The 57671-nt window shown below is 38.6% G+C and carries 60 protein-coding genes and 3 riboswitches (1 of these 63 cut by a window edge); of the genes, 23 read left to right on the plus strand and 37 right to left on the minus strand.

Features of this window, described 5'->3' with window-relative positions:
• Positions 1-42 precede the first annotated feature (42 nt).
• The 3 genes from galE to ACRPLQ_RS14250 all read right to left on the minus strand — a co-directional run bounded on the left by galE (position 43) and on the right by ACRPLQ_RS14250 (position 3301).
• On the minus strand, positions 43-1023 hold the full coding sequence (gene galE / locus ACRPLQ_RS14240) for a UDP-glucose 4-epimerase GalE (protein WP_028412269.1): 981 nt from the start codon (positions 1021-1023) through the stop codon (positions 43-45).
• 197 nt (positions 1024-1220) lie between these two features.
• Positions 1221-2105 carry a fumarylacetoacetate hydrolase family protein gene (locus ACRPLQ_RS14245; RefSeq protein ID WP_165635540.1) on the minus strand — a complete coding sequence of 295 codons (885 nt, stop codon included), beginning with the start codon at positions 2103-2105 and terminating at the stop codon, positions 1221-1223.
• Entirely contained in the window at positions 2102-3301 is a 1200-nt protein-coding gene (locus ACRPLQ_RS14250; protein WP_034269875.1) for an amidase, read from the minus strand. The genes ACRPLQ_RS14245 and ACRPLQ_RS14250 overlap by 4 nt, the downstream gene beginning before the upstream one ends.
• A gap of 203 nt (positions 3302-3504) precedes the next feature.
• Here ACRPLQ_RS14250 and ACRPLQ_RS14255 point away from each other — a divergent pair, with 203 nt between their 5' ends.
• The 4 genes from ACRPLQ_RS14255 (at position 3505) to ACRPLQ_RS14270 (ending at position 7326) form a co-directional block, all read left to right on the plus strand.
• Positions 3505-4215 carry a M50 family metallopeptidase gene (locus ACRPLQ_RS14255; RefSeq protein ID WP_108674442.1) on the plus strand — a complete coding sequence of 237 codons (711 nt, stop codon included), beginning with the start codon at positions 3505-3507 and terminating at the stop codon, positions 4213-4215.
• 137 nt (positions 4216-4352) lie between these two features.
• Complete coding sequence (locus tag ACRPLQ_RS14260) at positions 4353-5063, plus strand: YetF domain-containing protein (RefSeq protein WP_108674441.1); 711 nt, start codon at positions 4353-4355, stop codon at positions 5061-5063.
• 423 nt (positions 5064-5486) lie between these two features.
• Positions 5487-6209, plus strand: coding sequence for a hypothetical protein (locus ACRPLQ_RS14265; RefSeq protein ID WP_432236133.1), 723 nt, complete (start codon positions 5487-5489; stop codon positions 6207-6209).
• 184 nt (positions 6210-6393) lie between these two features.
• A complete protein-coding gene (locus ACRPLQ_RS14270; protein WP_025749635.1) occupies positions 6394-7326 on the plus strand; it encodes an aldo/keto reductase in 933 nt (310 codons plus the stop codon).
• A gap of 37 nt (positions 7327-7363) precedes the next feature.
• Here ACRPLQ_RS14270 and ACRPLQ_RS14275 read toward each other — a convergent pair whose 3' ends face one another.
• Both ACRPLQ_RS14275 and ACRPLQ_RS14280 read right to left on the minus strand, forming a co-directional pair.
• Positions 7364-7717, minus strand: a complete 354-nt coding sequence (locus tag ACRPLQ_RS14275) for a DUF4181 domain-containing protein (protein ID WP_325076441.1) — start codon at positions 7715-7717, stop codon at positions 7364-7366.
• Positions 7718-7749: 32 nt separating this feature from the next.
• Positions 7750-8619 (minus strand): LysR family transcriptional regulator, encoded by an 870-nt coding sequence (locus ACRPLQ_RS14280; RefSeq protein WP_098600129.1) that lies wholly within the window; start codon positions 8617-8619, stop codon positions 7750-7752.
• A gap of 131 nt (positions 8620-8750) precedes the next feature.
• Between ACRPLQ_RS14280 and ACRPLQ_RS14285 the strand changes: the two genes are divergently transcribed.
• The gene (locus ACRPLQ_RS14285) at positions 8751-9425 is read left to right on the plus strand and encodes a class I SAM-dependent methyltransferase (protein ID WP_325076440.1); all 675 of its coding nucleotides are present in this window, start codon (positions 8751-8753) and stop codon (positions 9423-9425) included.
• A gap of 565 nt (positions 9426-9990) precedes the next feature.
• Positions 9991-11046, plus strand: coding sequence for a L,D-transpeptidase family protein (locus tag ACRPLQ_RS14290; protein WP_325076439.1), 1056 nt, complete (start codon positions 9991-9993; stop codon positions 11044-11046).
• Between the two features lie 58 nt (positions 11047-11104).
• Here ACRPLQ_RS14290 and ACRPLQ_RS14295 read toward each other — a convergent pair whose 3' ends face one another.
• Positions 11105-13036: a hypothetical protein gene (locus ACRPLQ_RS14295; protein WP_432236134.1), complete on the minus strand. Its 1932-nt coding sequence runs from the start codon at positions 13034-13036 to the stop codon at positions 11105-11107.
• Positions 13037-13172: 136 nt separating this feature from the next.
• On the opposite strand from ACRPLQ_RS14295, the gene ACRPLQ_RS14300 reads away from it, so the two are divergent.
• Positions 13173-13766: a YdbC family protein gene (locus ACRPLQ_RS14300; protein ID WP_165635535.1), complete on the plus strand. Its 594-nt coding sequence runs from the start codon at positions 13173-13175 to the stop codon at positions 13764-13766.
• Between the two features lie 32 nt (positions 13767-13798).
• Here the strand turns inward: ACRPLQ_RS14300 and rpiA are convergent, their stop codons facing one another.
• The 12 genes from rpiA to ACRPLQ_RS14360 all read right to left on the minus strand — a co-directional run bounded on the left by rpiA (position 13799) and on the right by ACRPLQ_RS14360 (position 24093).
• Positions 13799-14467 carry a ribose-5-phosphate isomerase RpiA gene (gene rpiA, locus ACRPLQ_RS14305; protein ID WP_033578214.1) on the minus strand — a complete coding sequence of 223 codons (669 nt, stop codon included), beginning with the start codon at positions 14465-14467 and terminating at the stop codon, positions 13799-13801.
• Between the two features lie 82 nt (positions 14468-14549).
• Entirely contained in the window at positions 14550-15140 is a 591-nt protein-coding gene (locus tag ACRPLQ_RS14310; RefSeq protein WP_098113749.1) for a hypothetical protein, read from the minus strand.
• 309 nt (positions 15141-15449) lie between these two features.
• Positions 15450-16364: an N-acetylmuramic acid 6-phosphate etherase gene (gene murQ / locus ACRPLQ_RS14315; protein ID WP_367078604.1), complete on the minus strand. Its 915-nt coding sequence runs from the start codon at positions 16362-16364 to the stop codon at positions 15450-15452.
• A 35-nt stretch (positions 16365-16399) separates the two neighbouring features.
• Positions 16400-17293, minus strand: coding sequence for a BadF/BadG/BcrA/BcrD ATPase family protein (locus tag ACRPLQ_RS14320; protein ID WP_367078606.1), 894 nt, complete (start codon positions 17291-17293; stop codon positions 16400-16402).
• 4 nt (positions 17294-17297) lie between these two features.
• Complete coding sequence (locus tag ACRPLQ_RS14325) at positions 17298-18386, minus strand: DUF871 domain-containing protein (RefSeq protein ID WP_098626058.1); 1089 nt, start codon at positions 18384-18386, stop codon at positions 17298-17300.
• The gene (locus ACRPLQ_RS14330; RefSeq protein ID WP_013055725.1) at positions 18383-18718 is read right to left on the minus strand and encodes a PTS lactose/cellobiose transporter subunit IIA; all 336 of its coding nucleotides are present in this window, start codon (positions 18716-18718) and stop codon (positions 18383-18385) included. Before ACRPLQ_RS14330 ends, ACRPLQ_RS14325 begins: the two co-directional genes overlap by 4 nt.
• Positions 18719-18735: 17 nt before the next feature.
• Positions 18736-19881 (minus strand): anhydro-N-acetylmuramic acid kinase AnmK, encoded by a 1146-nt coding sequence (anmK, locus tag ACRPLQ_RS14335; protein ID WP_033578210.1) that lies wholly within the window; start codon positions 19879-19881, stop codon positions 18736-18738.
• A 1-nt stretch (position 19882) separates the two neighbouring features.
• Positions 19883-21199, minus strand: coding sequence for a 6-phospho-beta-glucosidase (locus ACRPLQ_RS14340; RefSeq protein ID WP_430079778.1), 1317 nt, complete (start codon positions 21197-21199; stop codon positions 19883-19885).
• Between the two features lie 16 nt (positions 21200-21215).
• On the minus strand, positions 21216-21482 hold the full coding sequence (locus tag ACRPLQ_RS14345; protein WP_033578208.1) for a hypothetical protein: 267 nt from the start codon (positions 21480-21482) through the stop codon (positions 21216-21218).
• A 54-nt stretch (positions 21483-21536) separates the two neighbouring features.
• Positions 21537-22838: a PTS sugar transporter subunit IIC gene (locus ACRPLQ_RS14350; RefSeq protein WP_034269821.1), complete on the minus strand. Its 1302-nt coding sequence runs from the start codon at positions 22836-22838 to the stop codon at positions 21537-21539.
• An 80-nt stretch (positions 22839-22918) separates the two neighbouring features.
• Positions 22919-23224 carry a PTS sugar transporter subunit IIB gene (locus ACRPLQ_RS14355; protein WP_028412249.1) on the minus strand — a complete coding sequence of 102 codons (306 nt, stop codon included), beginning with the start codon at positions 23222-23224 and terminating at the stop codon, positions 22919-22921.
• 14 nt (positions 23225-23238) lie between these two features.
• Entirely contained in the window at positions 23239-24093 is an 855-nt protein-coding gene (locus tag ACRPLQ_RS14360) for a MurR/RpiR family transcriptional regulator (RefSeq protein WP_033578206.1), read from the minus strand.
• 216 nt (positions 24094-24309) lie between these two features.
• Here ACRPLQ_RS14360 and ACRPLQ_RS14365 point away from each other — a divergent pair, with 216 nt between their 5' ends.
• From ACRPLQ_RS14365 to ACRPLQ_RS14375, 3 genes are all read left to right on the plus strand, one after another.
• The gene (locus ACRPLQ_RS14365) at positions 24310-25860 is read left to right on the plus strand and encodes a glycoside hydrolase family 10 protein (RefSeq protein WP_325076430.1); all 1551 of its coding nucleotides are present in this window, start codon (positions 24310-24312) and stop codon (positions 25858-25860) included.
• An 89-nt stretch (positions 25861-25949) separates the two neighbouring features.
• Entirely contained in the window at positions 25950-26441 is a 492-nt protein-coding gene (locus ACRPLQ_RS14370) for an NUDIX hydrolase (RefSeq protein ID WP_028412246.1), read from the plus strand.
• A gap of 140 nt (positions 26442-26581) precedes the next feature.
• Entirely contained in the window at positions 26582-26764 is a 183-nt protein-coding gene (locus tag ACRPLQ_RS14375; protein ID WP_014461302.1) for a CsbD family protein, read from the plus strand.
• Between the two features lie 30 nt (positions 26765-26794).
• Here the strand turns inward: ACRPLQ_RS14375 and ACRPLQ_RS14380 are convergent, their stop codons facing one another.
• The 3 genes from ACRPLQ_RS14380 to ACRPLQ_RS14390 form a co-directional block, all read right to left on the minus strand.
• Positions 26795-27454 (minus strand): haloacid dehalogenase type II, encoded by a 660-nt coding sequence (locus tag ACRPLQ_RS14380; RefSeq protein ID WP_028412245.1) that lies wholly within the window; start codon positions 27452-27454, stop codon positions 26795-26797.
• 129 nt (positions 27455-27583) lie between these two features.
• A complete protein-coding gene (locus tag ACRPLQ_RS14385; protein WP_028412244.1) occupies positions 27584-28057 on the minus strand; it encodes a hypothetical protein in 474 nt (157 codons plus the stop codon).
• 222 nt (positions 28058-28279) lie between these two features.
• Positions 28280-28447 carry a hypothetical protein gene (locus tag ACRPLQ_RS14390; RefSeq protein ID WP_014461305.1) on the minus strand — a complete coding sequence of 56 codons (168 nt, stop codon included), beginning with the start codon at positions 28445-28447 and terminating at the stop codon, positions 28280-28282.
• 148 nt (positions 28448-28595) lie between these two features.
• On the opposite strand from ACRPLQ_RS14390, the gene ACRPLQ_RS14395 reads away from it, so the two are divergent.
• Positions 28596-29045, plus strand: coding sequence for a staygreen family protein (locus ACRPLQ_RS14395; protein ID WP_028412243.1), 450 nt, complete (start codon positions 28596-28598; stop codon positions 29043-29045).
• A gap of 26 nt (positions 29046-29071) precedes the next feature.
• Here the strand turns inward: ACRPLQ_RS14395 and ACRPLQ_RS14400 are convergent, their stop codons facing one another.
• From ACRPLQ_RS14400 to pgsB, 6 genes are all read right to left on the minus strand, one after another.
• Positions 29072-30634, minus strand: a complete 1563-nt coding sequence (locus ACRPLQ_RS14400; RefSeq protein ID WP_325076429.1) for a gamma-glutamyltransferase family protein — start codon at positions 30632-30634, stop codon at positions 29072-29074.
• Positions 30635-30757: 123 nt separating this feature from the next.
• Entirely contained in the window at positions 30758-30961 is a 204-nt protein-coding gene (locus tag ACRPLQ_RS14405) for a CapE family protein (protein ID WP_014461308.1), read from the minus strand.
• A 20-nt stretch (positions 30962-30981) separates the two neighbouring features.
• Complete coding sequence (locus ACRPLQ_RS14410; RefSeq protein WP_224979870.1) at positions 30982-32544, minus strand: gamma-glutamyltransferase family protein; 1563 nt, start codon at positions 32542-32544, stop codon at positions 30982-30984.
• A gap of 29 nt (positions 32545-32573) precedes the next feature.
• Positions 32574-33770, minus strand: coding sequence for a CapA family protein (locus ACRPLQ_RS14415; RefSeq protein WP_028412240.1), 1197 nt, complete (start codon positions 33768-33770; stop codon positions 32574-32576).
• Positions 33771-33810: 40 nt separating this feature from the next.
• Positions 33811-34260 (minus strand): poly-gamma-glutamate biosynthesis protein PgsC, encoded by a 450-nt coding sequence (gene pgsC / locus ACRPLQ_RS14420; RefSeq protein ID WP_013055707.1) that lies wholly within the window; start codon positions 34258-34260, stop codon positions 33811-33813.
• A 16-nt stretch (positions 34261-34276) separates the two neighbouring features.
• The gene (pgsB, locus tag ACRPLQ_RS14425) at positions 34277-35458 is read right to left on the minus strand and encodes a poly-gamma-glutamate synthase PgsB (RefSeq protein WP_014461310.1); all 1182 of its coding nucleotides are present in this window, start codon (positions 35456-35458) and stop codon (positions 34277-34279) included.
• A 908-nt stretch (positions 35459-36366) separates the two neighbouring features.
• Here pgsB and ACRPLQ_RS14430 point away from each other — a divergent pair.
• The 5 genes from ACRPLQ_RS14430 (at position 36367) to ACRPLQ_RS14450 (ending at position 38641) form a co-directional block, all read left to right on the plus strand.
• Positions 36367-37020, plus strand: a complete 654-nt coding sequence (locus tag ACRPLQ_RS14430; RefSeq protein WP_034269809.1) for a hypothetical protein — start codon at positions 36367-36369, stop codon at positions 37018-37020.
• Positions 37021-37103: 83 nt separating this feature from the next.
• Positions 37104-37694 (plus strand): TetR/AcrR family transcriptional regulator, encoded by a 591-nt coding sequence (locus tag ACRPLQ_RS14435; RefSeq protein WP_014461312.1) that lies wholly within the window; start codon positions 37104-37106, stop codon positions 37692-37694.
• Positions 37695-37736: 42 nt separating this feature from the next.
• Complete coding sequence (gene sugE, locus ACRPLQ_RS14440; RefSeq protein ID WP_028412237.1) at positions 37737-38078, plus strand: quaternary ammonium compound efflux SMR transporter SugE; 342 nt, start codon at positions 37737-37739, stop codon at positions 38076-38078.
• Between the two features lies 1 nt (position 38079).
• Positions 38080-38394, plus strand: a complete 315-nt coding sequence (locus tag ACRPLQ_RS14445; protein ID WP_033578200.1) for a DMT family transporter — start codon at positions 38080-38082, stop codon at positions 38392-38394.
• 73 nt (positions 38395-38467) lie between these two features.
• The gene (locus ACRPLQ_RS14450; RefSeq protein WP_013055701.1) at positions 38468-38641 is read left to right on the plus strand and encodes a twin-arginine translocase TatA/TatE family subunit; all 174 of its coding nucleotides are present in this window, start codon (positions 38468-38470) and stop codon (positions 38639-38641) included.
• Positions 38642-38669: 28 nt separating this feature from the next.
• Here the strand turns inward: ACRPLQ_RS14450 and ACRPLQ_RS14455 are convergent, their stop codons facing one another.
• The 9 genes from ACRPLQ_RS14455 to ACRPLQ_RS14495 form a co-directional block, all read right to left on the minus strand.
• On the minus strand, positions 38670-40202 hold the full coding sequence (locus tag ACRPLQ_RS14455; RefSeq protein WP_224979869.1) for a diguanylate cyclase domain-containing protein: 1533 nt from the start codon (positions 40200-40202) through the stop codon (positions 38670-38672).
• 366 nt (positions 40203-40568) lie between these two features.
• Positions 40569-40796, minus strand: coding sequence for a helix-turn-helix domain-containing protein (locus ACRPLQ_RS14460; RefSeq protein WP_014461317.1), 228 nt, complete (start codon positions 40794-40796; stop codon positions 40569-40571).
• 4 nt (positions 40797-40800) lie between these two features.
• Positions 40801-40947 (minus strand): YvrJ family protein, encoded by a 147-nt coding sequence (locus ACRPLQ_RS14465; protein ID WP_013055696.1) that lies wholly within the window; start codon positions 40945-40947, stop codon positions 40801-40803.
• Entirely contained in the window at positions 40940-41551 is a 612-nt protein-coding gene (locus tag ACRPLQ_RS14470; protein ID WP_014461318.1) for a sigma-70 family RNA polymerase sigma factor, read from the minus strand. The genes ACRPLQ_RS14465 and ACRPLQ_RS14470 overlap by 8 nt, the downstream gene beginning before the upstream one ends.
• 244 nt (positions 41552-41795) lie before the next feature.
• Positions 41796-41930, minus strand: a complete 135-nt coding sequence (locus tag ACRPLQ_RS14475; RefSeq protein WP_255293446.1) for a hypothetical protein — start codon at positions 41928-41930, stop codon at positions 41796-41798.
• Positions 41931-42078: 148 nt separating this feature from the next.
• Complete coding sequence (locus tag ACRPLQ_RS14480) at positions 42079-42522, minus strand: TlpA family protein disulfide reductase (RefSeq protein ID WP_013055693.1); 444 nt, start codon at positions 42520-42522, stop codon at positions 42079-42081.
• A gap of 116 nt (positions 42523-42638) precedes the next feature.
• Positions 42639-43181 (minus strand): peroxiredoxin, encoded by a 543-nt coding sequence (locus ACRPLQ_RS14485; protein ID WP_014461319.1) that lies wholly within the window; start codon positions 43179-43181, stop codon positions 42639-42641.
• A 573-nt stretch (positions 43182-43754) separates the two neighbouring features.
• On the minus strand, positions 43755-44741 hold the full coding sequence (locus tag ACRPLQ_RS14490; RefSeq protein WP_432236135.1) for a Gfo/Idh/MocA family protein: 987 nt from the start codon (positions 44739-44741) through the stop codon (positions 43755-43757).
• A 174-nt stretch (positions 44742-44915) separates the two neighbouring features.
• Positions 44916-45548, minus strand: a complete 633-nt coding sequence (locus ACRPLQ_RS14495) for an NAD(P)-dependent oxidoreductase (protein WP_028412233.1) — start codon at positions 45546-45548, stop codon at positions 44916-44918.
• 423 nt (positions 45549-45971) lie between these two features.
• Here ACRPLQ_RS14495 and ACRPLQ_RS14500 point away from each other — a divergent pair, with 423 nt between their 5' ends.
• The 3 genes from ACRPLQ_RS14500 to ACRPLQ_RS14510 all read left to right on the plus strand — a co-directional run bounded on the left by ACRPLQ_RS14500 (position 45972) and on the right by ACRPLQ_RS14510 (position 48818).
• Positions 45972-46169, plus strand: a complete 198-nt coding sequence (locus ACRPLQ_RS14500; protein ID WP_013055689.1) for a cold-shock protein — start codon at positions 45972-45974, stop codon at positions 46167-46169.
• 130 nt (positions 46170-46299) lie between these two features.
• Positions 46300-47079: an ABC transporter ATP-binding protein gene (locus ACRPLQ_RS14505; RefSeq protein WP_315942894.1), complete on the plus strand. Its 780-nt coding sequence runs from the start codon at positions 46300-46302 to the stop codon at positions 47077-47079.
• Positions 47076-48818, plus strand: a complete 1743-nt coding sequence (locus tag ACRPLQ_RS14510; RefSeq protein WP_430158935.1) for a putative ABC transporter permease subunit — start codon at positions 47076-47078, stop codon at positions 48816-48818. The genes ACRPLQ_RS14505 and ACRPLQ_RS14510 overlap by 4 nt, the downstream gene beginning before the upstream one ends.
• A 29-nt stretch (positions 48819-48847) precedes the next feature.
• Here the strand turns inward: ACRPLQ_RS14510 and ACRPLQ_RS14515 are convergent, their stop codons facing one another.
• A complete protein-coding gene (locus ACRPLQ_RS14515) occupies positions 48848-50173 on the minus strand; it encodes an amidohydrolase family protein (RefSeq protein ID WP_432232036.1) in 1326 nt (441 codons plus the stop codon).
• A gap of 507 nt (positions 50174-50680) precedes the next feature.
• A riboswitch (purine riboswitch) is annotated at positions 50681-50782 on the minus strand.
• Positions 50783-50993: 211 nt separating this feature from the next.
• Positions 50994-51095: riboswitch (guanidine-I (ykkC/yxkD leader) on the plus strand.
• Between the two features lie 63 nt (positions 51096-51158).
• On the opposite strand from ACRPLQ_RS14515, the gene ACRPLQ_RS14520 reads away from it, so the two are divergent.
• From ACRPLQ_RS14520 to uca, 4 genes are all read left to right on the plus strand, one after another.
• The gene (locus tag ACRPLQ_RS14520; protein ID WP_028412231.1) at positions 51159-52508 is read left to right on the plus strand and encodes an APC family permease; all 1350 of its coding nucleotides are present in this window, start codon (positions 51159-51161) and stop codon (positions 52506-52508) included.
• Positions 52509-52632: 124 nt separating this feature from the next.
• Positions 52633-52737: riboswitch (guanidine-I (ykkC/yxkD leader) on the plus strand.
• A gap of 47 nt (positions 52738-52784) precedes the next feature.
• Positions 52785-53522 (plus strand): urea amidolyase associated protein UAAP1, encoded by a 738-nt coding sequence (locus ACRPLQ_RS14525; protein ID WP_028412230.1) that lies wholly within the window; start codon positions 52785-52787, stop codon positions 53520-53522.
• Between the two features lie 20 nt (positions 53523-53542).
• A complete protein-coding gene (locus tag ACRPLQ_RS14530; protein ID WP_047751562.1) occupies positions 53543-54196 on the plus strand; it encodes an urea amidolyase associated protein UAAP2 in 654 nt (217 codons plus the stop codon).
• 16 nt (positions 54197-54212) lie between these two features.
• Positions 54213-57671, plus strand: partial view of an urea carboxylase gene (gene uca, locus ACRPLQ_RS14535; RefSeq protein ID WP_367077522.1) — the 5' portion only. 153 nt of this gene lie beyond the right edge of the window; the window shows 3459 of its 3612 coding nt (coding positions 1-3459); its start codon is at positions 54213-54215; its stop codon lies off the right edge, out of view.

Raw genomic sequence — 57671 nt, forward strand, 5'->3', positions numbered from 1 at the left:
GTAACAAAAAAGCCTCTTTCAAAGAAAAAAGAGGCCTTTTTGTTAATTTGTTACTTTTGCGCTGTTTTGATGCCATTTCCAAGCAGATGCGATGATTTTTTCTAATGAAATTTGCGCTTTCCAGCCTAATTCTGCGTGAATTTTATCAGAAGATGCGACCAAGCGTGCCGGATCTCCAGCGCGGCGGTCTGCCATTACAACATTCGCTTTTTTACCCGTTACTTTTTCACACGTTTCGATCACTTCTTTTACAGAGTAGCCAAGGCCGTTTCCAAGATTGTACGTTGCTGTTTTCTTCGTGCCGTCTAACAGTGCCTGAAGCGCTGAAATGTGAGCATTCGCTAGGTCCGTTACGTGAATGTAGTCACGGATGCACGTTCCGTCTGCAGTATCGTAGTCTGAGCCGAATACAGAGATGTTTTCACGTTCACCAAGAAGGTGCTGAAGAATGATTGGAATTAAGTGCGTTTCAGGATCATGGCACTCACCAATTTCCGCTGTTTCGTAAGCACCCGCTGCGTTGAAGTAACGAAGCACAACATATTCCATATCGTAAGCACTTGCAAAGTCAGCTAAAATCTGTTCAATCATTAACTTTGAACGTCCGTACGGATTAATTGGGTTTGTTGCCGTATCTTCTGTAATGATATCTACAGAAGGAATCCCATATGTAGCAGCAGTAGATGAAAAAATAAACTTTTTCACATTGTGCTTCATCATCGTTTGTAAAAGGGTTAACGTCGCAGCTACGTTGTTTTGATAATATTTAAGAGGATCTGTTACTGACTCCCCTACTAAACTATTAGCAGCAAAATGCATGACAGCATCAATTTTATGATTTGTGAATACGCTTTCTAAATCTTTCTCATTACCTAGATTTCCTTCTACGAATACCGCTTTCTCATCGATTGCCCAGCGATGACCCGTTGATAGATTATCAAGTACCACAACTTCATTTGTTTTCACTAATTCTTTTACTAGGTGGCTTCCGATATAGCCTGCTCCTCCGATGACTAAAATCATACTGTCAGTCAGCTCCTTTTTATTAAGTGTCGCTACAGATATCGTACCCGTTTCTTTTCCATTTGTAAATATTTCATTTTTCAGTATATGATAACGCAGCTGTCTCTTTTAATTAGTATATCTACTAATTGTGAACTGAGTGTGAAGATATTCGTTTCTGCTCAAAAACCCGTGCGTGTAGGCAACGGGTTTTTTTCTTAGATTTGCTGAGGCACTTTCTTCATGTCTTTCACTTTATTTTTTAATGGAAGCATGCCTTCAATATGGCATTCAATACAGTCCCCGTCTTCAATAACAGCGGGTCCCGGCGTTCCGGTTAGAATGATATCACCCGGGTGCAGCGTCATGACTTTTGAGAAAAATGAAACACAGTATGCGATGTCGTAAATCATATTAGACACGGTATTTTCATGCTGCATGTCTCCGTTTAGCAATGTGCGCACTTGAAGTGATTTCACGTTTGATATGCTTTTTTTTGTGATAAACTCTGAGCCTATACTGCAAAATGTATCAAAGCTTTTTGCTCGCATTAAGTAGCGATGATTCGCCGCATGAATATCAGCTGCGGTTACGTCAATGGCTGACGTATAGCCAGCAATTACGTTCATGGCTTCATCTGGCTCTATATCCTTACACGTTTCGCCAATTACCACCGCTAGTTCCGCTTCAGCCGTTGTTTTGTAGGACTGCTTTGGAATACGAATGCTGTCATCTGGTCCAATAATGGCGGTTGCGGGTTTTAAAAAACTAACTGGATCAATGGCACGGTCGTAGTCTTTTAGTTTTTCTTCAGAAGCTGCATAATTAAATCCAATGCCTAACAATTTTGACGGATTACTAATGATAGGAGCTGTTTTTCTGCCCTGCAAGTGCAGTGCGGGAAAAGAGCTGTTCATACCAAATTTATTATGGGCGTACCATGTTTCAAGGTGGCGAAGTTCTTTATATTGAATAAGATCCCAAATTGTTGTAGACCAGTTTGTTAAATATTTAGCATTAATATCTTCTATAAGTAGAATGCTGTCATTGTCTAAAATAGCTGCTTGTTCTTTCCCTTGCTCTATTATATTTACTAACTTCATGATACGCTCCTTACCGATGCTTGAATGATATGATCGCTGTTTTCTTTTACCCAATTTAATAATTTTTCATCTTGGTTGTATCCTGCAATAAAAGATAAGCCGATTGGCAAACCGTCTAGTTCTCCTGCAGGTATCGTAACTTGCGGAAGTCCGCTTAGTCCGGCAATACACGTCATTTGAAGTGTTCGCAATCTTCTGTTTTCTAACTCCGGTCCTTTTGCATCTTTTACAGGCGCGGGTCCTGGAGCTGTAGGAAGCACTAATATTCCGTCTTCTCCAAGCTGTGAGTACATAAAATAGCGAAGTTCACGACGCTTTTCTTCTATATAATTCATATTTAATAAGGTAAGAGTGCTCGCCCATTGAAAGCGGCTTCCGATATCGTCTCCAAACGTTGGGCTTTCTTTTTGAATCCATTCTCCGTGCGTTTGCCAAATTTCTTTTCCTTGCAGCAAACGAAAAGTTTCCATATATGTAGAAAAACCCTGGGGGGCAATTACTATTTCTTCTGTAGTAGAAAAAGACTTCATTACGTGCTTAATAGGTGGTGCAAGAGCTTGCATGCTTTGTTCATCCACAAGTTCCATAACGTCTGTTGCTACATAAAGTCTTGTAAAACCGCTAGCACGCGACGTTGAGTTCAATAAAACCGCTCCTACTTTTTGCAGGGTGTGGCCGTCTCTAGCCATTACACCAACTGTATCAAAGCTTGGAGCAAGTGGAATTAGACCGTTTGTAGAAATGCGTCCGTGAGAAGGACGATACCCAAAAATACCGCAGTAGCTTGACGGAATTCGAACCGATCCTCCCGTATCTGTTCCAATCGCAAAATCAGTTATTCCCGCTGCGACAGCAACCGCTGATCCGCTCGAAGAACCTCCCGGAATTCGATCTGCGCCTTTTGGGTTTACCGGTGTTCCATAATGCGCGTTTTCTCCATTTAGTCCGTACATAAGCTCGTCCGTGTGCGTAACTCCCTTCAGTGCAGCTCCTTCTTTTAAAAGAGCAGCTACTACATCTGCATGTTCGCTTGCAGGCTGATGCGTGGCGAGCCAATCCGGATTTCCTGCACTTGATATATGTCCTTGTACATCAAATACGTCTTTTAACGCAAAACTCAAGTTATTTAACATTCCCGTTCCCGTTGGAGGTACGTAAAGGTCACTGTCTACAAATGCGTTCCACGTATCTTTCATTCAACCATCTCCCCATTTCTTATATCTGTTTAGAATATAAAATTTGAAATAAGTTGGTCAATGAATGTGTCAGGTCTGTTTACACTAATATTATGTAAGTCTCCCAACTTCTCTTTTCCTAGAGAAACTAGCCGTTTCATTTCCCTTTTAGCACGTTTGCGAGTAAAGTAGAAACATATCATTTTACGAAAAGGACTATCGCGATGGAACAATCTACTACGCTTTTCTTATTTATTTTATTAGCTTTTGTGCTAACAAGAGGCATTCCATTTATAGGTTCATTTGCTCCTAGCATTAATCAGCTGCTTCGGCATATTGGACGTTATTTTTCAAATTTAAATACGATGTTTCACGAAGATGGCCATGCGTTAATGGGGCTTATTGTCGGAAAAGGGGTCAATCGCATTGAGCTTTACACCAATAATGAAGGTGTAGCTGTGACTGCCACCTACGCGGGATCCCGTGGATGGCTGCCGCGCGTCATTATTGCCTTAGCCGGCTACCCGTTCAGCTCAGCAATGGCTTATTTGTTTTTCTACCTGCTCGTTCACAACCACTACGACTGGCTTTTTTACGGGTTAGGAAGTGTTGTTGTTATTAATTTACTGCTTTGGGTACGTAACGGATACGGAATTGTATGGCTATTTTCTATCGGTTTGATCCTCGGAGGCATCTATTATCTGCAAGATCCACAGCTTATGCGCTACAGCATGATGTTTGTTGGTGCACTGTTACTCGTAGAATCTCTATTTTCTGCTTTTATTATTTTTGTGTTAAGTATCAAATACCCAAACGATGCGGGTGACGCTACGAGTTTAAAACAGCTTACCCATCTTTCAGCACGCTTTTGGGGCTTTTTATTTTTCGCACAGGCCGTGTACGTGGCTTATTTAATTTTTCAACTGATTTATTAAAAAGAAGAGTTTTATGCCTATGAATATTCATAGGCATAAAAGAGCAATCTAAGAAAGAAACAGAAGACATGCGATACCATAAAAACAATTGTTCATCAATATAGCTATCATATTAATAAAAAGAAGGTCTTATTATAATGAACATAGATGAATTTTCTCAAATAGATTTTTGGGAGATAATTTTGAGAACAAGCTTAACCTTCATTATCCTACTTGTATTAGCACGATTCTTAGGAAAGAAACAACTTAGTCAGCTTACTTTTTTTCACTACATCACAGGTATTACTGTCGGATCTATAGCTGCAGACATTGCCGGTGAAAGTGAGACACCTTTTTTCAACGGAATAATTTCTTTGATTTGGTGGTCTTCTTTAACTATATTTGTAGGATATATTGGGTTAATCTCTCGGAAAGCTAGAATTTTAATTGATGATGAACCTACCATCATAATTAAAGAAGGAAAAATTCTTGAGCATATCATGAAATCGGTTCGCTTGAACATTGATGATTTAAGCATGATGCTAAGAGAACAAGGTATTTTCTCTACTCAAGATGTACACTATGCAGTCCTAGAACCGGACGGTAAACTAAGTATATTGAAAAAGGCCGACCAACAAAATGCCACTAAAAAGGATTTACATATTCATTCTTTGTCACATCATCACATCCCAACCGAAGTGATATCCGACGGTAAAATATTAAATGAAAATTTGCATGAATTAAATATAACCAAAGAATGGCTCATGAAAAGACTGAAAGAAAAAGGCATTCATTCTATCGAAGAAATTTTTTATGCTGAAGTTCAACCAAATGGATGTATATACATTGATTTAAAAAACGACAATTAGTCATAGGCGTAAAGTATATGACACTTTGCTAAAACCTCTATAATTGTAATTTTTCTTCCTCAGTACCCTTATCTTATATATGACTCAACAAAAAAACGGGAAATAAAATGGGTATGATGCTCAGCCTGAGCTCATACCCATTTTATTTTAATTCTTCTATAGTTACAGTTAAGAAGTTCAAAACTACAAAAATTGACTAGTTAGATAATCCATAATACAAAACAAACACATTAACATGATACTAAATCTACCTAATAGGAAGTCCTACCTCCACCACAAATAACGTAAGATCCCTAATAATAGCTTATAGTCCTCTTGAAAATATTTTTAATTTAATGATCAAATTTCCTTTTATACTCTAATAATGGTTTACGAGTTCCCTAAATGAGGTATATATTGGGTACTATGAAGTCGTAAAGAGGTGTGGGATACTTGTCATTATTTTTAAAGTGGAAGCAAAAGAAGCAGGAAAAAGAAGTAGAGCGTGTTCTTAAGGAATCAATCTCAAAAAGAAAAGACTACTGGAACACAATTGGACATGTCGACGGAGACGTATTAACTCATTTGTTAAATCCCATGTTTTTTGGCGGGCCTGCTTGGCCGTCTGGACGTCAAACTTTTATTCGTGTTCAAAAAACAGAGACAGTTATTTTAGCAAGCGACGGCTTGTCCGATCCGTTTCAACTACCTGAAGAAAAGAGCCAAAGACAAGGAAAAGGATTAGAATTCTATATCGAATGCGATGATGAATCTCTTCGCGGACCTTTATCTGATATCCAGGATCACTGGGCATTTGACCTTCTTTATCAAATGAGTCAAAATGCTGCCGCTCATCCTAATATGCTAGAACTATTCATGAAGCATGATGTTCTTTCAATTGAATTTACGGATTTGGACGTACCGCCTCATTTTGTAAATAAAAATGGAGATATTGGTGTATTGCTAGGAGTTCAGTCTCCTTCTGTTTCAACTAGCCTCTCTTTACCTTACGAATCTATTAAACTGATTAGCATGAAGCTTCTTACACCAAACGAATTAGATTATGTGCGCGAACAAGGAGCGCAAGGACGCAGGCAGCTCGCTGAAACATTTCAGCTGTCAAAAAGCTATCATATTACCATGACTAAAAGAGAGTCTCTTATTTAAAAGAGGTTCTTTTTTTATTTCTGCTATTGAAATAGAGCCCTGTAGAATACACTCCTTATTTACGTGTAACTCAAGTTCACATACTTTTTTAAAGCTGCTTTTCATATGAGCGTACTATTTTTGATTCGTGGTATATTTTGCTATAGTAAAAAAGAAGATATAAAAAAGGAGATGGACGTTAGACATGGCAGAAAAAGTGCAGATTGGAAAATCCGAATTATATGTTAATCCTATTGGACTTGGAACAAACGCTGTAGGAGGACATAACTTATATCCTAACCTAAACGAAGAAGTCGGCAAAGACCTTGTTCATAAGGCGCTAGATAATGGCATAAACCTACTTGATACAGCGTTCATTTATGGTCCTAAACGTTCTGAAGAATTAATTGGCGAAGTGCTAAAAGAACGCGGGAATCGTGAAGAAGCGGTGATCGCTACAAAAGGAGCACATAAAATTGTTGGAGATGAAGTACTGCTAGACAATTCTCCTGCATTTTTAAAACAGTCGGTTGAAGATAGCTTAAAACGCCTTCAAACAGATTATATCGATTTATATTATATTCACTTTCCAGATAAAAACACACCTAAAGACGAAGCGGTTGGTGCATTAAAAGAATTAAAAGATGAAGGAAAAATCCGTTCTATTGGCGTATCGAACTTCTCGTTAGATCAGTTAAAAGAAGCAAATAAAGATGGTTATGTAGACGTAGTACAAGGGCAATATAACTTAATTCAGCGAGAAGCAGAAAACGATATTTTACCTTATACGGCTGCAAACCGCATTTCATTTATTCCATACTTCCCGCTAGCTGCTGGTTTACTTGCTGGGAAATATGATAAAAATACAAAGTTTAATGACCTGCGCGAAGATATGCCTCATTTTATCGGCGAAGCATTTCAGCAAAACCTAGAAAAAGTAGAGCGTCTTCGTCAAATCTCTAGCGCAAAAGGCGTAGAAGTAGCCCATCTTGTTTTGGCTTGGTACTTAACGCGCGATTCAATTGATGTATTAATTCCAGGAGCAAAACGCGCTGAGCAAGTACTTGATAACTTAAAAACATTAGATGTTCAGCTTACTTCTTCTGAAATTAAAGACATTGATCATATTTTTAAATAATATAAAAAGAGCTTTGCCATAGGTAAAGCTCTTTTTTCTATACAATTCCGCTGGCTAATAGAACAAAAGCCGTAAAGAAGAATCCCATCTGTACAAAGCTTGTTACGTATTCTTTTGTTTCTTGTTTATATTTCCATTCATCTATGCTTTTCAGCAAAATATGCATGCCTAAAAACCAACAAGTCACGATATAAGGCTCTACAACCATAAAAATCATATCGAGTACTAGAAAAAGAACAAAAGCTACCATGACATATTTATCCCATCGGCCTAAAGCTAGACTTTCATACTCATATTTGCCCCAAAATTTGCTCCGAGGGATATCAAGGACTTTTCTTAAAATAAAGTCTGCTAATACCGCTGCTGCTACAAGTATTATTAATATATACATCGCCACTCTCCCTTCCTTTTTATGGTATCATTTCAGCTCGTTTCTGTTAAGGTCTCAGCTACAAAGTGCTTAAACTGCTTTGTTTCTTCCGTTTCACCTTTTGTTACGATATACGTATGTGAAGAAGGCCGGATAATTTTTTGCTGTGAAATCATGCTTAACGTTTGATTGTCAATTTCCTTTTTTACCATAGAAAACGGCAAATAAGATACGCCTAGACCTTCTTCAATAAAGCGCTTTGTAATTTCTACTTGCGTCACAGGAAGCAGCTGAATATGAGGATAACAAGCCTTGATTTGAAGGAGTAAATCTTCCCAATAAACAGGATGATTATTCGTAAGCAGCCGGTAGGAAGATAACAGCTCCTGTTCCGTACGTGCCTCTGCAGAAAATGGTGCAACTAAGACTGCTTTTTCTTTATGAATTAATTCATATAAAACGTCTGCCTGACCTGGAAGCATCCTTGTTAATCCAATATCTGACCTTCTGTCGCTGATGTCTTTTCCCACTTGAAACGAATTTGTGATATTAACCGTTACTTCAATATGGGGATATCTCTCTACAAATTGTTTGATAAGGCTTGGTAAAACAGATGCTGCTATTTGAGGGGCAGCGGATATAGTCAGTTTTCGGTTATATCCTTGCTTCCATAACTTAAAATTCCCTACTCCTTCTTCGTATGCCCTCACCATTTTTTGAGCATGAGGCAAAAAAAAGCGTCCGGCCTCAGTCAGCGCGATATATTTACCTTTTTTTTCAAAAAGCTCAGCGCCTAGCTCTTGCTGAAGTCGCTGAATATGCTTTGATACAGCAGGCTGCGTTAAAAATAAATCTTCAGACGCTTGTCTGAAATTTTCATAAGAAGCCGCTATGATGAATGTTTTTAACCATTTGATCTCCATTTTCTTCTCTCCATCTCTTTCTATTCATAACAAACTGGAATCAATACTGCTTATTTTTGTTTATTTTCTTTTCTGCCAAACTTCTATACGATATATGTATCTCAATATTACCAAATAAAGGAGCTGTAAAAATGAAAAATAACGTGAAAGAAAAATTTAATGCTCATGCTTCTCAGTACGATGAGCAGCGCCGCAAACTTATTCCTTGTTTTTTTGATTTTTATTCCATTCCCGTTTCTCTTCTTCACTTTTCAAATAAGCCGCTTCGCGTACTTGATATCGGAGCAGGTACAGGATTGTTTTCTTCTTTTGTCAAAGAAAAATACCCAGATGCTCATTTCACGTTGATTGACGTGTCAGATCAAATGCTTGAAAAAGCCAAGGAGCGCTTTAAAAACGAACAGCACATGGAATTTATTGTATCAGATATAACAAGCTACGAATTTGAACACTCATTCGACATTGTAATTTCGTCACTTGCTATTCATCATTTAGAAGACGAACAAAAGCAAAAGCTGTATGGTCAAATTTATAATTTGCTGCATACAGGAGGAATCTTTATTAATGCCGATCAAGTATTAGGCCATTCTTCCATTATTGAAGAGTTATATAAAAAAGACTGGAGTGAAAGAATTGCCGCAAGCGGATTAACTCATGAGCAAATTGAGGCTGCGCATGAACGTACAAAGTTAGATAAAATGACAACTTTACATGATCAGTTAAATTGGCTAACAGCAAGCGGGTTCAGCACGGTGGATTGCATCTATAAATTTTTTAATTTTGTTGTAATGTATGCTCAAAAATAACGGTTTAAAAACTACTTGTCTCTTTGCAAGTAGTTTTTTTACTCTGTTCCTCCCTATATTCGAATAAGAATATTTATCTATTTCCACAAAACTACGCATACTTCTTTTCCAGTTTCGTATATCTAATAATAGCTTCGTTCTCCTGAACTTTTGAATTTTTTGTACATAAAACCCATATAAAGTATTTTTATACTATTTTATGTCTTTTTATGGTATAAAAAATACAACTATGTTACAATATGATTACAAAACAATCTGTACAACGCTTTCATTTCTTTACACGAAAATAAAGAACTGGAAAGGATGTGATGCTTATGTAAATATGAATCCGCTAGATTAGTAAACTTATATTCTTAAAGTTGTACAAAGCATCAAGAAAAACTTAGTTATTCTTATTATTATAAATTCCCGCTAGTAAAGTCTTTCTACTTAATGATTTCCTTATTAAGCTTATACATACAGGTATAGAAAATGCAGCTATTCGTCTTTTATTTTATTAGTGAAGAATTTATAGCACTGCCGCACCATACGTTTTTCATTAATGCAGCCTAAGGAGGCGCAGCACATGGCAAATAGAATATCAAGAACAACAATCGTACTCATAGCGGCTATCCTAGCTCTAGCCTGCTTGTTTGTAGGGGTTCCAAAAACAGAAGCTGCTTCAACACCATCTCATTTAATTATCATTAACAAAGCAACAAATAAACTGGCTTATTACCAAAATGGTTCACTTGTCCGAACGTTTTCAGTAGCAACAGGACGCACGCAGTCTCTTACACCAGAGGGCCATTTCAAAGTAGTGAATAAAATTGTCAATCGCCCTTATTACTCAGGGAACATTCCTGGTGGAGACCCTAGAAATCCTCTTGGCAACCGCTGGCTGGGTCTAAATGCAAGAGGTACATACGGCACAACGTATGCTATTCATGGAAATAATAATCCTGCTTCCATCGGCAAATATGTAAGCAGCGGATGCGTTCGTATGTACGATGAAGAAGTGGCATGGTTATTTAGTAAAGTGACCGTCGGTACACCGGTTGTGATTACAACTTCTTCTAAATCATTTAATGACATTGCAGCAGTAAACGGGTACAACGTTTCTGGAAACTCAGGTTCTACTCCAGCTCCTTCTACAGGGACTGTTTTAAAGAAAGGCAGTAAAGGAAATGCAGTTAAAGAACTTCAACAGAAGCTAACTTCACTTGGCTATAACACAAAAGGTACGGACGGTGTGTTCGGTGCCAATACAGATTCAGCTGTGCGTAAGTTCCAAAAAGACCACGGCTTAACGGCTGACGGTATTGTTGGGCCGGCGACGTATAAAGCTTTAGGAAACCCTGGAACCAACCCGACACCAACAAATCCGACAAATCCAAAGCCAACAAATCCACCAGCAGATACAACAATTAACACAAAACAAACGCTTAAAAAAGGAAGCAAAGGCAGCAATGTTCAAGCTCTTCAAAAGAAGTTAACAGCACTTGGCTATAATACAAAGGGTACGGACGGTATTTTCGGCGCCAATACAGAAGCCGCTGTGCGTAATTTTCAAAAAGACAATAAGCTAGCAGTTGACGGCATTGCCGGACCTAATACGTTAACTGCTATTTCTAAACGCTAATAGAGCCTGAAATCAGGCTCTGTTTTTTTATTTATAAACTTCTTTTTACATTAACTCCTTAATGAACCATTACCCCGTCTTTCTTTTCTATCACATACTTAATTAATTGATAAACGGTTCTCATAAGAATTTGCTGCTGATAGATATCGTTTTTGGCGGGAATCACACTTTCTATCACCCTGCTATATTTATAAGGCTGATCGTCTTCTTTTTCTTTATAAAGAGCTAGCCAGTCCTTACGGGGATTTTTAAGCAGCTGTTCGTTAAAATAGGAATAAACGACGGTTGCGAACTCACCTGCCAACTCTTGAATAACCTGCTGTCGGTCGGTGACCGAATGATAAGTACTTGACCATCCGGACGGCTGACTTAAAAAATGCTCATACACAGATGAAATAACGGCGGACGCAATAGCTGGTACCGGTCCTTCATTCTCTCCTAAGGAAATGTTTAAACACGTTTCTCTGTCCATATAAGGAATGTTCAGCGACTCCATTGCTTCATAAAAAGCCTGCGAGACAGTCAAGTTTAAATAAATAGGATGCAGCTCTTGCTGCTTTTTTCTCGTTTCTGATACTAAAGCTGTCTTTAAGTCTTTATACAGAAAGTGACTCTCTTCGGATTCTTCGTGTACACATTCTAAAATAGACGTATTCCCTACTGTTAAATAGTAATGAAGCTGCTTTCTCATAAGAGGTGAAACGCTTTTAAGCGCACCATCTATAATTTTAGCCATGGCATGTTTTTTAGCATAACCCGTACGGCAGCTTGGAGAGGTAAGCAAATCTCCGTGTGTAACACAAACGTTTACCTTAGCACCGTGCCCATGTACGATGAGCTGCTGAAGAAATTGAATATCTAATTCTTTAAGCCCATGATGTACGTATAAAATAGAAGCTGCTTGTTTAAAAGAATCGTGGATGGTGCCCGTATATTCAACAGATGGATGCTCGCAAATCGCTACCCCTTTTTTAAAAGAAAAAGGGCCGAAAACTTCAATTCTACGAAACAATGGATAAATAAGGCGTCCGTTATTTTCTTCTTCTTCATTTGTTAGCGGATCAAAGAAAGACAGCTCTTTTGCTGTGAGACGGCAGGATATTGGCCAGTCGTCTTCTCCTATTTCCCACGTTCCTTCCTTGTATTCTCTCAACCGAGATTCAATTGCCAGAAGCATTTGCTCAGTGATCTTCCTACATTCAAGCCGCTTATGCCATACCTCTGCAAAATCTCTTCCTTCTTGATCAACAGCGTCTTTTACTATTTCACTTTCTCGTTTAATTGCATCTACAAATTGTTTGAATGAACTATTTTCGTCGCTCATTCTTAAAGGAACATCATCATTAAAATAACGGGCTTTGTATGGGATATCTCCCAAAAGAGCGCGCAGATTAAAAGAGGAATCTCCGTGTAATAATTCAAAGACCAAGTCATAATCCGTGCCTCCTTCAGCATACACTTCAGCGCTTCTTAGTAGGATATTCTCCACTTTCCTTTGCACTTCACTTCGCGTAAAAAAAGAGACGGCAGCTTCATAGTGTTGAGAATCCTTCACCTTATACGTAGCAGAATAAGCGCCTTTACTGCCTATTCCTAGAAAGCCGCACTCCTTTTTTATACCAAGAAGCTGGCGGATTAAAGATGTTTTGCCGCTTCCTTGTTCTCCTATTACATGAACGTACTCATACTCGCTGTCAATTTGTTCGCTTGTCTTTTTTTCAATATCGTCATAAAAAGCATTCACTACTCGTTCATCATATCTTGCTTTTGCTCTTCCTTTTGCAGTACTTGTCCAAAAATCCTGCACTCTCAGCAGTTCATTCATCTCTTCAACCAACATGTCAATTTCATCGTGTTGCTCTGTATACATAAACCGTTTAACAAACGGGTGCGATCTTCCTCTTTCATCTTTTTTAAACGGATGTTGAAACATAATTGACCAGCCTTTTCGCATAGGAGATTGACAGGCTTTTGCACGAAAAACTTTCATTCATTTCCCCTTCTTTCCCTAACATTGTCCTATTTGAAATGTATGGCTTTTAAAGGGGGGATATGTCTATCATTTTCCTCTTTTTAGAAGGATTTTCCCTTCATTTATCGAAGTAATTAATTGAGGTGATGGGAGAATGTTGACAAAAATTGTGAAATGCAGCATACCGACTGATAAAAAAGCATCTTTTTCATATACGCAACAGCATTGGGCTGCTCTTGCGCACGTGAATGGTTTCATTGGCCAATTAGGGGGTTGGAACGTGGAAGATGAAACAGATGCTTGTATTCTAGCTCTGTGGGAAGATGGAACAACTTATCAAGAATTCATGAAGCATACTCATGATTCTATTTTTTATAAAAGCAAGCAGGATCAAACATATACGAATTTGGACGTTTCAACATCAGATCCGTCCTACTTCATCGGAGCACGCTACAATTATTATAGAAGCAGTGCCATTGAAAGCTGTTATTTAGTAAAAACGGAAATTGAAGTCGATTTTTACGACAAAGAAGATATCCATGACATGGTAAAAAGCTTGATAAATCCTTCTTATCGCTGTTTATCTCACGTTGTATCACCAATCGAGCATAGCAAGCTTGTCATTTTTTCATTATACGGATCTGCTTGTCCGCAAAAAACAATTGATACCTTCGTTCATCCAAATGTACTGAACGCGTCTCAATACATATACCAATTAGAGAAAAATTGGAACGTTCTTTCCAATTAAAAAATAGAAGCCTAGGCCCGACGCCAAAGCTTCTATTTTTTTATGATATGAACCTCTTGATTTTGTACGGTAATGACTTCCTCCGTCATTCCTACAAACAAACCGCTTTCTACTACGCCTGGAATCATTGTAAGCTGTTTTTCCAGCAAAGCAGGATTTTCAATTTCTGAAAAATGGCAGTCTAGAATATAATTTCCGTTATCGGTGATAAACGGCGTATGATCATCTAAAAGCCTAAGCTGCGGTACACAACCTGCACTGCGAATATGCTTCGCCGTCATTTCCCAGCCAAAACGTATAACTTCAACAGGAAGAGGAAAAGCTCCTAGCGTCTTCACTATTTTCTTAGAATCCGCAATCACGATAAATCGCTTCGCTGCGTACGCAATCATTTTTTCTCGAAGCAGCGCGCCTCCTCCTCCTTTAATTAAAGAAAGCTCGCTATCCACTTCATCCGCTCCGTCAATTGCTATATCAATATATTCAACATCCGCTAAGGTAACAATAGGAATACCTAGTTTCCTTGCCAGTTCTTCTGTTTTTTGAGAGGTAGGAACCGCTTTGATGTTTAATCCATTTTTTACTCGTTCACCTAGTTTGACAATTGTATAATAAGCTGTTGAACCTGTTCCTAGCCCTACAATCATTCCATCTTCAACAAATTGTGCTGCTTTTTCACCAACTGCTTGTTTTTCAATCATACGAAGGCCTCCTTACTCATATTGTACCCGTTTACATAAAAAAGCAAAAGCATTATGAATCCTTACGAAAAAACTCAGCTGACTATTCAGCTGAGTTTTTTTGAAACTGTGTATTTAGAAGAATTTTTTCTACCCAATACTGCTGTTTTGTACTGTTTGTCTGTTCGCTGCTTTTTAGTTCAAACGTATAGTAAATATACCTGCTTGAATAATCATCATTCACATAAGCATGATAAATGCTATGCTTTCCATCTCTTGTTTGTTTTTTCACATAAATCGTTGCATTTTTACCTTTTAACATGTAATCAGGCTGAAACGCATCCATTTTTTTTTGAGCTGCTTTGCTTTTTTTCTTAGAAAATAAAGCCGTTATTTTCCCAGCATTGTATGAATCATTTTCCTTCGTTGATGCTGTCCATACTTCACTTTCATCTTCACTGCTTTTATAAGAAGATTTATGAATAACATACTGAAGCGGAAACCACATGCTATATTGATTGGTATCCGAAGTAAATAATTCAAATCCATTGTCTGTTTGTTCATGATCGACCAAAAACGTACTCGTAAACTTATCTGCCTGGGCTTCACTTTTAAATTTCCCGCTTTGAAACAGCCAAATTCCTACGGCAATGACCAATGCTCCAGCTACTGATGCGGCTTTTTTTCGATCCATTGTTTCCACACACCTTTTAATACCCCTTTAACTTTCGATAATACCATATTCATGTTTACATCGTCATAAGGAGAAATAACCAAAGGATTATCAAAGCGCACATGCTAATTTAACTAGAGAAAATAAACTTTTTTACAATAGTAAATTTGATAACAAGCGCTGAGCTAACAGCCGGTTTGCTTTGCCCGGCTCTATCGTATACGTTATTAATTCCTGCTCGCAAAATGATTAGACCGAATTCACCCACATACATTGTGCAAAAAATGTACTCAACAAAAAAAGAAGTGCTGTATGCACTTCTTTTAGGGGTTAATCTTTAGTCGACTGTTCCTTTGCTTCTGCAATGGCTTTTTTTAAACGTCCGTCATGTTTAGCAAGCAACCGGTGCACTTCATCACCTTCTATAGAAGTAAGAAGCGCAAGGATAGCGGCTTTTGGCGTTTTGTATGTTTGTAAACTTTCGGCTGCCTCTTCTGATGAGACGCCTGTTAGTTCTGCAATAATATTTTTAGCACGCTGGACGAGTTTATCATTAGTCGGCTGTACGTCTACCATTAGATTGCTGTAGACTTTACCAATTTGAATCATAGAAGCCGTCGTCAGCATATTAAGAACAAGCTTTTGAGCAGTTCCGGCTTTCATTCTGGTAGAACCTGTTACAACTTCCGGGCCTGATTCTGCTACTATTGCATAGTTTGCTTCTTGTTCCATAGCTGATTGAGGAGAATTTACAACGCAGCCCGTTACTGCCCCCAGGCTGTTTGCATACGCAAGCGCTGAGAGTGTATAAGGCGTTCTTCCACTTGCAGCTATACCTACAAGAATATCTTTATTTGATAAATTAATCGCTTTCAAATCTTCTATCGCTTGTTTCTTATTATCTTCTGCTCCTTCTAACGCGTGCCGGAGCGCCTTGTCTCCCCCGGCTATGATCCCAATTACTTGTTCGGCAGGTGTACCGAATGTTGGTACACATTCAGATGCATCTAACACGCCTAGCCGCCCGCTTGTACCTGCTCCGATATAAATCAGACGTCCTCCTTGTTTAAAAGCACTGACAATTTCATCTACTAACAAAGCAATAACAGGCAGCACCTTATTGATTGCCTGAGGCACTTGGTGATCTTCTTCATTAATTTTTTTTACAATTTCCAGGCTTGATAATTCATCAATGTTTAAAGTTTGCGGATTGCGTTTTTCTGTTAAGATATGATTTAAGTTCACTGTGATCCCCTGCCTTTTCCACGATCATTTTTTCTCTATTTATACTCTTTCATGAACAGCTGATAAGCTCCTTTAGCAGATGATACTCGCTGTGTTGCCCACTGGATATGCTTTATTTCTTTCTCACATGCTTTTTTATAAACATCAAACACTTCTGGAATTTCCGTTAAAATGCTGCCTTTGCATGCCAGCAAGCTGCTCCCTTCAAACCGCTGTTTCTTATACAAATGAAGAGTCATGTTTGCAAGGTTCTTTCCAGCCCGTTGAAGAATGTCACTTGCTTCTTGTTTATAATTTCTCGCTTGATTTACAACAAGCGGAGTGAGTGAAGCAACTTCTGATTTAGGAGATGAATAGACAAGCTTTTTTATATCGTGTATGGTATCTGCTTTTACATGTTGCAAGATTGTCTGACTAAGGCTGCCGTACGGACGGTTTTGATCATGCTCTTTCGTCAGCAATATCAGTGCTTGAAGACCAATCCAATATCCGCTTCCTTCATCTCCAAGAAGGTGTCCCCACCCTCCACCGTATTCATACACTCCATCTTTTTTACCAATGCTGACGGCTCCAGTTCCTGCAATGGTTAAAATCCCGTCTTTTCCATGCAGTAGTGCTTCATGTGCAATCATGGCGTCATCATATAAACCTACTTCTACTTGATAACGATTATAAAAATATCTTTTTATTTCTTCTTTGGATAATGCTTTACTTCCAGCAAGTCCTAGTGAAATGCCTTTACATGTATGACCAGCAAGCTCAGTTTTGCACGCCATAATACATTCATCAATATGAGTAATAGCCGTGTTGTAATTAATGAGTAAATTGCCGTAATCGCTTTTTGAAGCAGCGAGCTGTTGGCCGTCTAAGCTGTACGCAACGGCTTCTGTTTTTGTTCCCCCGCCGTCAATACCAATAATATAGTCCATTTCATCACCGCTCACAAAAAGCAAATTTATCCCATGGCTGCAGTTCATTTAATAAGAAAATTTCCTCTTCCGCAATGCGGCCTACTACGTTTGTTTTACCTGAGTTCTCCATGTCTAACAGCGCAATTTGCAGCTCTCCTTTGTACTGACCGTAGAGTTCATTTTCTATTAAAATATCGCCTCTTCGAATGGAAGGAGTATGCGTAGGCTTGAATTCTTCTTTTTTATATTTTACTCGGCTTTGCGTAGAGCGAATTAAATAATCCGATACGTCTCCACGGTAAAAATGAAACTCTTCTAGCACAATTTTTTTCTCAAGCTCGGTAATCGTATCATACAGGTTCACATTAAAGGTAAAGCGCTCTTGCTGAACAACATCACGCAGCGCCTTCATTTCTTCTTCTGATGCATAAGCATTCGCAATGATTGCACAATCAATTAATCCCGTTTTAAAAAGATGCTTAGCCTGCACGTCGATCGGAAGCGTGCGATGCATTTCAAGCGTACAAAGTCCTTCAGTAACAGGCCACGGTCCAAAAGTAGCGCTTGGTGAATTAATAAACGCTGCTGTTTCAAGGTTATGTTCTTTAAACAACGCTGAACACTTCATAAAGTGATCATACGACAATCCCGCATATCGATGAGGATAGAAGTTGTGCGACCCCAATAGCTGTTTTCGATTCGGCTGGTAACTTAAAATATTATCAACATACTTTGTTGCATTACTCATATTAATTTCAATTTTTAAGCCGTATGGATTAAAGGTCATAATGGACTCTTCATTTCCCGTATAGCCTAGATCAAGACGAATAGCATAAGCCCCTAATTCTTGAAAAAAAGATAGATCATCATAAGAAATGCCAAGCGCTCCAAATACGCGAGGAGCGATATCCACTACTACTTCCATCTCTAGCTCATTGGCAAACTCAATGATTTCTTTAAAATTTGCCATTACTTTTTTCTGATCGCCTTCAACAGAAAGCAAGCACGTAAAAATGCGGGTAAATCCGTATTGATGCGCAAGTGCTATATACGCTTTATCTTTTTCCACAGTCGAATGTTCCGGATAAATCGCAATACCTAGCTTTTTCATTGATTTTCGCCTTCTTTTTTAAATTTTTTAATAAGCTTAATCATATGTTCAATTAATTTTTGCTCTGAAATAGCCGTCATTAAATGATCTTGTGCGTGAATTAAAAGCAGCGACTTTTCAATTGTTTTTCCGTTCAATTCACGTTGAATAAGCGCAGTTTGCGTTTTATGAGCATGACTGAGCTCTTCTTGAGACTGCTTTAAAAGTTCGTCAGCTTTATTAAAATCATAATCTTCAGCTGCTTCTAACGCTTCATATGCCAGTGACCTAGCATTTCCTCCGTATGCAATAAGTTCAAAAATTTCATTTTCCATATTTGCTGCTTCTGTCATTTCTTCCATCCCCTTTTTTATAGTGGTGCAGGCGTAATGTTTCCTAATATTACAGGAGACAAAGCACCAGTTGCACTTGGTACATTGCTTGGATAACCTGCAAGTGTTTCATTTGCGAGCACCGCAAAAGCTACGGCTTCTTTTGCTTCTGAAGACATCCCTATTTCTTCTTGTGTATACACACTGCAGCGCTTCCCTAGCTTGGCTTTAATCATATTCATCAGCGTATTGTTATAACTTCCGCCTCCTCCAATAATCACTTCGTCAATAGAATAGGCAGGAAAAATAAATGTTTCATAGTGATGTACAATGGATGATGCCGTGAACATGGTAATCGTAGCTAGCAAATCTTCTTTTTTATGGTTGCTATATTTCTCTAGCAGTCTCCTTGTGTACTGTGTACCGAACAGCTCTCTTCCCGTCGATTTAGGAGGAGAAAGATTCATGTAATCATGGTTCATACAGTCTTCTAAAAGCTCTGAAATAATAGTTCCTCCAGCTGCTAAACACCCATTTTCATCAAATGAAACATGAAAAAGCTGCTGACACGCTTCATCTATCATCATATTTCCCGGCCCCGTATCAAAAGCTACTACGGGTATAGGAGAGTGTTTTGGCGGAATCAACGTTACATTCCCAATACCTCCAATGTTTTGAAGCAGCCTTGTACGGTCAGCGTGGCTGTACAAAATTCGTTCGGTGTGAGGAACTAACGGAGCACCTTGCCCGCCCGCTGCCATGTCCATCACTCTGAAGTTTGCCACTACCTTCGTTTTAGTTTCATAGGCAATAACAGCGGGCTCTCCAATTTGGAGTGTAGACATCGCTGTATTTCCTGAAGCATACGGCTGATGGTAAATGGTTTGACCATGCGATCCGATGACATCTACTTGTTCAAGAGAAAACCCGGCTTCTTGGCACACTCTTTTCACTGCATCTGCAAACGCGTAGCCAAGTTTAAAATTCAAGCTGCAGATCAGCTGTACATTTGAATGTTCGAGAGAAAGCGCCTGTTCAATTTCTTTTTTTAACGGCGGTGAAAACGGCATGGTAATGAACTGAAGAAGCTTAACTTTACTTCCATAGCCGCTTCCTTCAATCTCCACAAGAGCTGCATCAATTCCGTCCAGTGACGTTCCTGACATAAGTCCAACAGCATACATACTACGCATTCACTTCCTTAAAAAAAGCGGGTAAATACTTGCGATGAGCTTGAAGCAGTTCGTCTAAGACCGCCTTAGCCAGTTCGTCACTTGGAACAAGCGGATTAATGGTCAGGGCAACCAGCGCTTTTTCGTAAGATCCTGTAACCGCGGCTTCTGCTCCTACTCGTTCAAACGATTTAATTTGCTGTACGAGTCCATTCACTTCTACCGGAAGTTCACCGACAGCGAGTGGTACTGGTCCTTGCTTTGTTACAACACAGTTTACTTCAACCGCAGATTCGTTTGGCAGTGAAGAAATGGCGCCATTATTTCTTACATTTAATGTTTGAATATCACCTTTATCGTTATAAATGGATGAAATTAAATTACATGCGGCATCGCTGTAGTAAGCGCCTCCTCGTTTTTCCAGCTGCGGAGGCTTACTTTCTAGATTTGGGTTTTTGTAGAGTTCAAAAAGTTCGGCTTCTAATGCTTTGACCACTTCAGCGCGCGTAGTACCTGAATGAAAGGCCAAAAGCTCTTCTGCTACTATTTCTTTTGTTTTATAGTAGTAGCGGTGATAAGGACATAAAATCACGCCAAGAGCTTCCAAAAAATCCGGTTGCCACGGAATAGGAGCTATGTTTCTCATTGTTACTTGAGACTTTGGATCACTTAAAAGTTGAATGACTTCTTGCGTTACTTCCTTTCCTTTTGCATACACATGCAGCCCATATACCAAGTGATTTAACCCTGCAAATTCAATGTGCACATCTTCTTTTTCGATTTGAAGCAAGCTGGCGATTGAGTTTGTCATATGTACAGGCAGGTTACAGACTCCTACTACTTTAGAATGCTTTCCGTAGCGAAGCAGCGCCTCCGTTACCATACCGGCAGGGTTTGTAAAATTAATAAGCCAGGCGTTTGGACAAATTTCGTGTATTTCCTCGGCAATTTTCAACAAAACCGGGATTGTTCGCAAGCCCTTAAATAATCCTCCCGCCCCGTTTGTCTCTTGACCAATCATTCCGTACTTAAGAGGGATGCGTTCATCTTGAATACGCGCATCAAGCTGGCCTACTCTAAGCTGTGTCGTTACAAAATCAGCATTTATTAACGCTTTTTTTCGATCAAGCGTTAAATGAATTTCCATATCAACACCTGCTTTTTTGACCATTCTTCTAGCAAGTGCTCCTACAATTTCAAGCTTCTCTTTTCCTTCTTCAACATCTACAAGCCACAGCTCTCGAATTGGAAGCTCATTGTACCTTTTAATAAACCCTTCGACCAATTCAGGCGTATAGCTTGATCCTCCCCCTATTGTCACTACTTTCATTCCTTGCCCCTCCTTGTTAAAAAACGGCTAAATATGTAACGGCTGTGCACCCTGCCCCGAGCAAAACAAAGCGTATACAAACAGCGGTTTTAGATAAAGCTGCTGTTGAAAGCCGAATAGAAATAAATGTTGTAAGCAACGCTGCTGACAGACTTGTAATGGCAAATAAACTATGCTGCGCTGACAAACCAGCATACTGCAGCAAAGGTGTAAAAATAACGTTACAAAGAACCATGGTCAACAGAAATAAAAACACGGTTTTATATCGAAATCGAACAAACATTGATCTTCACTCCTATTAAAGAGATAGAAGCCAAACAAGTTGGCTTCTCTTTCTTTACATTTGAACTGAGCTATCGGATGGTGTAACCGTTGCTTCATCGCTTCTTTCCATTTCAACCATCTTTCGGTCGTACATTTTAAAGAACGGAAGATAAATCACAACAGAAATAGCAATATTGACAACGACCAGTACAACCGCCCGCCAGTCTCCTCCGGTCGATAGATATGCCCCAATCGGCGCCGGGAGCGTCCAAGGAACCATTACGTATGTTGGAGTAATAAGGCCTGTCGCCGTTGCTGCGTATGAAATGATCGTTGTAATAATCGGGATGATAATAAAAGGAATAATTAAAATAGGATTTAAGACAATTGGCAAACCGAAAATAATTGGTTCGTTAATATTAAAAACCGCTGGAATAAAAGATGTCCTAGAAAGCGCTTTCGAATATTTAGATTTTGAGAAAACCAGCATTGCTAAAGCAAGGCCTAGCGTTGCTCCAGATCCTCCGATCCAAACAAACCATTGAAAGAACGTTTCGGGTGCAATATACGGGAGCGTTGAAGCTCCGTCTGCTACCGCTTCAGCATTTTTCGCTAAATATACTTCCCATACAGGCCGTGCCACTGTCCCAACAACTGAGACGCCGTGAATACCAAATGACCAGAAAAACGTAATTAAGAAAACCGGTATTAATACTCCTGCTAAACTATCTCCTGCCTCTACAAGCGGAGCAACTAGTTTATCAACTAAATGATGAAGATCGATACCTAAAACAATTGTAATAATGGTCATAAGTACAACAACAATCGCAACTGGAATTAGCGCTTCAAAAGACCTCGATACCGAAGGTGGCACTTGCTCCGGCATTTTAATGGTGACATTTTTTGCTTTACAAAACCTGAGAATCTCTACTGATAAAATCGATACAATCATCGTCACAAATAAACCATGTCCTCCAAGGTTGGTCATTGGAAGCATAAACCCTTCTTCTTCAATCAGCTTTGGAGTCACCGTAAGAAGCAGTGCAGCAACTGCAATTTGTGCTCCTGACAGTGGATCGAGATTATAGCTTTTGGACAAGTTATACCCTATCCCAAAGGCTATATATAAAGACATAATAAACATCGTTACGCGATACGGTATTAAAATGTTGGCGCTGTTATCAGCTGCCCATTTCGCAATTGTGCTATCTTGCGGCACAGGCGGAAATGCTAAAATTAAGAAAAAACTTCCGATAATGATAAACGGCAAAGCGGAAATAACACCATCACGAATGGCTTGAAGATGCCGCTGTTCTGATAACCTGGCCATGGGTCCCGATAAATTGTTCTCTAAAAACGACACAAATTTGCTCATATACCCTTTCCCCCTCTATATTCTCCCCTTGTGTAATAAACCCCTTATTTATTTAAAAAGCAGGAAGAAACCTGCTTTCCTCAGCTAACGAGCTGTTGAACCGTTTTATAAAGCGTCGGACCTCCAAGCGGCGTATAAGCCTGGGGCGGAATGGGCCCGCATGGAACAGAAGCTTTATCCGCTTCCGCTTTCACTGCGTTAAACCGGTGACGAATCTGCGGTGCAACCATTACAACGTCCCAGCCCTTTTGAATTTCCTCTGCCACTTCATTTGTCCCAATTGCCAGCACTTCCATATCCGTTCCGTGCTTTTGTGCTTCTGTTTTTAATGCTTTCACCACAATCGCACTTGACATTCCTCCAGAACATACAAACAATACCTTCATTTTCTCGTTTCCCCCTACCTCTTAATTTTTTGAATTACATTATGTGTATCGATTATGCGTTCAAACACTTGATTGCCTTTTTGAATACATAACCGTATAAACATCGCATCTACAATGGCTAGCTGAGCAATACGAGCGCTCATCGTTCCAATTCGAATATGCTGCTCTTCTACTGAAATAGTCAGCAGAATATCAGCTAATCTAGAAGCTGGCGATGAGCCGTGCTGCGTTAGCAAAATAACCGCTGCCCCTTTATCTTTGGCTATTTGCATCAGCTCCACCACTTCTTTTGTTTGACCGGAAGTCGATACTACAAACAGCACGTCATCTTTTGTCATATTCGTAGCCATCACCATTTGAACGTGACTGTCTAATGAAAACAGCGCTGAAATATCAATTCGAAGCAGTTTATACTGCGCATCGAGCGCAACTACAGATGATCCCCCTGCTCCGTATAAAAACACTCGCTTCGCTCTATGAATAGCTTCCGCAGCTGCATCAATTGCAGAAGAGCTCACTAAACGACTCGTGTTCATAAGTGCGCTCATACTTTTGCTCATGACTTTTTCAAGCACGGCTTCGGTCTCATCTTCAAAATTAACTGGAAGATTCGGCAGCTGCTCGTTATTCACCTTATGGGCATCTTTTGCTAATTCAATCTTTAATTCTTTAAAACTATTAATCCCTACACGCTGACAAAAGCGGATAATCGTAGCTTCGCTGCACTGACACTGCTTAGCTAGCTGTTTGGTCGTTAAGTTCAACGTGGTCGTAGGATTTTCTAACACGTAATCAGCTACTCTTCCTTCAGCAGGACTGTAATGATTCATTTGTGCATCGATTAAAGTAAGTACGGAAAATTGGCGCATGAATTCCTCCATCGTTAAGTAACGTATTTCTAAAATATTCTTTAAATTACCATTATTATATTTTTTCTGAAGTTTAATTTCAATATTTTTCTGATATTTTTAAAACTTTATTTTATTTTTCAGAATATTTTATTAAAACCTATTGTGAATATAACGACCGCATGCTATATTATGAAAGAAATTTTATCTCAACCAAAAAAAGAAGGAGGAACGAACATGCATATAAAAAAATGGATTGGAGGCATCTTGTTTTTGCTGCTGTTTTGTTCGAGCACATTACCTGCTAAAGCAGACGTACCTACTACGTATCAAAAACGGGAGCTTCGAGCGGCTTGGATTGCAAGCGTATACAATATTGACTGGCCTTCTCAGCCTGGTCTTCCGGTTGAGCAGCAAAAAAAAGAGTTTACCTATTTGCTAGATGAAGTACAAAAGATGGGAATGAATTCTGTGGTCGTTCAAATTAAACCTACCGCTGATTCCTTTTATCCGTCGAAATATGGCCCGTGGTCAGAATATTTAACGGGTACACAAGGTAAAGATCCCGGCTACGATCCTCTAGCTTTTATGGTGGAGGAAGCACATAAGCGCAACTTAGAATTCCACGCATGGTTTAACCCTTACCGCATTACCATGAATCATACTGATTTAAACAAACTTGCCGATAATCATCCTGCCAAACAACATCCTGATTGGGTCGTCTCCTATGGAAAACAACTCTACTACAACCCAGGTATTCCCGAAGTAAAAAACTTTATTATTGAAGAAGTGCTCGAAGTCGTAAGAAACTATGATATTGATGCTGTTCATATGGATGACTATTTTTATCCTTACAAAATTGCAGGTCAAATGTTTCCAGATCAAAAAACATATCAAACCTACGGTGCTCAAACGTTTTCGAATATTGAAGACTGGCGCCGAGACAATGTTAATCAGCTTGTTCGAGATTTAAATACGGCTATTAAAAGAACAAAATCATACGTGAAGTTTGGCATCAGTCCGTTCGGCGTGTGGAGAAACATCGCTAATGATCCAACTGGCTCTGAGACGACTGCTGGACAAACAAACTACGATGATTTGTATGCTGATACGCGTACGTGGATTCAAAATGGATATATTGATTACATCACTCCGCAAATTTATTGGAATATTGGATTTGAACCCGCTGCTTACGATACGCTGCTCAACTGGTGGAGAGATGAAGTTCGCGGAAAGCCAGTTCACCTTTATATTGGACAAGCTGCTTATAAAATTAATAACAACGCGGTGGAAGCATGGTCTGATCCCGATGAGTATCCAAGGCAAATTGCTCTGAATCATCAATTTCCAGAAGTACACGGGAGCATGCATTTTAGCCTGAAAGATTTGAACCGAAACCCGCTAGGAATAAAAGATAAGCTGCAAAACGATATTTATAAACATCCTGCTCTTATTCCGGCAATGCCTTGGCTTGATGATACGGCTCCAAAAGCACCAAAATTAAAAAACGCGGGCCCTCATATAAAAGAAGCGGCGTTTGAAATTCGAGATCATCAGCAGAATGATTCCGCCTATTATGCCATTTATCGCTTCCAAGGCAATAAACGAGGTGACATCAACAACGCAGAAAACTTACTGACAACCGTTCGGAAAACAGGAGAAACACAATTATTTGTAGATCAAAGCGCACTCAAAAATCAAACATACACATATGTTGTAACCTCTGTTGACCGTTTGCATAACGAAAGTGCTGTTTCCCGTACGCTTACTGTAAAAGCACCTCATTAAAAAAGGTTCTATAACAAAATGTATGGTAGGATAAAGAAATCAAATGATGCTTTATCAAGCCATTCTGTTATAGAAAGTAGTGAAAAAAGATGGAACCAAACTATGATCGCGCCTTTGGCGTATATGGAATTTGTATGCGAGATGACAAGCTGCTTGTTATTCGAAAAAATAGAGGGCCGTATATTCATCGCTTTGATTTGCCAGGCGGACAGCTAGAACACGGTGAAACATTAACAGATGCGATGAAAAGAGAATTTAGTGAAGAAACTGGCTTTGAAATTACTATTATTTCTCAAGCCGGTACAACGGATTTTCAGTATCCCTGTAAGTGGAAAGAATTTACTCATGTACATCACATTGCTGTTTTTTATTACGTAGACATTGCCGGCGGTGAGCTTCTTTCCAACCCCGTCCAGTTTGAAGGACAAGATTCTTTGGAAGCATTGTGGATCGCACCGCAAGATCTTAACATTGATAATGCTTCTCCTCTTGTTCTAAAAGCAGTGGAATCTTTAAGCTTATTATCATGGCCTTATGAATCTCAGATTTATGATGAGTGGGAACTTAAAACCTCCGAATGATGATAGTGACTAAACAGTATTTCTAAATATCGCAGGCTTAGCTTCTGTTTAGGCCAAAATCAGAAAATATGTTTAATTTCTTTCTAACGGTGGAATAGACAAGTAACACTACTTAATCACTAATAGAAAGGAAGATTAAAATGAGTAAAGGTTTAGGAGATAAAGTTAAAGGAAATGTATCAAAAGCTAAAGGTGAAGTAAAAGATCAAGTCGGAAATGCAACGAATAACCGCGATCTTCAGCGTGAAGGAAAAGCTGAGAAAGCAAAAGGAAATGCTCAAAAAGCAGTAGGCGAAACAAAAGATACATTTAGCAATAAATAAAAAAGGACGAGCTTAATGCTCGTTCTTTTTTTATTTAATAAGCTGATTTAAGCTTTTAATGATTACGTTTGGCTGCAACTCTTTATGCTCAGCTACATTTCCTTTTCGGTTAACCCAAGCCGTTGCGAACCCGTAGTTTTTAGCACCGGCAATATCCCATGTATTCGATGACAGAAACAATACTTCTTCTCTTTTTGCATTCATTTTATTTTTTGCATAATGATAGCTTGCCATTGTAGGCTTGTACTGTTTGATTTCGTCTATGGAAATAACGTCTTCAAATAAATGATTCATATTGTGATAAGAAACAAGCGGATCAATCATATGCTTAGGACCATTCGTAAAAATAGCCAGACGATATCCTTTCTCTTTTAAATAGGCGAGCACCTCTTTGACCTCATCGTAGACATTCAGCTTCATGTAAGCACTCATCAGCATTTTTTCTTCATGTTCCGTTAAATCAATATCATTTGCTTCTGCTGCATATTTCAGGGATTGATTTGTTAATGTATAAAAGTCAACGTATCGTCCCATCAGCTGATATTGCATTGCATATTCAATTTGCTTCAAACGCCATAAATGGCTAATACTTTCTCCTCGTTCCGGATACAGCTTATCACACGTTTCAATAACGGTATGTACATCAAACAGTGTTCCATATGCATCAAATAAAATCGTTTTAAATTTCATCTGCGTTCGCCTCCTTCTTTCATTTTACCCACTCGTAAAAAAACATAACGTTTTTTCTGTTAAAAAAGAGGCATATTACCAGCTGAAGTATGCTCATTTCTTATGAAGATAAAAAAACAGCAGGCTCTCCTACTGTTTATAATCCCACACGACTTTCCATTCTCCTTTTTCACGAACAGCATACACTTTCTGCACCAAATCAAAGTTTCCATATTTCCCTTTATACGTTTGGATAACGGTCATTTCGTAAACAACAGGAAACGCTTTACGATCATTTTCCATCTTCCAGCTCTTTCTTTTTTCAACATCTTCAATGGAATACGTAAAAGTGTCTACTCCGAAATGATTGAGAAATACGTGTGCTCGATCTTGTATGTATGCACCTTTTGTCCACTTCTTTTTCATGGACGAATGAAAAAGGTTCCATGATTCCGAAAAGTTCCCTTCCTGTTCTAGCGTATAAAATTCTTTTACAGCAGATTTGGCTTGATGACTCGGAGAAAAGAATGTAAATTGAAACATCCAAATTCCCAGCGCAATCAAAGCAAGAAACACAGCTACTCCTAAACTTCGCTTCAAAAGCAGTGTTTTTTTTCGATACAAGTAAAAAGCCCCTTTATCAAAAATGCAGTATACAACAGCTTATTCGATATCAGGGCTTTTTAGTATTGCCGAACTAAACTTATCGGACATATCCTCAAAAAAGAGATTGAGACATAACTACGCACATGAAATCTACGTTCACCTTAACCATAAAAGATCCGAACAATTCATCGTTCGGATCTTCCTTCAACTAAACTACGTTTGTCCCAGCCTCTTTCTACGCTATACAATGTGAAAAGCCATTTGCATGGCTGCTAAAAAGCCCACGAACACAAGGCCCGTCACGAGACCCTCTTTCCAATCTGGCCGGTCTCCTCGAACAAATTTAGCAATATCATACGATAGCATGGCTGCTAAAAAAATCGTTAAAACAATATACAGCGGCTCCATCTTCTATCACCCACTATTTCTTTTCTTCAGTGTAACAACTTTTTCATAAGTATGCATGTAAAAAAAGCAGCTTAAAATTCTTGACGAATGTGTGAAATTTCTCTTTTTTATGCATAAACTACTTAAAAGCGTGAAAGGAAGATGCCCTTTGTCTGCTTTTAATCCTCAGCAATTTAGCGTCACATACCGGCAAGGAAGCACGCCCACCTTTCCTTTTATTGGGCGCCGCTATACGCTCACCCATTCTGAACAAACAGACGATTTATTTCTTTGGATCGACGAAAAGTTTGCTGTTGATCAATTAAATGAGCAGCGAAATGAGCTTTTTGCCGAATGGCTCCACAAAGACGGTGTTGATACGCTGTATGTATACGTATTTATTGGAAATGAACACACGGAAAAGTCTGTTCAAGCCATACGGTATGCTATTTTCAAACAAGAAATGCCTTACTTACTAAAAGCATTGCGTTACGGTGATGCCACGTTTTTCAACGCTCACCCTGCTTTAGATCGTTCCCCCATTTACGTACATTTTCATTCCAGTGACAAAGAATTTCATTCCATTCGATATTTTCAAACGCCTTCTCACTATGCCTAAGCATATGAGAAGGGATCTTTACTTCGTTAATCTCCTGTTTTCCAAACTCCATTTCTTCTAGGGTCTCCCGCCCCTTCCATTTGTTTATCTTGAAAATTAATGGTTAACGCTTGGATACCTCCATAAAAGACGTCGCTTTCCTTTGTTTCTATCCGAAACGCAGAAGGGATATTTTTTGTATCTAAATCAGGCTCTATATAAATAGTCGAATCGTCAAAAATAAATCGCGGTTCATTTACAGCTTCTTGAAGCGGTTCATTTCCTTCAAGATTTTTAGAAAGTACCTGAGTTAAAATTTGAGGAATCCGTGTTCCGCCAGGAGAACCTATTCCCATCGCCCACTCGCCTTTTTCTCTTATAATAGTTGGAGCTGTAAAGGTTCTTGCTCTTTTTCCTGGCTCACGATTATTCGGTTCTTTGCTTCCAAACGTATCAGCATTGTTATTAAGAAAAAAACCGTCAACTTGTTCGCCTGTACCAAAGAAGTTACTTAACGTATTGGTTGTTGATACGACGGTTCCTTCTGAATCAATGACTACAAAATGTGTTGTACTTTCGTGTTCTTCATCCCCTTCACCTGAAGAACTTGTCGGGTGATTGACCAGGTTTGTTATATAATCATCACTAACTAACTCACTTGAGTTTTGATTATGAAAGTCAGGATCGCCGATTTGTTTTAACCGGTCGGAGTAAGCTGCTTTTTTAATTCTGTTCATCGTTTCGTAATAGTCTTTGTCAGGCATTGTTTCAAGATTTTCTTTCTCTACCATTTTTAACATTTGAATCAGTGTAATCCCGGAAAAAGGCGGAGGTGCTGAAATCACTTCCGTTCCATTGTAAGCAGAAACGACAGGCTTGGCTTCTGTCACTTGATAGGAAGATAGGTCTTTTTTAGAAATAGGCGTTGCATCAGCAAGATCTTGTGCCAAATCTCCTTTATAAAATGCAGATGCACCTTCTCGCTGAATCTTAATTAACGTTTTAGCCAACACTGGCTGGGACAGCGTTTCTCCTTCTTCGATTGCTTCTCCCTTCGGATAAAAAGCAGATAGATCATCCACATCCATCCTTCCTCTAGAATAATACAATCGCGAAGATAAAAGAGAGTCTACTTCAAACCCTTTTTCAGCGTATTCAACGGCCGGCTGAATTAAATCACTCATTGATTTTGTGCCATACTTCTGCTGAATATATTCCATGCCAGCCACAAATCCCGGCACGCCGTTTTTACCGCTCATAGAAGTTGGAGCGGTTTCCCGGTAATCGATAAAGGTAGCAGGCTGATCTTTTTTGGCAATCAGCATACCTCCACCTCCGCCAATTCCGGATCCAAAAGGTTCGACTACATTGAGGGCATACGAAATAGCAATGGCCGCATCTACTGCATTCCCGCCTTCTTTTAATACGTCCATCCCTACATTTGCTGCCAGAGAATTCGATGAACTCACACCATAAGAATGATCATTATTTTTTTTAAGCAGCTTTTTAGGACTAAGATCTGTACTCGATTGAGTCATAAAAAAAGCGGCTATAACCCCGATTAACAACAAAACAGCAACAATATTAAATAACAGTAATTTTTTATTCACACATTCCCCTCCATTTTTACTCATATGTATATTTTGTGAAGCGCTTTCATTTTTATCCATACATTAAATTGCACACAAAAAAGACATCGCCCCGGACGATGCCTTTTTATTACTATATATGTTTTATTTCCCAGAAGCTGCTGCAGCATCATTTACTGCATCTGTAGCAGCAGATTTTGTTTGTTCAATCATTTTTACGTTATTTTCGATTTTTTGCTGTTCATCCGTTGAAAGAGTAGCCGGATGTTTTAAAGCTCCAAGTCCTGCTACTACTCCTGCTACAATAGCAATTGGTCCTACAATCCCTACGATACGTTTTGCGATCATTTTCTATTCCTCCAATTAAATTAGTCTGTACTTTTTTCCCATAAACCGTGGCGGCGCGGATCAGCGTCACCTTGAATTTGATTTTTCTTTAAGTCTTTCACAAGAGCTTGAACGCCTCCGTAAAACATCGCGTTATCATTGTTTTTCAAGTCATAGCCGTACGTTTTTAAACCATCTTTAGTTGACTGTTTAAGCTTAGCTTCTGAATAAAACTTATGAGAATCAAAAATCACACGCTTGTTTTCTACTGCCTTTTTAATGGAATCTTTGTCCTCAAAATAATCCCCAATTACTTGCGTTAACACTTGCGGAATACGATTTCCTCCCGGTGTGCCAATCGACATTACCCATTCATCACCTTCACGAATAATGGTAGGGGCTGTAAATGTTCTTGGACGCTTACCAGATTCACGCTTGTTAATTCCTTGTCCAAACGTATTGAGCGTATTATTCAAAAAGAATCCATCTACATATTCACCGCTGCCGAAGAAATTACTCAGCGTATTCGTTGTCGATACAACGGTTCCGTCACCGTCCATCACAACAAAATGAGTGGTACTTTCATGTTCTTCGACGTCGCTTACTTTGGTGTGATCTGTTTCAGTATTATTTAATTTATTACGAAGTAAATGCACGTAGTGATCGTCGATCCAATCATTTGGCGTTTCTTTTATAAAAGCCGGATCGGCAATTTTCTTCAAGCGGTCTTGATAAGCTACTTTTGAAATTTGACCAAGAAAATGATAATAAAGACTAGGATGCGATTCCTTCAGCTTCCAAATATCTTCTTGATCCGTCATTTTTAACATTTGAATGAGCGTAGCACCAGCAAAAGGAGGAGGTGCTGAAATAATTTGATGACCTTTATAATTAGTTGATAGAGGTTTGCGCTCAACAGGCGCATACTTTCGCAAGTCTTTGTGACTTACTTTTGTTTCTTCTGTAATATCGTCTGCAATTTTCCCTCTATAAAAAGCATTTGGCCCTTCTTCCTTAATCTTTTGCAGCGTGTTCGCTAATTCATGCTGTTTGACAATTTCACCTGTGTTAATGGCGTCTTTATCTGGGTAAAAGCTAGGAATTTCATCTTCATTCACATTACCTTTGTATGAAACCAGCCTATCGTGCAAATCTTTGTCCACTTTGTACCCCTTCTCGGCATAGTTAATGGCCGGGTCGATTAGTTTGCTCATCGACAGAGATCCGTAGTGGTGCTGAATATAATCCATACCAGCGACGAACCCTGGTACGCCAATCTCATCTTCTTTATCATTCTTAGGTGCAATTTCTCGGTAGTCAATAAATGTTGGAGAGGCATCTGCTGGATCAATCAGCATTCCGCCGCCTCCCCCAAGTCCTGATCCGTACGGTTCCACAACACCAAGCGTGTAGGAAATGGCAATAGCTGCATCAACTGCTGTACCGCCTTGTTTAAGAATTTCCATACCTACTTTTGTGGCGCGAGGATCTGAAGTACTTACTGCATATTCTTGTTTTGGAAACATAAATTGATAAACACATACACCTACTATGAGTGAAAAGATGACAATGGAAACAATAATCGTATTACGTTTATTTATCATCTTTTACCTCCTCTGTGTATGACGGGCTATTAGTTAGCTTGTGCCTCTTTCTTTTTGCGCTCCTCTGCATGTTTTATAATGCGAGAATGATCTAAGTTTAATTCAAACTTGTTTCGTTCTTTTTCTAACAGTTCAGGGTTTGAAGAAAACTTGTTTAAATCGTTATAAATACGCTTCATGCGCCAAGGGTTATCCGTTGGAGTTGGTGTACCTGCTTTAATAACCATTGGAATAACATCAATTTTAGCTTGGCCCTGCTTGTTTAAATGATACTGAACCATCGCTGTATTTTTCGTACTTGACCACCCTTGGTCAAAGATAAAGTTTCCTAGGCTATAGAAAATAACCGAACCTTTATATACATCATATGACTGTAGAACGTGCGGATGGTGACCGATGATAATGTCCGCACCAGCGTCTACCATCGCTTTTGCTAGTCCTTCTTGACGAGGACTTGGCTGTGCATCGTATTCTTCACCCCAGTGGGCATTTACTACAACTAAATCAGCATTTGCTTTCGCTTGCTGGATCGTGCTGAAAATAAGATCCGGATCTGCTTTTAAAATACCTGGGTTGTTTTTTCCAGCGGACATTCCGTCTGAATGTACATCCGTAAACCCTACGGTTGCAATGCGGATGCCGTCAGCATCTTTATATGAAATATGCTTTGCTTCTTCAGAGTTACGGCCAGCACCAACAAAATCTAATTTGTTTGCTTCAAAAGTAGAGATCGTATCTTCTAACCCTTTTGCACTGTAGTCCATTGAATGGTTGTTCGCTAAGTTTAATACGTCGAAACCTGCATTTTTAACGGTCGCTAGATCAGCAGGCTTACTATATAAATGAATACCTTTTTCCATTGCTTTATATGAATCTACGTCGTTTGTTAAAATCGGCGTTTCGTAGTTCCCGCTTACGTAATCCGAATTTTTAAAGAACGGCTCCACGTTGCGGAATACAAAATCTTCTCCGTAGCGTTCAGTTACTTCTCTTACATGGCGACCCATCATAATGTCTCCGACCATAGTCATCGTTAAATCATTATTGGCCTCTGGATTAGCCGTCTCAGGGTTTTCAAGAGCATCCGAACGCTCCATCCATCCTGAAAGAGCTAAAATTACGATTAAAATTGGCGTTAAGATAAGAGCTTGCTTGCCCGTTGTAGGCTTTGTTTTCTTTATAAACATCAATACTTTTTCTTGAAAGTTTAATTTTTTCTCTTTCAACGCTTTCACCTTCCTTTACCAGCTGCGGTTTGTTTGTGTATTAAAATAAATAATAAACTTGCATAATTCCAAATGTTACACCACTTAATAAAACCGTTGTTCCAACTGTTAAAGGAAGACCTTGCTTTTGCATTGTATTTGCAATTAAGCCCGGTACAATGATACCAATTCCGCGTAATTCAAACACTTCAAACGGCAAGATCGGGAAGAAATAATCAAATGCAACTTTAATCACAATACCCGTAATTAACATCGCTGTAAATTTGCGACGTCCATATAAAATAACTACTTTTGAGATTCCGTACACGACGATAACATACGTTAAAATACTAATTAAGAAAATCATTAAAATGGTAATTGGCTGATCAAATACAAGAGCTAAATACCCCGGTACGATAAGACCGGCTGGCAATACGCCCGTTTTTTCTGTAAAAATTAAGCTTAGTGTAACCCCTAACACAAGGGCAATATATAAATCTGATCCGAACATGAAATGGCCTCCTAGATTAAACTGCTTTTCTCATCTTTTTCATTTCAATAATAGCTTCAACAAGCGGCTCGGCTGAACCGTGGATATTTCCGACACCGTATACGATACGATCTTTTAAATAAGGCTTCATGCGCTCTAAAATTTCTTCTGTAGAAGCGCCTTCCATATCCCAGAATTCTTTTGTTGGTAATTCGCCTCTTTGGTGTGCAGCAGCGATTGGTGAGGTCGTCTGACCAATTGCAATCATTACATCCGCTTCAATGTATGGCATTACATCTTCAGCAAATTGCTCGGTGCGATCTACACGGTCCGGACGGCAGTTCATAATGACAATAGGAAGCTTTTCACTATAGTTCATTGAATCTACACGTTCCCAAATACGAAGCGTGGAAGAAGCGTCGTTGGCAGCAAATCCATTCACTAAAAATGCTGGATTTTTTTCATCGCCAAACGTTGTAATTCTCATAGCTCCTGGGTCAGGCTGGGCATTTAACATTCCTCTCATCGCTGTTTCAGCATCGATGCCAAGTGCTTCTGCTACTGCTAAACCGATGGAAGCATTATCAGGGAAAACCATATAATCAAATTCACGTAAATACGCTTCAGATACTTTATCATTGTCAGCTACAATAACCTTTGTGTTGCGCTCTGCGGCTATTTTTTTATAATATTCCAAATATGGACCTTCAATTGTAACAAGGTGACCATCATAAGGAATAGTAGCAGTGAACGCTTGAGCAACTTCATCTAGAGTTGGACCCATTACATCCATGTGATCTTCTAGTACGTTTACAATAACGCCTACCTTGGCTTGAATCAGCTGATTTTGGAATGTGATTTGATAATCAGGCTGTACCGCCATACATTCACAAATAAGAGCTTCCGCGCCAATATCGGCAACTTCATTTACCACTCGTCGCTGTTCTCCAATGTTCGGACCTTCTTTACGACGAATAATTGGTTCTTCTTCACTTGTATGCCAGTAGATCATACGTGCTTGTGTTCCTGTCGTTTTCCCTACTGTTTTGTAACCTGCTTCTTTTACAATACCTGTAATCAATCGTGTAACGGTGGATTTTCCGCGAATACCATTAACATTCACTCGTACAGGAATTGAATGCAGCTTGCGTAAATGTCTGCGATACTCCCAAACGCCATACCCTACTAAAAATAGGCAGCAGAGGATAATTAAGATCATGTTTCATTCTTCTCCTTCCAAACTTCTCCTGTTGGATACGTTATGAATGCTTTTGATTCATAATGATAGATATACGATTTCATAGTTTCACTCCCTTTATATATGTATGGGAGCTAATCAATTAACAGCGCTAGCATGCTGCTAAAACACCTGCTTTGAAAAATGGACTCGAGTACCAATTTCAACAGCTCTAAAACTATCATCTGCGCTCATTAGTGGTCAATAGCTCAAATGTTATATATTCTTACAATTCCGATTGTCTATTTACAGAATTAAAAACTCATCGTTTTATTTAAAATTTACAGAATAGGTCTAAAGTTTAATTACCTAGAAAAATCCCATCGATACCTTTTTTTACCATAACAACAGGAATATTTTATACATCACTCTTACAATTAACACACGGAAATATTACGTAATTAAAAATTTCTTAACTTTAGAAAACGTTTTGTAATATAAAGGTGGAATAAAAAATATTTTATCCCATTAATTCCTTTTTATGGATATACCAATTGAATTTGTCTAACAACCGTACTTGTGAGGATGATAGATAGATATAAAAGTAAGAAAAATACATTTATTTATCATTTTCTGCTTACATTTAACTTACTTAAATAGAAAGGACATTAAATATTTTTTTCTAATTTTATAAGCATTTAGACTCCATATGTACCTAGTTCTTTTGTTGTTATTTTATAGATTCCCTTTATTTAATAATCAATTCAGTAAATCTAAATCTCTTGACTATGGCCTCTTTTCCTATTTTTATTTCAATATTTTCTGAATCTTTCTACCGATAAAGGCATCTTTTGTCCGTTAAGATTGCCTAGAAAAATGCATGATTTCTCACTTTTTTGGCATATGATGTTATCATAAAAAGAAGAAGTATCATCAAAAGGAGGAAAACAATGGTTGATACAATCCTTTATTTTCTATTTTCTTTTTGCTACATTGTCCTGTTTTTCTTTAGCATATATGTAGTACGAAAAAACACTTCGCCGTTTTACATGCTATTTCTTCCTTTAGTAATAGCTGGACTAATTTACGATAATGTAATGATTGGGATTGGTTCATTTATCGGTGAAGGCGATACTTTACGTTCACTCAGCATGCTTCGCTTTTGGTTTCACGCTTTATTTACCCCTACTTTGGTGCTCTTTGCGTATGGCGTAGCGAAATATTCGACGATCACATGGGCTAAAAAACCTGTTGCCGGCATTGTTTTTTTGCTGACTACGTTTGCCTTAATTAGCTATGAAATAATCGAGACGATTAGTCAGCGTATGGAAGTTGTACGTGAATATGGCATTGTTCGCTATACATTAGTGGGATCATCCGGTCCTCCTCTTATGGTTCTTATTGTGGCGATTATTTTGCTTTTTGTTGGAATTTCTTTATTTCGCAAGACCAGGTGGAGCAGCATGATGATTGGAGTAGCCGTGATGATTGTAGGAAGTGCCGTGTCAATTCCTATACCAAGCACAGCCGTAACAAATACGTTTGAGCTTATTTTTATCTTTTCTTTATTTTTAACTCAGCGTCATTTAGTAAAAATACATTAAAAAGAAGCGATTCCCTTGCTTCTTTTTTTTATATTTGATATCTTTTACCTAACGACCGTTAGTTAGATTGAGGAGGAGCTTTTTTGAGTGAATTATCAACTGTAGAAAAAATTAGAGCTGCCGCAATGGAGCTCTTTGGAGAAAAAGGCTATACAGAAACATCGCTTGCTGATATCTCATCAAAAGTAGGCATAAAAAAACCTTCCCTGTACGCTCATTTTAAGAACAAAGACGACTTATTTTTACTAACCGTGCATGATTTAATGAATTTATTTTTAACAAAGTTATCTGTTATATACGAACAGCATAAAACAAAGTCTGCTAAAGAACAGCTTCACTGCTTTGTTGTAGATTTCTGCACGATGATTGAAAAAGATTCTTTTGGCCAGATGTACCGTCGTCTTATTTTGTTTCCACCTGAGCATTTGCAGTCGGAAGTAAAAGCTATTTTCTTAAGAAGCGAACGATTGTCTGATCAAATTCTGCATGCTATTTTTACACAGGGAATGGCTGAAGGCGAAATAATTGAACGTCCGATTGATTTGTATATCAATAGCTTTTATTGTTTAACCGACGGACTGTTCATTCAGCGCTTTTACTATGAACCAGAGTATTATGATCAAAAAATCCACGATGCTTGGACAATATTTTGGGAAGGCATACGCGCTAAATAGGCCCTGTAAAAAGGGCTTATTATTATGTAAGGAGGAATTAAAATGGCTTGGATTTACCTTATTATCGCTGGTTTGCTCGAGATTGTATGGGCAATCGGCTTAAAATATTCACACGGATTTACTGAATTAACTCCAACAATCATTACGATCGTCACAATTGTCATCAGCTTTTATTTCTTTTCAAATGCCTTAAAAAAAATTGCTGTGGGAACAGCTTATGCAGTGTTTACTGGTATAGGAGCTGCTGGTACAGCGATACTCGGTATGACCGTTTTAGACGAAGGCGTAAATATTGGAAAGATTTTATTTTTAGGATTAATGATTTTTGGAATTATCGGTTTAAAGTTAATTTCTACTGAAGAAACAGAAAGAGAGGAATCTTAACATGGCCTGGATTGCATTAATAGCTGCTGGTTTCTGCGAAGTGGGATTTGTGATTTTCTTAAAACTTTCGGATGGATTTAAGCGATTGCTTCCTTCAATTGGATTTATCCTTTTCGGTGCAGGAAGTTTTTATCTTCTCTCCTTAGCGTTAAAAGAAATACCTCTTGGAACAGCTTACGGTATATGGACGGGAGTAGGCGCTGCCGGAAGTGTACTTCTTGGCATGCTTTTCTTTCGCGAAGCAAAAGATATGCGTCGAATTCTATTTATTTTTTGTATTGTAGCAGGTGTAATCGGCCTTAAAATCACTGGATAAGGGTGTACTACTTCCCCTCTTTTCGTGCTATACTAAACTTGTAAACACTTTCAAAAAATAGGAGACGATGACAATGAACCTTGGGTTTGGAGAAATTGCCTTAATTGTATTTGTCGCTCTATTGCTTTTTGGTCCAAAGAAACTGCCGGAATTAGGAAAAGCTGCTGGAAAAACGTTAAAAGAGTTTAAAAACGCTACAAAAGGAATTATGGAAGAAGACGAAAAAGAAAAAGCCCCTCCTAAATAAGAGGCTTATATCTCTTTTAAAAGCTGACTCAAACGTTTGAGTCAGCTTCTTTGTGGTGGGAATATACTGAAATTCGATTTCGACCCGTACGCTTTGCTTCGTATAAAGCCTGATCTGCTTGATGAACAATTGAAATGGGTCGTATGTTTTCGGATGGAACGACTGTCATTATTCCAACGCTGATAGTGACGCACCTAAACAATTCAGAAGCTTGATGGACAATTCCACGGTCCTCCACTTGCTGTCTAATAGCTTCTGCCATTTTTATCGCTTCATATTGATTAGCTCGAGGAAGCAATATACCAAACTCTTCTCCTCCGTATCTTGCGACAAAAACCGATTCGTCAAAGACAACGCTTTTAGCGATATTCGCTACTTCTTTTAAGCATTCGTCTCCTTGAATATGGCCATAGGTATCGTTATACGCTTTAAAATAATCAATATCAAATAAAAGAAAAGAAAGCGGCTCTTTTTCTTTCCGTGCGTATTCCCACTCGATTTCCAGCTGTTTATCAAGAGATCGGCGGTTGTTCAGACCCGTTAAGCCATCTTTCATGGACAGCATTTCAAGCTTTTTATTAGCTTTGCGAAGATCACACTCAGCCTTCTTTTTCTCCGTAATATCTCGATATTCCCAATAGTGGCCAATATACACGTGACCCTCATAGATTGGAATGTAGTCACGCGCATAAATTTTACCGTTAATAAACGTAATTTCTTCATCTACTATTGACTCTTTTGAATAGACGGTGCTTTCTACCGTTTTTAAAAATCTAGCGGGATCTTTCAACATAGGAGCGTGAGATAAAAACAGCTGATTACTTTCCATTCCAATGTATTGATTAGGAGGCCCGGGTATATCAAACATGTCACAAAAGGTTTGATTAATAACGGCTACCTCGCGCTCCGGCGTTTCAATCATGGTACCTGTCTTTGCATTTTGAACCATAACCGAAAACATTTTAGACAGTTTTTTATGCTGACTTGTCGTTACGCGAGATACATATATATATCTACCTGCTAGATACACTAAACACCCGCCTATAAAGGAAGCAGGGAGTAAATAGACGATAGTCGCAGCGGCGTGCTTCATATCTTTAAAAAGAAAGGACAATGAGAAAAATATGCAAAGCAAGCTAATAGAATTCATTAATTGAAAACGAATAAATGGACGATAAGGTAAGCGAACCGTCCACCCAGACAGTAAAGCCATTACGATAATTGTAGCAGCGCCTATTATTCCGCTTTCCGTAATTCCAAATAAAAGCAAACGCATTACTCCTATAATACAAGCTGCAATGATAGCCGGTATCATTCCTGCATAAAGACAAACAATTGTCACCGCTAAAAAGCGAAGGTCAAGAATAATAGTAGAATCTATTTTAATTGTATATATCATTAAAATGCTGCCTAATAGTCCATAAGAACATCCGTAATAAATTAAGCGATACATTTTATACCGTTTTATTCCTTCTACTCTATAAATGATTTGCTCTCGAACTATACTCGCAGCAAACAAGAAAGAAATAATTAACGTGATATTAAAGAGAAGTTGACTCACTTTATTCTTCACCTCTTTCCAAAAGCTAAAACCAATGGCTTCTTAGCTTACGTGTTGTTTACTGCTGCTTTTTTATAAATAGTGTTGTTTGATTTATCGAACAGCACTATTTTTTTCTTCATTAAATAAAACGCTTCTATACTATATTCGTTGCAGACAATCCTCTATACGGAAGAAACGACTTCCCTCTTTTTACATAAGAAATTCTACTTGTTAGTATACTACTAAACTCTATGTGTACACATCACCTTTTACCTTTTTTAAAATATTTATCCATTTTCTGTTTTTTGAGTGTTCCACTGAAATGTAAGTAGTCGAACTGCGACAAAAATAAAAAAAGAGCGTCGATAAAACGAGCGCTCTTTTTTATTTTTGATGTAAAAATTCCCAAAGACCTGGCGTTTGAGAAAAATCGAAGGTCTTAACAGCGGAAAGAATTTTAACCTTTAAATCTTGCTTTACGTCGTCTCTATCATGCAGTGAAAAGCTTTGAACAGCTTTATTTATTTTGGGTTCCAGTTTTTTCAATAAACGCCTTGATGCCTCTTCATCTCCAGCTTTCACTTTATTTACAAGTTCGTATAGAGTTTCCATTTCTTCACTTCTTTCTTAAGTCAGTTGTTAATTCTTCCACTTTTTCTTCAAGTCGCTTTATATTATTTTCTACACGCAGTAATAAATAAAAAGAAAGGACAGCGGGAAATCCTACGTTTCCAACAAGTTGAAGCCACTGAGGATCAAACATATCTATCACTCACCTTCATAATTTTTTTCAACTTGCTTAGCGCACGTTGATAATGATTAGAAACCGCTTGCTGAGAAATAGAAAAATAAGCAGCGATTTCTTTATGAGTCCAGCGTTCGACAATAATCAAGTGCAGCATACACTGCTGCTTGGCCGTTAATTGGCGAAATGCATGATGAAGAATACGATTTTCAAGTTGATTTCCTAAAAATTCATGCTCCCATACAGCCCCGTCCTGTACTCCTAGCATATCTTCAACTGTTCGATTTCCATCTAGCGCAGCCGGCTGCTGCAGGCGAAGAGGAATATAAGAACGCTCTTTTTCTTTTACACGCATAACATCTCTGGAATAATGTTTGCAAAGCTTGTTAATATAATGAAGCAATCTAACTTCGCTATAAAACTGATGAAATTCTTTGTTTAGAAGTCTTTGTTCTTTTGTATCATTTTTAACAACCGCTTTTTGTAATCGCTCATAGCGTTCTGGTGTCAAAAATGTATTCATTATATGAGTCTGAAGAGTTGCGCTGTGGTTTGTAAGAAATGTATGAAAGGTACATTCTTTGTCGTGCCGCTTTTCTTGCTGCGAATAGAGCTGAGTCATTGTGCAAATCTCCTCCTTTTTTTCTTATACTTATTAAAAAGGGAGAAAAGAGTAAAATAACAACACCAAAAACGAACGTTTGTTCTTATATAAATTTAACTATATTAGGTTTTTTATGTCAATATGATGAAATGCTCATTAATAATCAAAACGACTCAGTAAAAATAAAAAAAAGAGATTGAGACATAACGAAATGGATCCAATCTAAAGACGAACAAATAGGATACATGAGCTGGACTGCTTATTACACCGCAGTTGATTTCCGTGCAAGACTTCGCTTTCCGCGGGCGGCCGCTGAGCCTCCTCGTCGCTGGCGCTCCTGCGGGGTCTCACCTGTTCCGCTTTTCCCGCAGGAGTCTTCGCCTTGCCCTCTAATCAACTGCTAGAAGGAACGAAACAGATGAAATCTACGTTCTGCATAACAAAAAAAACGAAACACTAATCAAACATGTTGATCAGTGTTTCGTTTTTCACTTCGGCTAAAATATTTTTATCCCGGCCCTTTTTATTTCTTCTTCATGTATAGATTATTCTTCTCCTAAAACGCGATTGATACGTTTGCGAAGCATTGGCATTCCATTTCCACCCGCTTGGAAATGACGAAGCTGACCTTCTTTATCAAATACATAATATGCTGGTACATATTTATTTTCAAAAGCGTCTGTTAACTTATGCTCACTGTCTACATAAATTGGCTGAGTAATATCGTGTCCCATTGCCATTGCCTCAATAACACCCATATCTAAGTCATCTTCCGAACGAGGCATATGAACCGCTACAACATTCAATTGATCATCATACTCATCACGAAGATCATTAACTTCAGGCATTGCTTCTTTACATAAATGGCAGCTTACTGACCAAAAGTGGATAAGCGTTGCTTTATCACCTACTAAATCTTCCTTTGTTACTTCGTCGTTAATCCAAGATGTTGCTCCAGTTAATTCAGGCATTTGTTCACGTAATTTCATGTTAAAATCCTCCTCATAAATAAAACTGAATATTCTGTCTTTTATAATTAGAAAACTATCTTTTCTATCTTAATGGCAGCAGTAGAGGAAGTTCTCCTCTACGCCACCGTTATTTATTAAAGTGTTTTTTGACCTGGTTTCCAGTTAGCTGGGCAAAGTCCGCCAGTTTGAAGTGCTTGAAGTACACGTAATGTTTCTTCTACGCTGCGGCCGATGTTGTTATGGTTTACAACTGCATATTGTAATTCACCTTCTGGATTAATAATGAATAATCCGCGAAGCGCTACGCCTTCTTCTTCAATTAATACGCCGTAATCACGTGCTACTGCATGAGTTGGATCTGCAGCTAATGGATAATTTAAATCTCCAAGCCCATTATCTTTACGATCTGTGTTAATCCAAGCTAAGTGAGTATGAATTGTATCTGTAGAAACACCTACCACTTCAGCATCTAGATCCTCAAACTCTTCGTAGTGATCTGATAGAGCTGTAATTTCTGTTGGACATACGAATGTAAAGTCCATTGGATAGAAGAACAATACTGTCCATTTACCGTTTTTCATATTTTCTTCTAAACTTACTTTTCCAAATTCCTTATTTGCAAGTACAGCTTCCATTTCGAAGCGTGGTGCTTGTTTTCCTACCATACGTTCTGCCATGTCAAAACCTCTCCTTGTACAATGTATTTAACAAGCCTATGCTTGTATGTATTATTTTTAATGCAATCAGCACTATTTACTATTTGATAACGATTATTAGTATCATTATAAACTAGTAATAACTATTGATTACATTCTTTATTATACACGAGCTATTATTATAGTCAATACTTTTTTATAATCATTTTAATCTAGGATTGATTATCGAATATTTCTCACTCTTTTTATTCTTTCCCTTGATCAATCCTATGTATGCAGGGGTGAATGAACATAGAAGATACTAAAAAACTTCCCTTGTTTCAACATATTTGCTTTTACAGTGTGCTGCAACAAGATTTCGAATCTCAATTATGTTCTTTATAACTACAATAAAAGAGAATGAGACATAACGATCTAAATCCAATTTAGAGACGAACATATGGTATAAATCTTCTAATAAGGGTCACTACTTGTTACTTAAAACCTGCTTTTATCCTACCCATAAAAAAATCCGAACGAGTTTGATTCTCCATCAAGAATCAAACTCGTTCGGATCTTCCTTCAACTAAACTACTTTTGTCCAGCCTCTTTTATTTATTTCTTATCATTTGGATATACAAGACCGATTTGCTCTCGCACTTTATCCATCACACGCATTGTTAGATACGAATTTTCATAAGAATTTGTGTCCGATTCCATCTTTCCTTGCTTTAACAGCTCTACGAATTCATTTATTTCGTAGTACATAGCAGGGTAAGGCTGATCGACCGTTAACTCTTCTACCCGTCCGTCATTGTATCGAATTTCTACCTTTTCAGCAGTATGTATTTTGTCAATAATCATACTGCCTTTTTCTCCTTGAATTTCACTTGGTAAATGCGAATTTGTAATTTTAGAATACATGATGACCGCGTCGCGATCTTCGTACTCTAAAGCAACTGACCCTTCTCCATCTACTCCAGATTCTAGCATAAACGCCGTTGCCTTTATTTTATGAGGCCCTCCAAACAACGTAATCAGAGGATACAGACAATATACACCTAAATCCATCAGTGAACCGTTGGCAAGCTCTGGCTTAAAGGCATTAAGCACGATACCTTCTTTGTATTTATCGTAACGAGAAGAATACTGACAGTAAGATGCCACGTATTTTCGAATTGGACCAATTTTATGTAAGTTCTCTTGAATCACGTTGAAGTTAGGAAGAAGGGTTGATTTCATCGCTTCCATTAGTAACACATTGTGATTCTTGGCTGCTTGAATCATGCGAGTTACTTCTGCTGCATTGGCTGCGAGCGGTTTTTCACACAGTACATGCTTGTTATTTTTCAAAAATAAGATAGCCTGTTCTGCATGATAAGCATTTGGAGTAGCAATATACACTGCATCAATTTCAGCACTTGCTGCCATTTCCTCTAAATCAGTAAATATATGAGGAATATCATATTTACCTGCAAACTCTTCTGCTTTTTCAATGGTTCGAGAATAAACAGCTGCAAGCTGAAAGTCGTCTACATACTGAGCTGATTCTAATAGTCGATCTGTTATCCAGTTTGTTCCTATTACACCAAAACGAATCATCTTTTCATCTCCTTTTTATCATCTATGTTGTATTGTATCGTTTTTAAAAAGAAAAACGAAGAAATAATACAAAATCTATACCATTTTCCATTGCTTTATATCTATTTTGTTCTATATAAAAAAAACAGCTCACAACAAATGTAAGCTGTTTTTTTATATGACTCAAACGTAAGCTTATGCTTTCTCACCCACTACAGCAAAACGTTCGTTTACATAGTTTTTATTCTCTAACTCATCTATTAAAGCAATCGCATAATCAGCATAGCTAATATAGCTTTCATTTTGACTATTTGTGATCACGTGATCTTTTCCTAATTGATAGGCTCCAGTGCGAGCACCTTCTGGGTCAAAAAAAGCGGCTGGGCTTAAATAAGTCCAATCTATAGTTGATTTTTCTAGTTCTTTTAAACCTTTGCCCATATTTGAAGCCGTTGGATAATAAGCTGCTGGAAAACCTTCTGTGCTCATTAAAGGCATTGTTTTTTCTTCATCTACAAATAAACTTCCTGCTCCGCCCACTACTGCGAGTCGCGTTTGAACACCTTGAAATGCTTTAATAAGTGATTGTATAGACTCAACGTGCATCTGTTCACTTCCGGGAGGTGCATTAAATGCGTCTACCACAGCATCGAACTGTTCAATGTCTTTTGAAGTAATGGAAAAAATATCTTTTTCAATTACGTTTGTTTGATTTTTTAGTTTAGAAGCATTTCGAACAATGGCTGTTACTTCATGTCCTCTCTGTTTTGCTTCTTCCATAATTAATTGACCTGCTTTTCCTGTTGCTCCAATAACGCCAATTTTCATTTTTATTCTCTCCTTTTATTTTTGTTGTAACCACAATAGTTACACATTACACAAAAAAATTTGAGCTTTTATAACACTGCTTTTTCTTTTCAGCTCGTTGTAACCATTATAGTTACACGTCATTCAATTTGTCAACCTCACTATTCATTTTTTTACGAGATAAAAGATTTTAGGGATCGCTAAAAAATCCACAAAACAATAGCTTATTTACTATTTCAAAATATTCCCATATTTTCAACTTATTTTTATCTCAGAGTACTTTTTTATGAAAAAAGGTTTCTTTTTTATAAAAAAGTGTTATACTAGGTATATTATTTCTTGTTCGGTGTTAACAAATAGAAAGACTTTCTTTAAAGTGATTCTTATTGAAATTGAGCAGAGATAGTAATATATTCGTGGATTTTCCACACAGGAGGTACTACAATGGTACAAGGTAAAGTAAAATGGTTTAATGCAGAAAAAGGTTTTGGATTCATCGAAGTAGAAGGACAAGACGACGTATTCGTACACTTCTCAGCTATCCAAGGCGAAGGTTTCAAATCACTTGAAGAAGGTCAAGAAGTTACATTTGAAATCGAAGATGGAGCTCGTGGACCACAAGCTGCTAACGTTCAAAAGTAATTGATTAAGAAGCTGTCACTAATGTGACAGCTTCTTTTTATGCTCTTTTTTTGTTTTTTATTACATTTTATGAAACTTTATCCTTTTTCATTCGTATATGATAGTAGAAAAACAAACGAGGAGGATGAAGATGCACTCTATTTCACTATCAAATGTATCTAAAAGCTATGGGTCGCACAAAGCCGTCAAAGATCTTAACTTAACTGTAGAAAGTGGCGAACTATTCGGATTTTTAGGTCCTAATGGTGCAGGAAAAACAACTACTATTAAAATGATGACAGGCCTCTTAGAACCTTCTTCAGGCTCTATTGATGTATGTGGGATTAATGTATGGGATTCGCCCATTGAAGCAAAACGAAAAATTGCATACGTTCCTGATCAACCTACACTTTACTTAAAACTCACTGGTATGGAATACTTACAGTTTATTGCCTCTATTTTTAAATTATCTGCTGATGAATTCGAGACACGCTCCAATAAATGGCTAAGCCTTTTTCAGCTAGAAGAACGAGCAAATGAACTTATTGAGGGATATTCACACGGTATGAAACAAAAAATAGCCTTATGTGGGGCGCTTTTACATAACCCTGAAATTATTTTTTTGGACGAGCCAACTGTAGGACTTGACCCCAAAAGCGCAAGAACGCTGAAGAATCTATTGCGTAGCCTTTGCGATAGCGGCGTAACAGTCTTTATCACTACTCATATTTTAGAAATTGCTGAACAGCTTTGTGATCGAATTGGCATTATTTTAAATGGAGAAGTTATTGCTTTAGGTTCCATGAAAGAGCTTAGAGAGCAAGCGAACAATGATCAGTCCACCCTCGAAGACATCTTCCTCAATTTAACAGGGAATGAAGAGCAGCAAAACATCATAGAAGAACTTGCAAAAGCCGGTGAAATTCAATGATGAAACTCTTGCTTCAAACAGAAGGAAAACTACTTCTTAATCATTTTAGATCTTCTAAAAAACAGGCATACGCCACGGTTGGATTTTCTACTTTATTTATTGCTCTCATTGTGTATTTTTTATCAAAAGGCGTATGGAGAATCGCACCCTCTCTCTCTTTTGAGTTGATGAGCAGCTTATTTTCTTATAGCTGTTTATTATTAATAGGGATGCTGGTCTTAATGGGGATCCCACAGGTATTTAAAAACTTGTATTCTTCTTTGGACCTATCTTTTTTATTTACACTGCCCATTCCGACAAAACAGCTTTTTTGGGTAAAATATATTAAGAGTTTTCTTTCTACACCGTTGATAATGTTTTTTCTATTTTATATACCGTTTATCGTATACGGTATTCGAGTTCATACTAACTTTTTATTTTACATTATTTCATTTGCAGTTTTATTAAGTACAGTGGTAATTGGACTTTCTCTTTGTTATTTACTTAACCTTATATTGGTTCAACTCATCCCTGCACAGAGAGCAAACGAACTTATGACAGCCATGAGTGCTTTATCAGGTGTCATTGTGTATGTATTATTTCAACTTCCTAATTTCAGTTCTAATGGAGCACCTTTTGAAAAAGCAATAGCAGGCCTTCCCTTATTTCCTACATGGACGCCTTTTCACTGGGCAAGCATAGCGATAACTTCAAGTGCTAAAGGATCTGTTCATGCTTTTGTACCGGCGTTAAGTATTATGGTGTTAGCTTTTTTAAGTATTCTCTTATCTTCTTCTTTAGTGGAGAAAGGTTTTAGAACTGGATGGGTTCGTTTAAGTGAAGGAAAAGGAAAAAAGAGAGCTAAAATTTCATCAAGCAAAAAGTATAAAGTTCATCATCCGATTATGGTTATTGGTTTGACAGACTGGAAAAACATAAAAAGAGATTTGCGAGAATGGCTCGTTTTTATGCCTTTTGTATTCTTTCTTATCTTTCCTACCGTTGGTTTTTTAAAAAGTGGAGCTACTTTAGAGAATTTAATTTCTTATAAAGATAACGTATGGCTCGGCGTACAAGTTTTTTTCCTCTTCTTTTACGCTCTCTTTAACGGATCAATGTCTGCCTCTTCCATCGCGCGTGAAGCAGAAACAGCTTCACTTATAAAAAGTCTGCCGATTTCAAGTTGGCAACTCGCACTAGGTAAGCTGTGGATTAGCTGGCTGCTTCCTTTCATCCTGCTATCAACCATCGAAATTGTTCTAGGCTTGTTCATTCATTGGTCTGCTTTACAAATAATTGGTGGTATTTTGCTAAAAGGAATTTTAACCGTTGGAATTAGCAGTATCGGGATTTGGTTAGGTACTATTGGAGCTAAACACAATCCTAACAATCCTCAGAACCGTCTTACTTTTGGAGTTTCAATTCTCTTAGCAATTTTAGCCTATGTGTATTTGTTTATAGCGCTTATTCCATTTGCTTTACTAAACCTCCCTCCTTCATTTAAAGTATTTGCAGACGAACTTGCAGGAAGCGGATTTATTGGTTTCATAGCTGGTCTAGCTTCTAGTTTGCTTTCATTTAAAATGGCATATCCTGCTATAGCTTATCTAATAGGCATTGCTCTAATCATTATCTTTTCAGGAGGAATTGCTTTTCTAATGTTAAAACTTAGCACAACACGCTTAAAAAAAGGCATTCGAGTGGCAAAAGTACACTCCGGCTCTACTTTAGGGCGCCAAAGCTACAAAAAGAGTTTATAAAAATAGCTGCCTTTAAAAGGCAGCTATTTTTAACCAATTAAAATTTGATTTTCCTGCCAAAGGTTAGTCAAGTTCGTATCCGCGAGCCGCTGATGCGTCTCTTTTACGCTAAGCCAGCGATGCTTGTTGAAAACAAAGCGAGTTTCAGGAAGTTCAGTCCATATTTCCTGTACAGACTGGACATTTAACAGAACAAAGTTTGCTTCGTTTCCTTCTTCCACTCCATACTTTTCTTTTCCAATCAGCCGGGCTGGTATACTTGTAATCATTCGGAGCAACTGCCGCTGATCATCTGGACTTCCCATATGTGCAGCATAGGCAGTTAGTAACCCTACTTGCAGCAAGTCTGCTTTTCCAAACGGATGAAAGGGGTCGTTCACGTTATCAGATGCAGTAGCAATCGGAATCGCTGCTTTTTGTATGTCGCGAATACGCGTTACGCCTCGTCTTACAATTCCTTTATCTTCTCTTCCCTGTAAATATAAATTAGAAGCAGGTAATGTGACAACTCCAATTTTCGCCTGTTTCAAAAGGTTTAAGATTTCTTTCACTTTTGCATCAGTCATTCCTGCAAGCGAACAAAGATGCCCCACTACCACTTTTCCTTCCATATTCAATTCAATTGTTCTATGAGCAATATTAATTATCGTATCAACAGATGGATCATCGCTTTCATCCACATGTAAGTCAAGAGGTTTATTATAGGCTTGAGCCAGCGAAAACAGAGCATCAATCTCTTTTTCTGGATTTCCAGCTAAATGAGGACAGCCTCCAATCGCATCAATTTCAAGGTCGAATGCTCGTTCAATTTTAGTCATCTTATGCATATCATCAATGTCTAAGTTAGAGAATAGCGGAACAACCTGCACATCCATATACGGGCTTAATTCATCTCTCACTTCGACAGCCGCTTGTAAACTTCGAAATAAACTATCTTCTTCCATGCTGCAGTCAAAATCAATATGCGTTCGAATCGTAGTCGTACCGTTAGCTAATGCCTGCAAAGCAGTTTTAAACATTCGCTGCTTAATTTCTTCTTCTGGAAATGTCGGCAGGCTGCTGCTGTAATTTTTAATGGCTTCTTGAAGAGTTCCAGATAAATTGGGCACTTGAGGAAGCGAATGAGCTTTGTCTAAATGCATATGCATATCTACAAATCCTGGTAATAGCACACGACCCTGTGCATCAAGTGACGTTTCTTTTCCTAACACGGCTGCGTGTAGCGGAAAAAACTCGTCACCTTCAAGATAACCGTTTTGTAAAACGATAGAAGTATACATTCCATTTGAAATTTTCACTTCAAAAAGAGCGTGATCGTGCATAATTGGCAAGCGAACATTAATTAAGTGAAGCAATATAATTCCCTCCTCAATTTTTCAACTTCTTCATTTTTCATAGACCGCTTTATCTTCTCTATTATTTATTGTTTAAAGCATTAATTCGCCAAATTTCGCAAATCACCTTCTCTTTAAAGGCCTTTATTTACAGAGAAAAAAGCGAGAACAAAAAAAGGAGCAGCGTCCCCACGCTGCTCATCAAAGAAAAAATGCTAGAAAATAGATAGAATGTACTTCCCATGGTTAAATGAGGGCTTACAGATAAAGCTTCAGTGAGTGATTTCATGCTTTACATCGCTATTCTCCCCAGAAAGCAATGCAGATACAAACAAGAAATTTTCATTACTCGCTTATACTGTAATAGACACATAAGAAAAAGCCCAAACAAAGGCAGGTCTCTCAAATACAATGAGCAAAAACCTACCCGCCTGGGCTTTTATCCCTTCGGTGTCATATCCACTTCTTTTCAAAAGTGAATATGTGAATCGCTTGGACCAAACTTTCTACTAACGTAAAAATGGGAACCTAGATTCACTTTTTACTCATAGTCCTATCATTTACGGTGATAAGGTAGAAACGTCTGAGCCATATTCTCAAACATATATGAGTGAACCGTATTTAGCTTTTTCTTGTCTACAAATATACTATAGGTCTCTCTATAAGTCAACTATAAACGAATAATCTTTTTAATTAAATTATATATAGTTCGTATTTTACAAAAGTTTACTTTTTTAAAAAGTTTGTTAAACTATCTAACACAGTAGTTGCATCTTCCTATAATCCTGCTTATACTTCGAACTACTTACATTATCTATAAAGGTCTTCGCTCTGTTGAAGACAAAAAGCGATCTAGGGTTCCGTTTAACACATGTTAAAGGCTGGTCCGAGAGAGAGCGTACGGAACGGTCCGTATACACGGAAGGATAAAAGCCTGGGAGAATGACATCATTCTCCCAGGCTTTTCTTTTTTACTAGTATAAAATAGAGGAAAGAAGGGATTTATATGAACAACCAACCAGCGTTAAGTAAATCGCTAAAGGTATATCAAATTGTATTTTTGGGTCTTGCCTGGATGACTCCGATGATTTTCTTTACAGTTTACGGAGTAGCCTACGATGCGGCTGGAGGGCAAATGGTCCTTGCTTATTTAATTGCTTTTTTAGCTATCTTTTTTACCGCATATAGCTATAGCCGAATGGTAAAAGCATATCCAATAGCGGGATCTGCTTATACGTATACGAAAAAAGCTATACATCCTCGCCTTGGCTTTTTAGTAGGCTGGGCACTTCTTTTAGACTATATTTTCTCCCCTATTATCGCTATTTTAACATTTGGTATTTTTATGCATACGGAATTTCCTTCTATTCCTGTATACGTATGGGTCATTGTCATGAACATTATCTTAGCTTTAGTCAATATTGTTGGTATTAAATCTGTCGCTCGTATAAGCGGCATCTCTGTTGTAGTTCAGATTCTATTTATAAGTTTGTTTTGTTTATTTATCATCAAAGATATTGCAACAGGTCAAGCTAGTTCTTCTACTCTTTTTTCACTTCATCCTTTTTTGGCTTCAGATGTACCGTTTACGACTATCTTTTCTGGAGCTGCGCTCATTTGCTTTTGCTTTTTAGGATTTGATGCAGTTACAACAATGGTGGAAGAAACGATTCAACCGGAAAGGACAATTCCAAAAGCCATTTTTCTTATTGTTTGTATTGCAGCTGTTATGTACATCGCTATTTCGTATTTTACACAGATTGCCTATCCGAAATTCATATTTACTAATCCTGATAATGCTGCCTACACTCTTGTAAAATTAGTGGGCGGAAATCTTTTAAGCAGTCTATTTATTGCGGTCTTAATTATCGCAACCTTTACTCAAGGAGTTTCTTCAGTCACAAGCGTGACTCGCTTTTTATATGCTTTAGGCCGTGAATCCGTGCTGCCTCAGAAGGTATTTTCATATATTCATCCAACGTTTAAAACGCCCGTGGTGAATATCTTGCTTGTTACCGCTTTTTCGTTTTTGGGAATGTTTATTGATTTAAACACAGCCGTTACTTTTGTCAGTTTCGGTGCCTTAACCGCTTTTACATTTGTTAATCTATCAGTCATTGCCCATTTTTATATTAAGTTAAAGAAACGATCGTTTACTGAAACAATACTTTATTTAATCTTCCCTTTGATAGGAGCGGCATTTATCGGATGGCTGCTCACACTGTTAAACAAAGACACTCTTTTGATTGGTGTCGCCTGGCTTACGGTTGGATTTCTCTATTTATTTGTAAAATCTCGACTATCGGCTCCTTTTGTAAAGAGAGATCATTCAAAAGTGACGGTCCCTGAAAAATAAACTGAAAAATCAGTTTTTGTGTCAGGTATTCTAACAAACTGCTTGTCAACTTATTTTCAAACATACTATACTACGATTAATCGAAAGCCACAAATGGATAAAGGTTCTTACAGATGTTAAGAACAAAAAAGCTGTCTAGGGTTCCGTTTAACATATGTTAAAGACTGGTCCGAGAGAGAGCGATATGGCGCTATGCTGTATAACACGGAAGGATAAAAGCCTGGGAGACTACTCTCCCAAGCTTTTATCCTTTTTTTATTCTAAGGAGGTTATTTTATGAGTTATATCTCGAAGCAAACCATCCCAGCGGGCGGAAAATGGTCAGGACGAATTGGGAGAGGAAAATCAGTGACGTTTACCGCACAAGAATCCGGTGCAAACGCATCCCTACTATTGTACAACGCTTATGATTTAACGGAACGATACAACATGCCTGATACCTTAAAAGCTCAGCATACTGCTCATTTAACAAAAGGACACGTTCTGATGAGTGACAACGGCAGAGCATTTGCAAGCATCACTGCTGACACCACCGGCTGGCATGATACCATTTCAGGCTATACTACGCGCAGCTTAACTCATCAAAAATACGGTGCATCTACTTATCAAGAATCCCGAAACGCATGGAGAAGGAATGGCGAAGAAAACTTCTCAATGGAGCTTCTGCGCAACGGTTTAACAACACGGGATTTAGTCCCTAATCTTAACTTATTTTCAAAAGTATACTGCGACGAAGAAGGCAATATGAATTTTGTTTCTTCTCATTGTAAAAAAGGAGATTTTATTACGCTTAGAACAGAAATGGATTTGCTTTTTGTACTGTCTAATACCCCTAACCCTTTAGACCCAAGTAAAACGTATCCTTCTGTTCCGATTGAAATAACCGTAGATGAAGCAGCTCCTGTAAGCTCAGACGACTACTGTTTAAATTTTAGACCTGAAAATAAACGAGCGTTTGAAAACACATGGTCTTATGACCTATTGCTTGGAAATAAAACATTATCAACAATTTAAAAATGAAGGAGGCTTCTATAATGGCTGTATTTAATCGAGTGGAAAGTAGCAGAAAAATAGAGAACGCAATTTATGATGAAACAGTACTGGCTGGGGATGGCTGGATGCACGAACTTAAACCAGGACAAACGCTTAGAATAATAGATGTAAAAGGAAATCAAGCAGCGGATACGTTATTCTTTGATGCAGAAAATCCAGAAGATCATTACAGTGCAGTATCTACGATTGCTAATCAAGGAAATATTTATTTATCCACCGGCACGGTGCTGCTCTCTCAATCTGGAAAAGAACTAGTCAAAATTGTAGCTGACACGTGCGGACGCCACGATACTTTAGGGGGAGCTTGTTCGGCACAAAGCAACACCGTACGTTATGCACATGACACGCTTCCGATGCATAACTGCCGAGATACATTTATGCTACAGCTATCAAAATATGATAGTCGCTACACCAAAAGAGATTTAGCACCGAACGTAAACTTTTTTATGAATGTACCTGTGACGCCAAGCGGCGGATTAACGTTTAATGACGGAGTGTCTGCACCTGGATACTATGTAGAAATGGAAGCGATCAATCCTACACTTGTATTGATCAGCAACTGCCCTCAGCTTAATAATCCGTGCAACGATTATAACCCTACCCCTATTCGCTTAGTTATTTGGGATTCATTATAAAAAGGAGTGTTCATCTATGTTTACAAAAGTATTAATTGCGAACCGAGGAGCAATTGCCGTTAGAATTGAGCGAACATTACGACATTTTGGAGTGAAATCTGTGGCTGTTTATACAGAAGCTGATCAAGACAGCCTGCACGTTGATGAAGCAGATGAAGCCATTTTAATTGGCAGCGGCCCGGTCAAAGAAAGTTATTTAAACGAAGACCTTATTCTAGATATTGCAAAGAAAACAGGAGCGGAAGCTATTCATCCAGGCTACGGTTTTTTAAGCGAAAACGCGGAATTTGCTCGTCGCTGTCGAGCTGAAGGAATTGTATTTATTGGTCCTACACCTCAGCAAATGGAAATATTCGGATTGAAACATTCAGCTCGGGAAATTGCGCAAAAAGCGGACGTGCCTTTGCTTCCTGGTACACCTCTTATTACAGATGTATCAGAAGCTGTACGTGCTGCTGAAGAGATTGGCTATCCCGTTATGTTAAAAAGTACAGCTGGCGGCGGCGGAATTGGAATGCGTGTTTGCCAAGATGAAAAAGCGCTTCAAGCCGCTTTTGACTCAGTTTGCCATTTAGCACAAACAAACTTTAAAAACAGCGGTGTTTTTTTAGAGAAATACATTCAAAAAGCTCGCCATGTGGAAGTTCAAATCTTCGGGAATTCTTTTGGAGAAGTAGTGGCTTTAGGAGAACGCGACTGCTCTATTCAGCGAAGAAATCAAAAAGTAATTGAAGAAAGTCCAGCTCCAAACTTCCCTTCATATATACGGGAAAATATGCTGCAAGCAGCTACTCGACTAGCTAAAGAAGTGGGATACCGAAGTGCAGGAACAGTAGAATTTTTATATGACGCCGAAGCGGAGAAGTTTTATTTTTTAGAAGTAAATACTCGTCTTCAAGTAGAACACGGCGTTACAGAAGAAGTGTTAAACATCGATTTAGTAGAATGGATGCTTAAAGAAGCATGCGATGAGCTGGTAAACCTTCCTTCTTTGCTTCCTGTTCCTTCAGGTCACAGTATCCAAGCGCGTATTTATGCCGAAGATTGCTTAAATGATTTTCGTCCAAGCGGCGGGCAAATCGACCAAGCCATTTTCTCTAAAAGTGCTCGAGTTGAAACATGGATGCGAGACGGCATTACTGTAACATCCCTTTATGATCCTATGCTCGCTAAAATTATCGTTCATGGAAAAACACGAGAAGAAGCTCTTCTAAAATTGAGCGCTGCTTTAAAAGAGACAAGATTATACGGCGTTACTACTAATCTTCAATACTTGCAGGGACTGTTAGAAGAAAAAGCGTGTAAAACAGGCGATGTGTATACTCAAATGCTTAACTCATATACTCCGAGCGAACAAGCAATTGAAGTATTAGACGGCGGCGTTCAGTCCACTGTTCAAGATTACCCGGGACGCACCGGGCACTGGAATGTAGGAGTTCCACCGTGCGGTCCAATGGATCCTTTTGCTTTTCGCATAGGAAACAAACTTCTCGGAAATTCACCGGATGCCCCGGGAATTGAAATGACTCTCCGAGGCGGCTCTTATAAATTTAGAGCCAATGTATCTTTTTGTATTACAGGTGCCAACATGCAGGCTACATTAGACGGCGCTGAAATTCCCATGTATAAAACCATTCAAGCAAAGCCAGGGCAAATTCTTTCATTTGGTGAAGCAACCGAAGGAATGCGCACGTATTTACTGATTGGCGGCGGACTTGATATGCCTAAAATATTAGGCAGTTCTTCTACTTTTACACTAGGAAGCTTTGGAGGACACGGCGGAAGAGCACTTCGCACAGGAGATGTACTGCGTGTTTCTGACTACGCTCACGTTGAAAATGAACTTGCTCTTTCTGATCAGCCGACCATGTCTAAAGAATGGACAATCGGGGTGATTCCCGGCCCTCATTGTACAGAAGAGTTTTTGCAGCCAGAGTACTTGCAGCAGCTAACAAATACAAAATGGGAAGTTCATTTTAACAGCTCTAGAACAGGTGTTAGGTTAATAGGTCCCGCTCCTTTTTGGACGCGTGAAGATGGAGGAGAAGCCGGTTTGCACCCATCAAATATTCATGATAATGCCTATGCCATCGGCACCTTAGACTTAACTGGAGATATGCCTATTTTACTTGGCCCAGACGGCCCGAGCCTTGGGGGCTTTGTTTGCCCTGTTACGACTGCTTCAGCAGAGTTTTGGAAAATAGGACAGCTTCACCCCGGAGATAAAATTTCGTTTAAATTAATTGATCTTGAACAAGCTGAAAAACTCAAATGTACGCAGGAAGACTTTTTACAGCGTATCGGAACATCTGCATCACTTCCTGTGCTTACAAATCCAGTAGCACAGCCGCTCAAAAGCGATTATCCGCTTCTGATCAACGAAACGGAAAATAGACGATTCCCTTTTTCCGTCCGCTGCTCAGGCGATGCGAATATACTTGTGGAGTACGGAGAAATGGAGCTTGATCTGCTGCTTCGCTTCCAAGTGCATGCTTTAATGGAAGCTATTCAAAAGCGTAAGGATTTACCAGTTCTAGATTTAACGCCTGGTATCCGTTCTCTTCAAATTCATATTGATGCAACAAAGATGTCTATTCTTGAACTTTGCCAGCACATTTCAGCTATTGATCGCGCGCTTCCTCCACTTGAAGAAATGGAAGTTCCCTCTCGTATTGTAAAACTTCCACTTTCATGGGATGATCCTGCGACTCAATTAGCTATTGAACGCTATCAGCAAAACGTTCGCCCAGATGCCCCCTGGTGTCCAAGCAATCTAGAGTTTATTCGCCGAGTAAACGGTCTGGATCACATTGAAGATGTTAAACGAGTTGTATTTGACGCTAATTATCTTGTAATGGGGCTTGGAGATGTATATTTAGGCGCACCTGTTGCTACGCCTCTAGACCCTCGTCACCGTTTAGTGACAACGAAATATAATCCCGCTCGTACATGGACGCCTGAAAATGCAGTTGGTATTGGCGGTGCGTATATGTGCGTATACGGAATGGAAGGTCCTGGGGGCTATCAATTTGTGGGACGCACGATTCAAATGTGGAACCGACTTCGTCAAACGGAAAGTTTTGAATCAGGAAAACCGTGGCTTCTTCGTTTCTTTGATCAAATTCAATTTTACCCAGTAGAAGCAGATGAGCTTTTAAAACTGCGCGAAGATTTTCTTCGCGGGAGATTTGAAGCAGATATTACGGAGACAACGTTTAAACTTGGAGAATATTTAGATTTTCTTTCATCTATTGAAGAAAGCACGGCTGCTTTTCGTCACACCCAGCAGGCTGCTTTTCAAACAGAGCGAGAAGATTGGAAAGCACTCGGCTTAGCTGAATACGTCTCTGAACATGAAACGGCTGAAATTACGGAACAAGAACTGCCCGAAGGTACGGAAGCCGCGCGCTGTACAATGCCGGGAAGCGTATGGAAAGTTCTTGTTGAAGAAGGACAAAAAGTTAAAAAAGGCGAT

Origin of the sequence: Priestia sp. TRN 1309 (assembly GCF_050846875.1) — a bacterium.
In the GTDB taxonomy this organism is placed as follows: Bacteria; Bacillota; Bacilli; order Bacillales; family Bacillaceae_H; genus Priestia; species Priestia zanthoxyli.

Bases quoted from the DNA above. Each gene is read 5' to 3' on its own strand.
- galE (WP_028412269.1), bottom strand. From the start codon at position 1,023: ATGATTTTAGTCATCGGAGGAGCAGGCTATATCGGAAGCCACCTAGTA.
- ACRPLQ_RS14245 (WP_165635540.1), bottom strand. From the start codon at position 2,105: ATGAAGTTAGTAAATATAATAGAGCAAGGGAAAGAACAAGCAGCTATT.
- ACRPLQ_RS14250 (WP_034269875.1), bottom strand. From the start codon at position 3,301: ATGAAAGATACGTGGAACGCATTTGTAGACAGTGACCTTTACGTACCT.
- ACRPLQ_RS14255 (WP_108674442.1), top strand. From the start codon at position 3,505: ATGGAACAATCTACTACGCTTTTCTTATTTATTTTATTAGCTTTTGTG.
- ACRPLQ_RS14260 (WP_108674441.1), top strand. From the start codon at position 4,353: ATGAACATAGATGAATTTTCTCAAATAGATTTTTGGGAGATAATTTTG.
- ACRPLQ_RS14270 (WP_025749635.1), top strand. From the start codon at position 6,394: ATGGCAGAAAAAGTGCAGATTGGAAAATCCGAATTATATGTTAATCCT.
- ACRPLQ_RS14275 (WP_325076441.1), bottom strand. From the start codon at position 7,717: ATGTATATATTAATAATACTTGTAGCAGCAGCGGTATTAGCAGACTTT.
- ACRPLQ_RS14280 (WP_098600129.1), bottom strand. From the start codon at position 8,619: ATGGAGATCAAATGGTTAAAAACATTCATCATAGCGGCTTCTTATGAA.
- ACRPLQ_RS14285 (WP_325076440.1), top strand. From the start codon at position 8,751: ATGAAAAATAACGTGAAAGAAAAATTTAATGCTCATGCTTCTCAGTAC.
- ACRPLQ_RS14290 (WP_325076439.1), top strand. From the start codon at position 9,991: ATGGCAAATAGAATATCAAGAACAACAATCGTACTCATAGCGGCTATC.
- ACRPLQ_RS14295 (WP_432236134.1), bottom strand. From the start codon at position 13,036: ATGAAAGTTTTTCGTGCAAAAGCCTGTCAATCTCCTATGCGAAAAGGC.
- ACRPLQ_RS14300 (WP_165635535.1), top strand. From the start codon at position 13,173: ATGTTGACAAAAATTGTGAAATGCAGCATACCGACTGATAAAAAAGCA.
- rpiA (WP_033578214.1), bottom strand. From the start codon at position 14,467: ATGATTGAAAAACAAGCAGTTGGTGAAAAAGCAGCACAATTTGTTGAA.
- ACRPLQ_RS14310 (WP_098113749.1), bottom strand. From the start codon at position 15,140: ATGGATCGAAAAAAAGCCGCATCAGTAGCTGGAGCATTGGTCATTGCC.
- ACRPLQ_RS14320 (WP_367078606.1), bottom strand. From the start codon at position 17,293: ATGGACTATATTATTGGTATTGACGGCGGGGGAACAAAAACAGAAGCC.
- ACRPLQ_RS14325 (WP_098626058.1), bottom strand. From the start codon at position 18,386: ATGAAAAAGCTAGGTATTGCGATTTATCCGGAACATTCGACTGTGGAA.
- ACRPLQ_RS14330 (WP_013055725.1), bottom strand. From the start codon at position 18,718: ATGACAGAAGCAGCAAATATGGAAAATGAAATTTTTGAACTTATTGCA.
- anmK (WP_033578210.1), bottom strand. From the start codon at position 19,881: ATGTATGCTGTTGGACTTATGTCAGGAACGTCACTGGACGGAATTGAT.
- ACRPLQ_RS14340 (WP_430079778.1), bottom strand. From the start codon at position 21,199: ATGAAAGTAGTGACAATAGGGGGAGGATCAAGCTATACGCCTGAATTG.
- ACRPLQ_RS14345 (WP_033578208.1), bottom strand. From the start codon at position 21,482: ATGTTTGTTCGATTTCGATATAAAACCGTGTTTTTATTTCTGTTGACC.
- ACRPLQ_RS14350 (WP_034269821.1), bottom strand. From the start codon at position 22,838: ATGAGCAAATTTGTGTCGTTTTTAGAGAACAATTTATCGGGACCCATG.
- ACRPLQ_RS14355 (WP_028412249.1), bottom strand. From the start codon at position 23,224: ATGAAGGTATTGTTTGTATGTTCTGGAGGAATGTCAAGTGCGATTGTG.
- ACRPLQ_RS14360 (WP_033578206.1), bottom strand. From the start codon at position 24,093: ATGCGCCAATTTTCCGTACTTACTTTAATCGATGCACAAATGAATCAT.
- ACRPLQ_RS14365 (WP_325076430.1), top strand. From the start codon at position 24,310: ATGCATATAAAAAAATGGATTGGAGGCATCTTGTTTTTGCTGCTGTTT.
- ACRPLQ_RS14370 (WP_028412246.1), top strand. From the start codon at position 25,950: ATGGAACCAAACTATGATCGCGCCTTTGGCGTATATGGAATTTGTATG.
- ACRPLQ_RS14375 (WP_014461302.1), top strand. From the start codon at position 26,582: ATGAGTAAAGGTTTAGGAGATAAAGTTAAAGGAAATGTATCAAAAGCT.
- ACRPLQ_RS14380 (WP_028412245.1), bottom strand. From the start codon at position 27,454: ATGAAATTTAAAACGATTTTATTTGATGCATATGGAACACTGTTTGAT.
- ACRPLQ_RS14390 (WP_014461305.1), bottom strand. From the start codon at position 28,447: ATGGAGCCGCTGTATATTGTTTTAACGATTTTTTTAGCAGCCATGCTA.
- ACRPLQ_RS14405 (WP_014461308.1), bottom strand. From the start codon at position 30,961: ATGATCGCAAAACGTATCGTAGGGATTGTAGGACCAATTGCTATTGTA.
- ACRPLQ_RS14410 (WP_224979870.1), bottom strand. From the start codon at position 32,544: ATGATAAATAAACGTAATACGATTATTGTTTCCATTGTCATCTTTTCA.
- pgsC (WP_013055707.1), bottom strand. From the start codon at position 34,260: ATGTTCGGATCAGATTTATATATTGCCCTTGTGTTAGGGGTTACACTA.
- pgsB (WP_014461310.1), bottom strand. From the start codon at position 35,458: ATGATCTTAATTATCCTCTGCTGCCTATTTTTAGTAGGGTATGGCGTT.
- ACRPLQ_RS14430 (WP_034269809.1), top strand. From the start codon at position 36,367: ATGGTTGATACAATCCTTTATTTTCTATTTTCTTTTTGCTACATTGTC.
- sugE (WP_028412237.1), top strand. From the start codon at position 37,737: ATGGCTTGGATTTACCTTATTATCGCTGGTTTGCTCGAGATTGTATGG.
- ACRPLQ_RS14445 (WP_033578200.1), top strand. From the start codon at position 38,080: ATGGCCTGGATTGCATTAATAGCTGCTGGTTTCTGCGAAGTGGGATTT.
- ACRPLQ_RS14450 (WP_013055701.1), top strand. From the start codon at position 38,468: ATGAACCTTGGGTTTGGAGAAATTGCCTTAATTGTATTTGTCGCTCTA.
- ACRPLQ_RS14460 (WP_014461317.1), bottom strand. From the start codon at position 40,796: ATGGAAACTCTATACGAACTTGTAAATAAAGTGAAAGCTGGAGATGAA.
- ACRPLQ_RS14465 (WP_013055696.1), bottom strand. From the start codon at position 40,947: ATGTTTGATCCTCAGTGGCTTCAACTTGTTGGAAACGTAGGATTTCCC.
- ACRPLQ_RS14470 (WP_014461318.1), bottom strand. From the start codon at position 41,551: ATGACTCAGCTCTATTCGCAGCAAGAAAAGCGGCACGACAAAGAATGT.
- ACRPLQ_RS14480 (WP_013055693.1), bottom strand. From the start codon at position 42,522: ATGAAATTACGTGAACAAATGCCTGAATTAACTGGAGCAACATCTTGG.
- ACRPLQ_RS14485 (WP_014461319.1), bottom strand. From the start codon at position 43,181: ATGGCAGAACGTATGGTAGGAAAACAAGCACCACGCTTCGAAATGGAA.
- ACRPLQ_RS14490 (WP_432236135.1), bottom strand. From the start codon at position 44,741: ATGATTCGTTTTGGTGTAATAGGAACAAACTGGATAACAGATCGACTA.
- ACRPLQ_RS14495 (WP_028412233.1), bottom strand. From the start codon at position 45,548: ATGAAAATTGGCGTTATTGGAGCAACAGGAAAAGCAGGTCAATTAATT.
- ACRPLQ_RS14500 (WP_013055689.1), top strand. From the start codon at position 45,972: ATGGTACAAGGTAAAGTAAAATGGTTTAATGCAGAAAAAGGTTTTGGA.
- ACRPLQ_RS14505 (WP_315942894.1), top strand. From the start codon at position 46,300: ATGCACTCTATTTCACTATCAAATGTATCTAAAAGCTATGGGTCGCAC.
- ACRPLQ_RS14510 (WP_430158935.1), top strand. From the start codon at position 47,076: ATGATGAAACTCTTGCTTCAAACAGAAGGAAAACTACTTCTTAATCAT.
- ACRPLQ_RS14520 (WP_028412231.1), top strand. From the start codon at position 51,159: ATGAACAACCAACCAGCGTTAAGTAAATCGCTAAAGGTATATCAAATT.
- ACRPLQ_RS14525 (WP_028412230.1), top strand. From the start codon at position 52,785: ATGAGTTATATCTCGAAGCAAACCATCCCAGCGGGCGGAAAATGGTCA.
- ACRPLQ_RS14530 (WP_047751562.1), top strand. From the start codon at position 53,543: ATGGCTGTATTTAATCGAGTGGAAAGTAGCAGAAAAATAGAGAACGCA.